Raw genomic sequence first — 57,671 nt, 5'->3', positions numbered from 1 at the left:
TCGCGATCGGACTCCTTCGAGCCGCTTGAGAACGGCTTCGCGCCCGCATCGAAAGCGGCAAGGTTAAACGCGGCGCCCTTCTTGCCTTCGTCGAAGAACGGTACGCGGAAATCGTCGAGTTCCGGCTTCTTTGACATCGTGCCTGTCCCCCTTTGATATGGATTGCGAGCGCGCGACACGCCGCATCTGAACGACGCTGCTAAACGGACGCCGCGGCCTGCACCAACGAAAAGGGCCGTTGCCCAGGGTTCGTTCCGGCAACAGCCCATCATGGCCGACGCGCGCCGCATTGGCGCCGCTCGCGCGCGTAACGCGCTTCAGGATAGCTTTTTCTTCAGCAGCTCGTTGACCTGCTGCGGATTCGCCTTACCCTTGGTCGCTTTCATGGCCTGACCAATCAGCGCGTTAAACGCTTTCTCCTTGCCGGCGCGGTACTCGTCGACCGATTTCGGGTTGGCCGCGAGCACTTCGTCGATGATCGCTTCCAATGCGCCGGTGTCCGAGATCTGCTTCAGGCCCTTCGCTTCGATAAGGCGATCCGCAGCCGCTTCGTCGGTGGCCTTTTCATCCCAGATCACCTGGAAGATTTCCTTGGCGATCTTGTTCGAGATCGTGCCGTCGGCGATGCGTTGCAGGATCAGCGCAAGCTGTGCGGCGCTCACCGGACATGCATCGATCTCGAGGTCTTCGCGGTTCAATTGCGACGACACTTCACCCATCAGCCAGTTCGCGGCGACCTTTGCCTGCGCGGCGCCCGCTTTCGCGACCACCGCTTCATAGTACGCGGCCATCGCCTTGCTCGAGGCCACGACGCCCGCATCGTAGCGCGTCAGCCCGTACTGATCGGCGAAGCGCTGCTGCATCGTCTCGGGCAGTTCCGGCAGTTCGCCTTTCACGCGCTCGACCCAGGCAGAATCGATCACAAGCGGCATCAGATCCGGGTCCGGGAAATAGCGATAGTCATGCGCGTCTTCCTTGCTGCGCATCGACCGCGTTTCCCGCTTGTCCGGATCGTACAGACGTGTTTCCTGCACGACCGTGCCGCCGTCCTCGATCAGTTCGATCTGGCGGCGCACTTCGTACTGGATCGCTTCTTCGAGAAAGCGGAACGAATTCAGGTTCTTGATTTCGGCGCGCGTGCCGAATTCCTTCTGCCCGACGGGCCGCACCGACACGTTCGCGTCGCAACGAAACGACCCTTCCTGCATGTTGCCGTCGCAGATTCCGAGCCACATGACAAGCGCGTGCAGCGTCTTCGCATACGCGACCGCTTCGGCGGCGCTGCGCATTTCCGGCTCGGTGACGATTTCGAGCAGCGGCGTGCCGGCGCGGTTCAGATCGATGCCGGTCATGCCCGCGAAATCTTCGTGCAGCGATTTGCCCGCATCTTCCTCGAGGTGCGCGCGTGTCAGGTTGATCGTCTTTTCGTAGGCTTGACTGCCGGCCTTTTCATTGGCGGGCACCTGAATCGTGACCTTGCCGCCCTGCACGACCGGAATCTCGTACTGGCTGATCTGATAGCCCTTCGGCAGATCCGGATAAAAGTAGTTTTTGCGCGCGAAGATGCTGCGCGGCGCGATCGTCGCACCGATCGCAAGGCCAAAGCGGATCGCCCGCTCGACGGCGCCGCGATTCGCCACCGGCAGCACGCCCGGCAACGCGAGATCGACGGGGCAGGCCTGCGTGTTCGGTTCGGCGCCGAACTGCGTGGCGGCGCCGGAGAATATCTTGGAGACCGTCGACAGTTGCGCGTGCGTCTCCAGACCAATTACCACTTCCCACTCTTTGCTCATTTTCATGCCTCCCGCCGAGCCGCCTCAAGGGAGGCATGCGCCCCCCCGGGGGACAGCGAACGAAGTGAGCGTGGGGGCTCTTCAGCCCCCCCCGCTGGCGACTTGCGATGCCAGTCGGTCACGCGCTGAAACGCGTCCGCAACCTGCAGCATGCGTGCTTCGTTGAAATAGTTGCCGACGATCTGCAAACCGACCGGCCGCTTCGCGTTCGCACCCGCGCCGAACCCGCACGGCACGCTCATGCCGGGCAGGCCCGCGAGGCTCACCGACAACGTATAGATATCGGCCAGATACATCTGCACCGGATCGTCGCCCTTCGCGCCGATGTCCCACGCGACCGACGGCGAAACCGGCCCCATGATCACATCGCACTGTTTGAACGCTTGCTGGAAGTCTTGCGCGATGATGCGGCGGATTTTCTGCGCCTGCAGGTAGTACGCGTCGTAATAGCCATGCGACAGCACATACGTGCCGACCAGAATGCGGCGCTTCACTTCGGGTCCGAAGCCTTCGGCGCGCGATTTCTTGTACATGTCGAGCAGATCGCGGTAGTCAGACGCGCGATGGCCGTAACGCACGCCGTCGAAACGCGACAGGTTCGACGACGCTTCGGCCGGCGCGATCACGTAATAGACCGGAATCGACAGTTCCGTTTTCGGCAGCGATACATCGACGAGCGTCGCGCCGAGCGCTTCGATCTGTTTGAGCGCGGCGTCGATCGCCGCGCGCACGTCATCGGCAAGACCCGCGCCGAAGTATTCCTTCGGCAAACCGATGCGCAGACCGGCGAGCGGCTTGTCCGCGGCGCCCGCGCCACCTTGCCACGTTTGTCCGAGATAGCGCGTGAAGTCTTCGTCGTCGCGCGTGAGACTCGTCGAATCGCGTTCGTCGAAACCGGCCATCGCGTTGAGCAGCAGCGCGCAATCCGCGGCGCTTTGCGCAAATGGACCACCCTGGTCGAGCGAAGAAGCAAACGCGATCATCCCGTAGCGCGACACGCGGCCGTACGTCGGCTTGATGCCGGTGATGCCGGAAAACGACGCCGGCTGCCGGATCGAGCCGCCGGTATCGGTGCCGGTCGCAGCCGGCGCAAGACGTGCGGCGACCGCCGCCGCCGAACCGCCCGACGACCCGCCGGGCACCGCCGCGATATCCCACGGGTTGTGCACCGGGCCGAAATGGGAGTTCTCGTTGGACGAACCCATCGCGAACTCGTCCATGTTGGTCTTGCCGACGCACACCATGCCCGCGCGCGACAAACGTTCGACCACCGTCGCATCGAACGGGCTCGTATAGTTCTCGAGCATCTTCGAGCCGGCGGTCGAGCGCCAGCCGCGCGTGACGAACACGTCCTTGTGCGCAATCGGCAGGCCCGTCAGCGGGCCGGCGTTGCCGCTTGCGAGGCGCGCATCGGCAGCCTTCGCTTCAGTCAGTGTGCGCGCTTCGTCGACATGCACGAACGCGTTCAGCGCTTCGTGCTGCGCAATCCGCTTCAGGTACAGGCCCACGAGTTCGACCGCGGAGCATTGCTTCGCGGCGAGTGCGGCACGCAGTTCAGTCAGGCTTTTCTCATGCATTGCGGGGTTCCTGTACGGACAATTACTCGATAACTTTCGGCACCAGATACAGGCCGTCCTGCACCGCCGGCGCGGGACGCTGGAAGTCTTCGCGGCGCACCGTTTCCGTCACCGCGTCTGCGCGCAAACGCAACGCGACGTCTTCGATCTGCTCGATCGGGTGCGCGAGCGGTGCGATGCCCGTGGTGTCGACTGCCTGCATCTGCTCGACGAGACCAAAAAATTCATTGAGTTGCGCGAGCGTATGTTCGGCATCGGCGTCGGGTAATTCGAGCCGTGCAAGATGGGCGATGCGTTTCACATCGGTCAGGGTCAAAGCCATGCGTTTCACCGGAAATGGACGCGCACTGCCGCAACGAGGAAAAACGATGCTGCGACAGCAGGTTAAGTCATGGGAGCGGCCCCTCGAAAAAGGGGCGCGCAGCAGCAAAAAGTGCCGCTCGTTTCCTTCAAATACAGCAAAATTATAAGGTATCATTACGCGTTCGACCCAAACCCGGACCGACTTACCAAGGCCTTTCTGGGCACGCTCGCGGCGAAGCGTCGTAGCGCACGTCGCGCACAATAGAGCGGCCTTGCAATCCGTTTCCGGTAGATACCCCAGCAGCTTCAGGTTTTCCGCGCGTTTTCAGGTGGTTTCCGTACGTCCGTGTCTATCGGGCGTCAACGTGAGGCCCGATTGTGTCGCCCAGACTCTGAAGCTGTTAATTTTTCCGCTGCCGCACTGCGCGTACGACGCGAGGCCGGCCCCAAGCGAGACAGGATTTTGAATGTTTGGTTTTTTGCGCAGCTATTTCTCCAACGACCTTGCCATTGACCTCGGCACTGCCAACACGCTCATCTATATGCGTGGCAAGGGCATCGTTCTCGACGAACCCTCCGTTGTCTCGATCCGCCAGGAAGGCGGTCCGAACGGCAAGAAAACCATCCAGGCCGTCGGCCGCGAAGCAAAGCAGATGCTCGGCAAGGTGCCAGGCAACATCGAAGCGATCCGCCCGATGAAGGACGGCGTGATCGCCGACTTCACCGTTACCGAGCAGATGATCAAGCAGTTCATCAAGACTGCACACGAATCGCGGATGTTCTCGCCGTCGCCGCGCATCATCATCTGCGTGCCGTGCGGCTCGACCCAGGTCGAGCGCCGCGCGATCAAGGAAGCGGCGCACGGCGCCGGCGCGTCGCAGGTGTACCTGATCGAAGAACCAATGGCCGCCGCAATCGGCGCCGGTTTGCCGGTGTCGGAAGCAACCGGCTCGATGGTCGTCGATATCGGCGGCGGTACGACCGAAGTCGGCGTGATCTCGCTGGGCGGCATCGTGTACAAGGGCTCGGTACGCGTTGGCGGCGACAAGTTCGATGAAGCGATCGTCAACTATATCCGCCGCAACTACGGCATGCTGATCGGCGAGCAAACCGCCGAAGCCATCAAGAAAGAAATCGGCTCCGCGTTTCCGGGCTCCGAAGTCAAGGAAATGGAAGTGAAGGGCCGGAACCTGTCGGAGGGGATTCCGCGTAGCTTCACGATCTCCAGCAATGAAATCCTCGAAGCGCTCACCGATCCGCTGAACCAGATCGTGTCGTCGGTGAAGATCGCGCTGGAGCAGACGCCGCCGGAACTCGGCGCGGACATCGCTGAACGCGGGATGATGCTGACCGGCGGCGGCGCGCTGCTGCGCGACCTCGATCGCCTGCTCGCGGAAGAAACCGGCCTGCCGGTGCTCGTCGCCGAAGACCCGCTCACGTGCGTCGTGCGCGGGTCGGGCATGGCGCTCGAGCGCATGGACAAGCTCGGCAGCATCTTCTCCTACGAGTAAGCGGGTCAATTTCATGTCAGCGGCGCGGATCGTACGGCTGGCCTCACCAGCCGCTGCGTGCTGGGCGCGCCAGTTGACGTGCGCGGGCCTCGCTCGTTGTGCTTCGGCTTGTTGCGCAATGACTTGCCCGCGGATTGATCGCCGCGCCCATCGCACGGTGGCTGGATGCCCGATCGCTGGCGGCACGACCGCTAGCGGCCGGCTCGCGAACCACGCTGTCGCGAGCCGCAGCATCGCGAGCCGGCAAAGCGTCCGTCGCCCGTTTTCCCGTAGCAACGCGCGCCACTTCGCGCGTCAGCGTCTCATCTAACCGCTCACGCCCACGGCGCCGACCATGGAATACAGTCCGCCGCCCCTGTTCAAGCAAGGCCCGTCGGCACTTGCACGGCTGATCTTCTTCGTCGTGCTCGCGCTGGCCCTGCTGATTTCCGATGCGCGCTTCAGGACGCTTGAAATCGTTCGCGGCGTCCTCGGCGCCGGGCTCTATCCGCTGCAACGCGCAGCCCTTGTGCCGCGCGACATGTTTATGGGCGCTGCCGATCTCGCTGTCACCAGCGCGACGCTGCGCAACGAGAACGCCCAACTGCACGCGCGCAACTTGCGGCTTTCGCAGCAGGCGAACGAAGCCGCGCAACTCGGCGCGGAGAATGCGCACCTGCGCGCACTGCTGCAGCTATCGCAACGCTCGCCCATTCAATCGACGCCCGCCGAAATCCAGTACGACACGCGCGATCCGTTCACGCAAAAGGTCGTGATCGGGCGTGGCTCGCAGCAAGGTATCCAGGACGGGTCGCCGGTCGTCAACGAAGACGGCGTGATCGGCCAGGTCACGCGCGTCTTCCCGATGCAGGCCGAGGTCACGCTGCTCACCGACAAGGATCAGGCGGTGCCGGTCCAGATCGTCCGAACCGGTCTGCGCAGCGTGATCTACGGTACGCCGAAGGGCGATTCGCTCGACTTGCGCTTCGTGCCGATCAGCGCCGATGTGATGGCCGGCGACGAGCTCGTGACGAGCGGGCTCGACGGCGTCTATCCGCCGGGGCTACCGGTCGCGAAGGTGGCGCGCGTCGACAAGCAGGCCGATACCGCGTTCGCGCGCGTGGTCTGCCTGCCGATCGCTCAGGTACGGGGCGAGCGCCAGCTTCTGGTGCTGCACTATCTGAACGAGGTGCCGCCGCGGCCCGCCGACGAGCCCGATCCGGCCAGCGCGGCGAAAGACGCGAGGAAGAAGAGCGCAAAGACGACCGAGAAAGCCACCAAAGCGGACGACAGGCCCGCCGCCGCATCCGGTGCCGCCGCACCGGCGACACCCTCCAGCGCAGCGGTCGCGAAGCAGGCGTCGCCCGAAAAGAAACCGGCCGAAAAGAAGCCGGCGGCTGAAGCCACGACCAGGCCGGCGACAAAACCAGCGATCAAGCCGACCGCAAAGCCGCAACCGGCGGCTCAGGGGACTCAACAGTGAACCGTCCGCAATACATTCTGCAGCCGGTCAATCCGTACTTCATTGCGTTTAGCCTTGCCGCCGCGTTCCTGTTGAACATGATGCCGTGGGGGCGTCTGGCCGGCGTGCCGGACTTCGTCGCGCTGGTGTTGCTGTTCTGGAATGTGCACCAGCCGCGCAAGGTCGGCATGGGTATCGCGTTCATGCTTGGCCTGTTGATGGACGTGCACAATGCGAGTCTGCTCGGCGAGCATGCGCTGGCCTATACGCTGCTGTCATACGGCGCGATCACGATCCACCGCCGCGTGCTGTGGATGACGCTGCCCGTGCAGATCTTCGCGGTGATGCCGCTGCTGGTCATCGCGCAGGTCGTGCCGTTCGTGATCCGGCTGCTGACCGGCGCGGCCTTCCCTGGCTGGAGCTATCTGATCGACGGTTTCGTCGAAGCCGCGCTGTGGCCGCTTGCGAGCGTGCTGCTGTTGATGCCGCAGCGCCGTCCGGCCGATCCGGACGACACCCGGCCCATCTGATGTTGCGGCCCCCTCGTGGACTCACGGACCTGGTAACCCAACCCGGACCCAACAGAACCCGATCGCGGGGCCGACGCGAAACCGCATGACCGAATTCAAAGACACCCAGCAGCAACTCAACAAGTTCCGTTTGCGCGTCGCCGCCGCGGGGCTGTTCGTGTTCGTGTGCTTCGGGCTGATCGCGTTCCGCTTCCTGTTCCTGCAGGTGTGGCACTACAGCAAGTATTCGCTGCAGGCGGACGAGAACCGCATCTCGGTCGCACCGATCGTCCCGAACCGCGGCATCATCACCGATCGCAACGGCGTGGTGCTCGCGAAAAACTACTCGGCGTACACGCTCGAAATCACGCCGTCGAAGCTGAACGACACGCTGGAAAACGTGATCGACAAGCTCTCGACGGTCATCACCATCGACGCGCGCGACCGGCGCCGCTTCAAGAAGCTGCAGGAAGACTCGAAGAACTTCGAGAGTCTGCCGATCCGCACGCGGCTCACTGACGATGAAGTCGCGCGCTTCACCGCGCAGCGCTTCCGCTTTCCGGGCGTCGAAGTGCGTGCGCGGCTGTTTCGCCAGTATCCGCTCGGGCCGACCGCCGCGCACGTGATCGGCTATATCGGCCGGATTTCGCAGCGCGACCAGGAACAAATCGACGATATCAGCGACCAGAACGACAGCGACCCCGATCACTACGATCCGCGTCTGGATGCGAATAACTACAAGGGCACCGACTACATCGGCAAGATCGGCGTCGAACAGAGCTACGAAACCGAACTGCATGGCCTGACCGGTTTCGAGGAAGTCGAAGTGACGGCCGGCGGGCGGCCGGTGCGCACGTTGTCGCGCACCCAGGCGACGCCCGGCAACAACCTCGTGTTGTCGATCGATATCGGCTTGCAGCAGGTTGCGGAGCAGGCCTTCGCGGGCAAGCGCGGTGCGCTGGTTGCAATCGAACCGTCGACCGGCGACGTGCTCGCGTTCGTGTCCGCACCGAGCTTCGATCCGAATGCGTTCGTCGACGGCATCGACCAGCCGACGTGGGACGAGCTCAACAACTCGCCCGATCACCCGCTGCTGAACCGGCCGCTGCACGGCACCTATCCGCCGGGCTCGACATACAAGCCGTTTATGGCGCTTGCCGCGCTGACGCTGCACAAACGTACGCCGCAATGGGGCTTTCAGGACCCCGGCTCGTATACGTTCGGCGGTCACACGTTCCGCAACGACGTGCCGCAGGGTCAGGGCTGGATCGACATGAACCGCGCGATCATGGTGTCGAACGACACCTACTTCTACATGCTCGCGCACGATCTCGGCGTCAATGCGATCGCGAACTTCATGAAGCCGTGGGGCTTCGGCCAGATAACCGGCATCGATATCGCCGGCGAGGCCCGGGGCATCCTGCCGTCGACCGAATGGAAACGCAAGGCGTATCGCAGGCCCGAGCAGCAGAAATGGTACGAAGGCGAGACGATCAGCCTGGGCATCGGCCAGGGCTATAACTCGTTCACGATCCTGCAGCTCGCGCACGCGACCGCGACGCTCGCCAACAACGGCGTGTTGATGAAGCCGCACCTTGTGAAGGAAATCGAGAACCCGATCACACACCAGACGCGCCTCACCGTGCCAAGCGACGAAGGTCGCACCAACGTGTCGCAGGCGGACATCGACGTGGTCAAGCGCGGGATGGAAAACGTCACGACGAACCCGTCGGGCACCGCGTATCAGGTATTCCGTAACGAGCCGTTTGTGGTCGCGGGCAAGACCGGCACCGCGCAGGTGTTTTCGCTGCAGGGCCAGAAGTACCATGGACATGCACTCGCCGAGCATCTGCGCGATCATGCGCTGTTCATCGCGTTCGCGCCAGCCGACGACCCGAAGATCGCCGTCGCGCTGGTCGTCGAAAATGGCGGCTGGGGCGCACAGGCCGCGGGCCCGATCGCGCGGCGCGTGATCGACTACTATCTGATCGACCGCTTGAAGCCCGGCGTCGAACAGGCAGCGGTCAGCGCCGCGGCATCCGCCACCGAGGATGCATCAGCGCCGGTGATCAGCACTGCGCCAGCGCCGGTCGCACAGGAAGCCGCGACCGCGCAGCCGGTGAACGTCGCAGCCGGCTATACGCCGTTGCCGCCGCCGCCCGGCGCCGCACGGCGGGCTGCGCCGCTATCGGCATCAGGTGTGGATGCCGCAGTGGACGCCGCCTCGGCCGTGACACCGGCGACACCGGCGTCAGCGCCTGCGGGCGCGTCGGGCGTGCGTGGCGCTGCTGCCGCCTCGGGCGCCTGGGCTGGAGCCGCGGCTTCCGCCGTCGGCGCACGCCGCCGCGCCACGCCGGCGAGCGCGGATCAAGCCAACGCATCATCCGCGGCGGCCGAGCTGGGTGCCTCCACGCCGGTCAAAACGCAACCCCGGCCGTCCGGACCGCACCCGCGGCGTCCGGCCAGCGACGCCGCCCCCACCGCCGCGATTCCGCAGCGCGACGAGAGCGCGCAACCCGCGCCGCCTGCCGCGCCCGCCACCGGCGGCATCGACGAATAAGGAGAAAGGCATGCAATTCGACAAGCGCGCCTGGCTCGACCGCATCAAACGGATGTTCGCGGGCTTCGACAAGCCGCTCGCATTGATCGTGTTCCTGTTGCTGTGCGTGGGCATCGTCACGCTCTATAGCGCGAGCCTCGATATGCCGGGACGTGTCGAGGACCAGTTGCGCAACATCATGCTGACGTTCGTGCTGATGTGGATTCTCGCGAACGTGCCACCGAATACGCTGATGCGCTTCGCGGTGCCCGCCTATACATTCGGCGTCGCGCTGCTGATTGCGGTTGCGCTATTCGGGCTCACGCGCAAGGGCGCGAAACGCTGGATCAATGTGGGCGTCGTGATCCAGCCGTCCGAGATTCTGAAGATCGCGACACCGCTGATGCTTGCGTGGTATTACCAGCGGCGTGAAGGGGTCATGCGCTGGTACGACTACCTCGTCGGGCTCGTGATTCTCGCGATTCCCGTCGCGCTGATCGCGAAGCAGCCGGATCTCGGCACCGCGGTGCTGGTGTTCGCCGCGGGTCTCTTCGTGATCTACTTCGCCGGCTTGAGCTTCAAGCTGATCGTGCCGGTGCTGATCGCCGGCGTGATCGCGGTCGCGTCGATCGCGACGTTTCAGGACAAGATCTGTCAGCCTGAAGTGCAGTGGCCGCTGATGCACGACTATCAGAAACACCGGATCTGCACACTGCTCGACCCGACATCCGATCCGCTCGGCAAGGGCTTCCACACCATTCAGGCGGTCATTGCGATCGGCTCGGGCGGCCCGCTCGGCAAGGGCTGGCTGAAGGGAACGCAGGCGCACCTCGAGTTCATTCCGGAGAAGCACACCGACTTTATCTTCGCGGTATTCGCCGAAGAATTCGGCCTCGCCGGCGGGCTCGTGCTGCTCACGCTCTACATGGCGCTCATCGCGCGAGGGCTCTATATCGCGGCGAACGGCGCGACGCTCTTTGGACGTTTGCTGGCCGGCTCGCTGACGATGGCATTCTTCACCTACGCATTCGTCAACATCGGGATGGTGAGCGGGATTCTGCCGGTGGTCGGCGTGCCACTGCCGTTCATGAGCTATGGCGGCACTGCGCTGACGACGCTCGGCGTCGCAATCGGCCTGATCATGAGCGTGTCGCGGCAAAAGCGGTTGATGCAAAGCTAGCGAGGCGACGAGTCAGGCAGGGAACAGCGCAAAGAGAGACGCGTGTGCGTCTCTCTTTCGCTTTGTGCACTTGCTTTGAGGCGGCCCGCATGTTCGCACGGGATGAGGTGCACGGGCGGCCGTCGCCGGAAAGGAAAGGCTATTGCGGCTTCGCCTCGTGCGACTCGCGCAACTGCGCACTCAACTGCTCATACTTGAGTCGCGCAGCCGGGTCGCCCTGCGCCGCCGCGGCCGCATAGTACGCGCGCGCGACGTTAAGGTTCTGCGGGACGCCGTCGCCGCCGCGCTCATAGAAGGAGCCGGTCACATATTGCGCGGTCATGTCGCCGCCTTCGGCGGCCTTCTTGTACCACAGGAACGCCTGCTGGTTATCGCGCGTGGTGCCGCGACCGTCGAGAAACTGGTTCGCAAGCGCGAGTTCGGCCTGAACATGCCCTTGCTTCGCGGCCTTCAGGAACCACTGATGCGCCTGCGCCGGATCGCGGCTCACAAACTCGCCGTCGTCATACATCTTCCCGTACACATACTGCGCGTGCGACATGTTTGCGTCCGCAGCCTTGCGCAGCCATTTCTTCCCTTCATCGACGTTCGCCGGGCCGCCCTCGCCGTTCAGCAACATCATCGCGTAGTTGAACTCGGCGAGGCGGTTGCCGCGCTGCGCGGCCTTGCGGAATTCCGCGAGCGCCGAGGTCAGATTGCCGGCGTTGTAATCGGCGACCGCAGTCTGCGTTTCGGCGTCCGCTGGCCTTGGGTTGAATGCCTGCGCGTCGGCTGCCCACGCACTGGCTGCCATCAGCGTCGCCGATACGCTCAGCGCAACCACTGCGCCGGTACGTGCCGCCGCGTGCGCCCACTGGCGCGAAATCTTATTCATGACCTGACCTCCTGCAACGACTGCCGCGTCATACGTAACAGCCACATCACGTCGGCAGCGAGCGAGATGAAGCGAAAACCCGCGTCGCGATAGTGCCGTGCACTCACGACGTCCGTCGCAAAGATTCCCGAAGCGATATGCGCGTTCTTTGCAACTTGCACAATATGTGCCATCGCTTGCTGTACGTCCGGATGTCTGGAATCTCCAAGGTGCCCAAGGCTTGCCGCGAGGTCCGCGGGTCCGACAAACAGGCAATCGATGCCCGGCGTCGCCGCAATCTGCTCGACCTGCTCAAGCGCGCGCGCAGACTCGATCTGCGCAATCGTCGCGATCTGCGCATTGGCGTTCTGCAAATAATCGCGGCGCATTCCGTACGCGGCGGCACGCACCGCGCCGGCGACGCCGCGCAGTCCATCCGACGTTTCCGCGCCCGGGTATTGCGTGAGGCGCACCGCGTAAGCGGCTTCATCGGCGGATTCGATATTCGGGAACATCAAGGTGCGTGCGCCCGCATCCAGTACGCGCTTGACGACCCAGGGCTCGGCCACCGGCACGCGCACGACCGGCTCGCTCGGCAGGTGTGCGGCGGCAATCGCGCGCAGCTGCTCGGTCACGTCGACGCTATCGTTCGGCGCATGCTCCATGTCGATCAGCAGCCAGTCGAAACCGGCATGCGCAAGCGCCTCCGCGACATTGGCGCTGCCCAATGACAACCACAGCCCGTACAGCGGATCGGGATCCTTCAGACGCAGCTTCAGCGGATTCGTAAACGTGCTCATCGCCGCGCCTCCGCGTCACACGTTGCGCCGCAAAATGGCCCGGAAAGCGCGCCGGTACGGCACGCGCGGCGCGCGCCGCTGGGGTTCTGCTGCGCGGTGGTGAATACTGTGACGGACACAGCGTTGGGTGTCGTGTTGGCCGGCATGGTCTCGCTCCGGGTGGTTATCGGAACGATCATACCGTGACAATAACGCCTTTAACGGCGACCGACCGAACGCACCTTATTCGCGCACAAAATCCGCCCAGCAATTCGGCGTTTCGTACAAACGCACGCGCTGCAGCCGCAGATTCACACCGTAATGCGCGTCGTAGACGTTGGCGAGAATGCCGAACGCAACCGCCGCGAGATTTTCTACGGTCGGAATGCGGTCGAGCACCACCGTCTTGTGGCCGGGCATCGAATCGAGAAAACGGCGCACCTGGGTGTCGCCTTCATAGACGATGAACGCATGGTCCCACCGATCGACAAGGTGCTCCATCGCGAGCGACTTCACGTCCGCGAAATCCATCACCATGCCGCAATCGGGCGCGCCTTCCGTTTCCACCACGTCACCCTGCAGCGTGATCTCGAGCACATAGCGATGCCCATGCAGATTGCGGCACTGGCTGCGGTGGTCGGGAATGCGGTGGCCCGCGTCGAATTCGAGTTTTCGGGTAATGGTCAGCACGGCGATCAGGGGATGTTCAGGTACTTGTGGGTTTGCATCGACAAGCGCCAACGCGGGTGGCGCTTGCACCAGTCGATCGCGAGTTTCGTATTGATATCGCGCGACGGGCCGTCCATCGGCTGGACGAGGAAGTAATCGAAATCGAGCTTTTCGTAGTCGGACAGACGCTGATTATCCTGCGGGATCACGACCTTCAGCTCATTGCCCTTCGTCACGACGAGCGGCGCATCGGCCTTCGGACTCACGCAGATCCAGTCGATCGTATCGAGTACCGGCAGCGAACCGTTCGTTTCGATCGCGATCTCGAAGCCCGCGGCATGCAACGCATCGACGAACGGCGGATCGATCTGCAGCATCGGCTCGCCGCCCGTACACACGACGAAGCGCTCGCCTTCGCCGGCAGGCCACAGCGACGCGATCTTCGCGACGAGTTCAACGGCGTCGCGGTATTTGCCGCCGTTTTCGCCATCGGTGCCGACGAAGTCGGTATCGCAGAAACGGCAGACGGCATCCGCGCGATCTTCTTCACGGCCCGACCACAGGTTGCAACCGGCAAACCGGCAGAACACAGCGGGACGACCGGCGTTCGCGCCTTCGCCTTGCAGCGTGTAGAAGATTTCCTTGACCGCGTACGTCATGCTGGTTCTGCCAAATGCACTGTGATGAACGATGTCCGTGTGGATTACCTGATCGATCGTGGTAACCGTTGGGTTGGCCTGCTGGCCGCTTACGCGGCTTGTGCCGCTTGTTCCATTTGAGCCGCTGCTTGCGCCATTTCCGCCATTGCACCGCGTGGTGGCGTCAGTCGACGGTCCGTCAGCGTGTCACACCGGCGCGCTGACCTGTTCGCCGGCCAGATACGCTTCGTAGCCGCGTTTGCGCAACCGGCACGCGGGGCACTCGCCGCAGCCGAAGCCCCAATCGTGCAGCTCGGCACGCTCGCCGACGTAGCAGGTGTGCGTCTCGAGGCGAATCAAGCCGACCAGCGCGTCGCCGCCTAGCTGATGCGCCAGCCGCCACGTATCGGCCTTGTCGAGCCACATCAGCGGCGTTTCGACGACGAAGCGGCTGTCCATGCCGAGATTCAACGCAACCTGCAGCGCCTTCAATGTGTCGTCGCGGCAATCGGGGTAACCGGAGAAGTCCGTCTCGCACATACCGCCGACCAGTACCTGCAAACCGCGCCGATAAGCGATCGCCGCGGCGATCGTCACGAACATCAGATTGCGGCCCGGCACGAACGTATTAGGCAGGCCGCTCGCGGCGGTCTCGATCTCGATTTCGCGCGTCATGGCGGTGTCGCTGATCGAGCCAAGCACCGACAGATCGATCAAATGATCTTCGCCGAGCCGCGCGGCCCATTCGGGAAACGCGTCGGCAATCGCCGCCCGAAAGCTGCCACGACATTCGAGTTCGACACGATGCCGCTGCCCGTAGTCGAAACCGAGCGTTTCGACCGTTTCATAGCGGTCGAGCGCCCAGGCGAGGCACGTGGCCGAATCCTGGCCGCCGGAAAACAGCACCAGCGCACTGCGCTTCGCATCGTTGCGAGTCACCGTGATACTCCGTGAAGGCTCAAAGGGTCATGGTCGCGCCGGCATCGATGCCGGCTCAAGCAGTATAGACATGGGCCTCGCTGCGTGAAGCGGACTGACTGATGCCGATGACCGGTGGCCCCGAAACACAAAAGGGCTTGCGACCGGACAGTGCAAGCCCTTGAATTTTTAAGATTTTATCACGCCGCACCGGGCCCTGCCGACGGCGCCTGCGCGGCGCGCGGCACAGATCGCGCTTCACGTGGGCCGCCAGATATCGAAAACCCAACGCACGCCATATACGAAAAGCCCCAGGAATCTTGCGATGTCCTGGGGCCGAATTCTGGTGGCCTGGGGCGGAATCGAACCACCGACACGCGGATTTTCAATCCGCTGCTCTACCAACTGAGCTACCGGGCCAACGAAGAAGCGAGAGTATAACAAAGCGCGCCGCCTGCCTCAAGCCCCTTCCGGCAATTTGTCCGCCGGTGGGTGGCGCGCAAAGCAGACGGGGGAGCGCAGCAGGAAGACCGGCAGGGAAATCGCGTCACGGCAACGCTCATTCGCTCTTGTTCTTGCCGAGATCCACACCGAGCTGCTTGAGCTTGCGATACAGGTGCGTGCGCTCGAGCCCGGTCTTTTCCGCGACGCGCGTCATGCTGCCGTTCTCGCGCGCGAGGTGATACTCGAAGTACGCGCGTTCGAACGCATCGCGCGCATCGCGCAGTGGGATGTCGAACGATATCGACGTGGTCTGCGCAGGCAGCGCGCCCACGCCCGCGCTATCCGCCGCGAGCATCGGCAATGCGGCGGCCGATGCCACCGCCGACGCATTCGCCGACAACGCCGGCTTCGCCGCTGCGCCGCCCGCCGCGGCACTCGAACTGCCACGCGCGAGTCCCTGCTCGACGGCCTTCAGTAACTTCTGCAGCGCAATCGGCTTTTCGAGGAAGTTCAGCGCGCCGATCTTCGTCGCTTCGACGGCTGTGTCGATAGTCGCGTGGCCCGACATCATGATCACCGGCATCGTCAGCAGCCCTTGCGCCGCCCATTCTTTCAGCAATGTGACGCCATCGGTGTCAGGCATCCAGATGTCGAGCAGCACCAGGTCGGGTGCCTGGCGCAGCCGGTACTCACGCGCGTCCTGCGCGTTCTCCGCGACTTCGACGACGTGCCCTTCGTCGCTGAGGATCTCCGAGAGCAATTCCCGGATGCCCATTTCATCATCTACCACCAGGATGGTTGCCATTTACGCTGCCCTTGTCTGCACTGTTGCTTTTGTCGTTCCCTGCGACGCGCCGCTGCGCACCGTCTGCGACCCGGTCGATGGTCCTCCTGCTTGAGGTCCATTGCCCGGCGCCGCATTGTCCGCGAGTTGAAGGAAGAGAATCGAGATCTGCGCGCCTTCGATCACATCGCCTGACCTGAGACGATTGCGGATGTCGATGCGCGCGCCGTGTTCGTCGACGATCTTCTTGACCATCGCCAGCCCTAGTCCAGTTCCTTTGGCTTTGGTCGTCACATAAGGTTCGAACGCACGGGTCAGGATGCGCGCGGGGAAGCCCGAGCCATTGTCCGATATCGTAAGGCGCACAGCGATGCGGGTTTTGCCGTCCGCATCGGGATCGCCATATTCTACTGTCCGCGTCTCGAGCGTTACACGTGGATGCTCGACTTCCGACACCGCGTCCTGCGCATTCTGCAGCAGGTTGTGGATCACCTGGCGAAGTTGCGTTGCATCGCCACGGATCACCGGCAAGTCGGCCATCTCCACGGCGATCGGGCTCTTGCCTTCCTCGATGCCGTACAGCGTCAGCACTTCGCTTACGAGTTCATTAAGCTGCAAATTGGCGAGCACCGCAGGCGGCGTGCGTGCGTAGTCGCGGAAATCGTCGACCATCTGCTTCATCGCGGCGACCTGGTTCACGATGGTTGTCGCACCGCGCTTCAACACATCCGCATCGTGCGGCGCGAGCTTGTCGGCAAGCTTCATCTGCAGGCGCTCGGCGGAAAGCTGAATGGGCGTGAGCGGATTCTTGATCTCATGCGCGAGACGCCGTGCGACTTCGCCCCATGCGATCGAACGCTGCGCGGAGATCACGTCGGAGATATCGTCGAACACCACCACGTAGCCCGAGGTTTGCAGGTCGTCGGCCTCATCGGCCGACGTCGCGGACAGTAGCCGCGCGCCTCGCACGAGCAAGGTGAGCGGGTCCGACTCGCCCGGCACCGGTATCGAGATCTGCTGCTGCCAGTGGCCGTCATCGTGCTGGCCATTGCCGCCCGCCGCCTCGCGATCCGCGAATGCCTTGCGCATCATCGTGCCGAACTCGCTCAGCACGGTGATCCGATCGAGCGGCGAGCCGAGCGCCTTCTGGAACGGCTGGCGGAAAATACGCTCGGCGCCGCGGTTAGCGGTCGTGAGTCTGAATTGCCGGTCGAACACGAAAACGCCGGCGGTCAGGTTCGCCAGAATACTCTCGAGGTACGCCTTCGAATGTTCGAGCGCGATCCGGTTGTTTTCGACCGCCGCGCGCGCTTCGGACAGCTGCCGCGTCATCGCGTTGAACGACTGCGTCAGGAAGCCGAGTTCGTCGCGCGACTTGATCTCGCGCTTGGGCGTGTAGTCGCCTTCGGTCACTTCCTTCGTACCCTGGGCAAGCAGGAACAGCGGCCGCGCGAGCTGGTTGCCGAGCGCGAGCGCGAGCATCATCGCGATAAAGGTCGCGAGGAACAGCGCGAGCGTCAGCGTGCCGATGTACATCTTGCGCAAGCCGGTACGGCCCAGCGCCTTCTCCTGATACTCGCGGTAGGCGCGCTGCACCGCATCCGCATTGCGCGCGAGCGACGCCGACACCGGCTGCGTCAGCTGCAGGAAGCGGTCGGTCGGTTGCAACTGCGCGGCGTTCGTATCCGGAATGCGCTGCACGATGCGCAAACGCAGAACGCCCTTGCTGCCCAGCGCGTTAGGATCGCCATCCACTTCGCCTTCGATCGCCGCGAAGCCGCGGCCCCGCGCCTGTTCGATCATCAGCGGCGTCGGCAGATCGTTCGGCACCAGCGACGCGTAGTTGCCGGTTGCCTGCGCAACGACATGCATGTCCGGCGATGCGCCCGACATGCTGCGCACCGGTTCGACGATCGTCGCATCCTGCACGCCGAACTGATCGCGCAGGCGCAAAAGCGTAAGCGTGGTGCCCGCCGAATCGGAATTCGCGAGCTGCTCGGCCATCAGGCGGCCCTTCGTCTGCAGATCGGACAACGACGCGTCGAGCATGCCGCGACCGAGGCTCAGGCCCGACGTCAGCGCGGTCTCGACATTCACGTCGAACCACGATTCGATACTGCGCGACACAAACTGATACGACACGATGTAGATAATGCCGCCCGGCACGACGCCGACGAGCGCGAAGAAGAAGGCGAGCTTCGCGAGCAGCCGTGTGCCGAACTTGCCCTTGCGCAAGCGCGAGATGATCACGACGACCAGCACCGCCACGACCACCATGAAGATCAGCGCAACCGCGATATTGGCCGTATAGAGCCACTGATAGTAGCGGTCGAAGAATTCAGTATTTGCGCTCGCCGCTGCAAGCAGCACGAGCAGCAGGACGGCCGTGACCGCCACCGTCGACACCAGCAAACGCACGACGATGCTGCTGACACTGGTGGCGCGGCGCACTCTATTTAGCACGATCGCTCACCGTGAAGGTAAAACGCTTCCAGTCGGAAGCAAGGTTCCAGTCGCGATTGTTGACCGCGTCGATCTGGAACGGCTTGGGCATCAGTGCGATATCGAGCTGCATCCGCACCGATGCCGTGTAGGTCTCCCCCGCGCGAACCTGGTTGCGGTCGATCACATGCCATGACGTCACGTGCTTGATCACCGATAGCGCCTCGTTCAGCGTACTGAAACCGAGTTGCAGGCCACCTGTCGATACGCGGTATTCGCGCGTAAGCGGCTGGAACGACAGGCGAATGCTCTGCGACACACTGACCGGCTGCTCGTCGAACCAGTACCAGCGCGGGCGGCTCAACTCGAAGTCGGTCGTGAAGTAAAGCGGAATGCCTTTATTGACTGCGTCCTCGAGGTTGCTGTTCAGATCGAACTCGAACCGCGCATCGAGGCTCCATCCATTGCTGTCCGATTGCAGCGACGCCCGCTGAACCGCGATCGAATCGGCGCGCGCCGGCCCGGCTGCGGTCAGGCAAAGGGCCAGCGCCATCCAGAGCGCGACCGCGAGCCGTAGCGGAAAAAGGCGTTGGGTGATCACCGTTTCTGAAAGCGCGCGTAGAAGAATCCGTCGTGGTCTGGGTTCGAGCCGGTGGTCCATCCGGCGCGAGAACCGGCCGATGTGTCGGCGGGCGCGCGAGCAACTGCGGGCAGCAGTTGCCCCGGCGCGTCCAATCGTACCGCATCCTGATGGTTGTTTCCAAACCACAGTGCCTGCATCTCGCCCTCATCGGGCAGGATCGAGCACGTGACATACAGCAACTCACCGCCTGGTTTCACAAGCGGCCACAGCGCGGCGAGGATGCGCCGCTGCTCGGCCACGAGCGCTGGAATATCCGCCGCACGGCGCAGCCAGCGAATGTCCGGATGACGGCGCACGATACCCGATGCGGAACACGGCACATCGGCCAGGATGCGATCGAAGCTCGGCCCGGCCGGATCATGCCACGCGGATGGATCGCCCGCGTCGCCGATACGAACGTCTGCCGCGAGACCCAGGCGTCGTAGATTTTCGCCGATACGTTGGGCACGCGACTGATCGCTCTCCAGCGCGACCAGATCGAGATCGGCGAGTTCGAGCAGATGACCGGTCTTACCGCCGGGCGCCGCGCACGCGTCGAGCACGCGCATGCCGTTGCGCACCGCGAGCGATTGCGCGGCGAGCTGCGCGCCGGCGTCCTGCACGGAGACGACGCCTTCGCGAAAGCCGGGAATGCGGTCGACGGGCATCGGTACAGCGAGGCGAACGGCCTGCGAGCCGACCTGCGTCGCCGCGATCTGACGGTCACGCAACGTTTGCAGATAATCATCGACGCTCGAACGGCGGATATTCACGCGTAACGTCAATGGACCTTGCGTGTTGCCCGCTTCGAGAATGTCCTGCCATGCGTCGGGCCACGCGTTGCGCACGGCGTCGATCCACCAGCGCGGATAGTTCCAGCGCGCGACTTCGTCACGCTGCGATTCGGCAATCAATGCGTTGCGCTCGCGCAGGAAGTTGCGCAGGACCGCGTTGGCCAACCCCTTCGCGAACGCGAATTCGCGGCGCGCGCCGACCGCTTCGACTGCCTGGTCGACCACGGTGAACGGCGTATAGGCGGCGGACGCTTCGTCATCGATCAGCAGCGCGAAGGCACACGCAAGCAGATGCGCGACGTGCGGCACAGGCGCCTTGTGGACCAGTTTCGCGACTAACCACTCGGCGAGTCCGAGGCGCCGCATCGTCCGATACGCGATGTCCTGCACGGCCCCATGCGACGCAGTCGCGCTGGCTTCAGGCAACGATGCGAAGACCGTACCGAGCGCGGCAGGCAACGCGGCGCCGAGGCGCACCGCGCCGACCGCCTGTGCCGCGCAATCGAGCGCGAAGCCGAGGGACTCCGGGGCAAGTTGCGGCGTGGAAAGGCGGGGTTCGCGAGCGCGCGTTGACGGCGCGACGGCGCGTGGGGACGGCTTTCGGGTCATGAAAAGGGACAGGGCGGGCACCGTGAGTGCGAGCGGTCTAAACGGCACATTGTAGCGTGGTGCGGATGTCGGACAGACCGGTGACCGTGCACGTGTGCATGATCAGCAACAGTGCCGGCTCGCGGCGTTTGCAGGTTGGGACGACGTTTTGTAGCGCGCACGTGCTTGCCACGTTGGCCACGGTTGCCAACAGTCGCGCGACAGCGGAGATAGTGCGCATCACACACAAAACGGGCGAGCCTTGCGGACTCGCCCGTTTTCAAACCGGCATGGTGGTGCAGTTGCGTTCCTGAGGATGTGCGCTTAGTCGAATCGGCCGGTCCGCGCCATCTCCATCAGGCGAGCAATACGCTCCTCGGTGGCCGGGTGGGTCGAAAACAGATTCGCGATGCCGCCACCTGACAGCGGATTCATGATCATCATCTGCGCGGTTGACGGATGCGCCTCCGCAGTCGGGAACGGGATGCCACTCGCGTAGCGATGGATCTTGTCGAGCGCCGACGCAAGCGCTTGCGGGTCGCCGGAAATCTGCGCACCACCACGGTCCGCTTCGAATTCGCGGGCGCGCGATATCGCCATCTGGATCAACGCGCCGGCAATAGGCGCCAGCAGCGCGATCGCGATTCCTGCGATCGGATTCGCCGGCCGGCCATTTTCGTCACGGCCGCCAAAGAACAACGCGAAGTTCGCCAGCGCGGAGATTGCGCCGGCCATCGTTGCGGAGATGGTCGAGATAAGAATGTCGCGGTGCTTCACGTGCGACAGTTCGTGCGCCATGACGCCGCGCATTTCACGCTCGGACAGCACGCGGAGAATGCCGGTGGTCGCGGCGACGGCCGCGTGCTCCGGATTGCGGCCGGTCGCGAACGCGTTGGGCTGGTCTTCGTCGATCAGGTAGACACGCGGCATCGGCAGGTTGGCGCGCGTGGCGAGCTCGCGCACCATCCGGTAGAACTGCGGCGCGCTGGTTTCGTCCACTTCGTGCGCGTTGTACATGCGCAGAACCATTTTGTCCGAGAACCAGTACGAAAAGAAATTCATGCCGAGCGCGAACAGCAGCGCGATGAACATGCCGCGTTGCCCGCCGATCATGCCGCCGATCACGATGAAGAGGGCCGTGATCGCGGCCATCAACATCGCGGTTTTAACCCAGTTGAACATGTCCAGTACTCCTTGCCCGGGAACCCTGTGTCGTGCCGTCACGGACGGCGAGTGATTGTAAGCAATTTGTTAGATATGGGCATACCGGAAAAATTCAATCAGCGCGATGCGGTTGCGAGCTTCAGACCGAGCCCGACAAATGCGCTGCCGACAACGCGGTCGAGCCACTTCTTCACGGCGGGTTGGCCGGAGAAGCGGCGCGTGACGCTTCCGGCGACCCACGCGACGAAGCTGTTCCACACGGTGCTCATCACCACGAAGACGACGCCGAGTGCGAGAAACGCCAAAGCCTTGTGATCCGTGCCGGCGTTGACGAACTGCGGGAAAAACGACACGAAGAACAGCACGACCTTCGGGTTCAGCACGTTGGTCCAGAACCCTTGCAAAAACAGCTGGCGCATCGATTTCGGCGCCGCCAATGCGGGCTGCTGCGCGCTAGCGGTCGCCGGCGCGCTGCCTGCGGGCTTCGCCAAGACCAGTCGCACGCCGAGGTAGATCAGATAGATCGCGCCAACGAACTTGATCACCGTGAACGCGGTGGCCGATGCGGCAAGCAAAGCGGTCAGACCGAACGCGCACGCGAGCGAATGCACGCAGCAACCGGCAGAAATTCCCAGCGCCGACATCAGCCCGGCTGAGCGACCCTGCGCGACGCTGCGGCCGACGATGTACGCGGTATCGGGACCCGGCGTGACATTCAACAGAAACACGGCGACGAGAAAAAATCCGAAATGGGTAATGCCGAACATGAAGGTCTCGAAAGTTGGCGCAATCGCGACGAAGATCGCATTGAAGATTCTAACGCGCGGTAAAGCGGCGAAGCGAGTCGGCCGAACGGACGATGGCGGCTGCGGTCACCGGCTGTTAATGTTGGCCGCGCGATTCGCCCTGCTGTTTGCCCGGTTATTCGCCGGGTTGTTCGCCGGGTTGTTCGAAGCGCTGGCCGACCGCGAGCGTCGAACCGGTGAGAAATTCGCGCGCGGCTAGTCGCTTGCCGCCTGGCTTTTGTAGTTGCGTCACGCGCAGCGCGCCGTCGCCGCACGCGACGACCACGCCATCCGCGGAGACCTCGACGATCGTGCCCGGCTGCGCGGTGCGCAATGCAGCAACGGCAGTCGCAGACCAGATCTTGAGCGACGTGCCGTCGAGCGTGGCCGCGCCGCCCGGGAATGGATCGAACGCGCGCACCTGGCGCGCCAGCTCGACGGCGGCGCGCCGCCAATCGAGCGCGGCCTCCTGCTTGCCGATCTTTTCCGCGTAGGTCGCACCGTCTTCCGGCTGCGGCGTAGACGGTAGTCGGCCATCGCGCTCGAGCGTCGCGAGTGCTTTGACAATCTGTTGGGCGCCCAGCGCGGCAAGCCGGTCATGCAGGGTCGCCGTGGTGTCGTCATCGCGAATCGCCGTGCGCGTGTCGGCGATCATCGGGCCGGTGTCGAGGCCCGCATCCATTTGCATCAGCGTGATGCCGGTTTCCGTATCACCGGCTTCGATCGCGCGGTGAATCGGCGCGGCGCCGCGCCAGCGCGGCAACAACGATGCGTGGATGTTGATGCAGCCGTGCGGCGCAATATCGAGCACTTCCTGCGGCAACAGCAGCCCGTACGCGGCGACCACCATCACGTCGTGACGCGTGGTGCGCAGCAGATCGATCGCCGCTGCCGCTTCGGCGGGAAACTTGCCATGACGGCGCAGCGACGGCGGTTGCGCGACCGCGATGCCTTGCTCCTGCGCGTAGCGCTTGACCGGGCTCGCCTGCAATTTCATGCCGCGCCCGGCAGGCCGATCCGGTTGCGTCAGCACGAGCGGCACCGCAAACCCGGCTTGATGGATCGCGGCGAGCGCAGCCGCCGCGAATTCAGGCGTGCCGGCAAAAATAACGCGCAACGAATGGCTCATAAGCAGAAACGCCTGATACGGAAGCAACGAAACAGCAGCGATGAAGCACGGGCCAAAGTGACGCTCAGCGAGAGCGTCACATCGCGTGCGCGAGCTTCTTCATCTTGCTCTTGATGCGGGTTTGCTTGAGCGGCGACAGATACTCGACGAATACGTGGCCCATCAGGTGATCCATCTCGTGCTGGATGCAGACCGCAAGCAGATCTTCGCAGTCGATCTCGTACGTTTCGCCCTTTTCGTTGAGTGCGCGTACGCGCACTTTTTCGGCGCGCTCGACGTTGTCGTAAATACCCGGCACCGACAGGCAGCCTTCCTCGGAAATCTTCTTCTCGTTGCTCGACCAGACGATTTCCGGGTTGATAAACACACGCAGTTCGTCGTGGGTATCCGACACGTCGATCACGATGACGCGCTCGTGCACGTCGACTTGCGTCGCCGCGAGGCCGACGCCGGGCGCGGCGTACATCGTTTCGGCCATATCGGCGACCAGCTTGCGAATGCGGTCGTTGACGACCTCGACAGGCTTGGCGACCTTGTGCAAGCGTTTGTCCGGGTAATTGAGGATATTCAGTAAAGCCATGGTCATCAGGTTCAGTGAAGCGCCGCCACGGATACGACAGTCGCGCAATAGGCCGTTCGGCCAGCTTGTCAGCCTGGCGGCACGCGCACAGGATAGATAGCGACAGAAGCCTTTCGATTCAACGCCCGAGGGCGCGAGAGGCGCGAACAGCGGCCCCGGATCGACAGGTTCATGCGCGAAAACGCGGCGTCACCGTATGTTTTGGGTCGAATTATTTCGGATCATGAAAATTTTAGCATGGCCCCCGCTCACGGGGGCCGCGCTGGAGGTTTGACGTTTCAATGCAATCCATAGCGAAAACCGATCGGGAAATCGCCGCCTGGCTGCGGCTTACGATGGCGCCGGGCCTGAAACCAGCCGCGTTACGCACCTTGCTCGCGAACTTCGGTCTGCCAGACGCGGTACTTGGCCAATCTTTCGAGTCGCTTGCCCGCGTGACGGACGAAGCGTCAGCCCGCGCCATACTTGGCGCCCCCGGCGCGGCTTTCGCGGCGCAATTTGACGCGGTGCTTGCATGGCGCGACGTGTCGGGCAACACACTGCTCACACTCGACGACCCGGCCTATCCGCCAATGCTGCTGACAACGTCCGATCCGCCACCGCTGCTATATGTAAAGGGACACCTCGCGCCGCTGCATGCGCGCAGCGTCGCGGTGGTCGGCAGTCGCAACGCGACACCACAGGGCGCAGAAGACGCGCATCGTTTCTCCCGTGTGTTTTCCGATGCAGGCGTGGCGGTCGTGTCCGGACTCGCGCTCGGTATCGATGCAGCCGCGCATCGCGGTGCACTGGCCGGCCGGGCCGGCACGGTCGCCATTGTCGGTACGGGCGCGGATATCGTCTATCCGCCTGCCCACCACGGGCTTGTGCGGGAAATCGCGTCAAATGGCGCGATTCTCTCCGAATGGCCGCTCGGCACGCCGGCGCGTCCCGCGCATTTTCCGCAACGCAATCGTCTGATCGCAGGGCTGGTCAGCGGCGTGTTGATCGTCGAAGCGGCGATGCGGTCGGGTTCGCTGATCACCGCGCGACTGGCAAACGAAATGGGGCGGGATGTCTTTGCGCTGCCGGGCTCGATTCACGCGCCGCTGTCGCGCGGTTGCCATCGAATGATTAAACAGGGCGCAAAGCTGATCGAAACACCAGAAGACGTTCTCGAGGAACTGGGCGTGCCGCCGCCGCAGCCCGGTGACGCGAGCGACTCCAGCGCCCAGTTGCCGCTGCTGGCGCAACACGACGCGGCTGCCCATGCGTTGCCGCCCGACGCCCGACGGCTGCTCGACGCGCTCGGCCACGCACCCGCGACGCTTGAAATTCTCGCCGCACGCACCGAAATGGACCCGACGGCGCTCCAGGGCGCGCTGCTGCGGCTCGAGCTATCGGGCCAGCTGACCGCGCTGCACGGGGGGCGCTACGTCCGCGCCGGTCACAGCCGGTAACGCGCCGTGCTACATTCGCGCCAAATCGCTTACGAAAATACGAGTCTCAAGGAATTCCCATGCCCGCGCTGAATCTCGACACTGACCAGGACCGAATCGCAGAGCGCGTCAACGACCGCGACACGCTATTCGTTGCGTGTCTGTGTGCGCAGTGGTGTGGAACCTGCCGGGAGTACCGGGAAGCATTCGACGCCATCGCGGACAGGCATCCGGACATCTGTTTCGCATGGATCGACATCGAAACGCATGCCGATCGCTTCGACGACCTTGACGTGGAAAATTTCCCAACCATCCTGATTGAAGACGCAGTGACCACCCGCTTCTTCGGCACCGTGTTGCCGCAACCGGGGATCGTCGAACGTATGCTGGTCGATCTGACTGCGCTGCCGGGGGTCACCGGCGCGCCGAAACTGAGGCCCGCGCTCGCCGCGGTGTGACGTACATCGAAGGCGCCGGCGGGCTCGCGGAGGTCGGCACGGCGGCATGCGAATTGCGAAATACGCGAGAGCCGGTTGTGCCACGCTTGCTGAATGCACTGGCACGCAATTAAGATGGGCCGCTTTTTCCGTACTGGTTGCCGCCACGGCGGCGTGTGCTATAAAGCGGTCGTTAATAGGTACGCGACCGGAAAAGCGAACGAGCGTCAGATAAGGGCGCGATCCGCGCCGGTGGCACCCGAATTCACCCACTCACAATAGTCATGTCCAAAGCACTGATCATCGCCGAAAAGCCTTCCGTCGCGAACGACATCGCGCGCGCTTTGGGCGGCTTTACCAAGCATGACGAGTACTTCGAGAGTGACGACTACGTCATCTCGTCGGCGGTCGGCCATCTGGTCGAAATCGCCGCGCCCGAAGAATACGAAGTGAAGCGAGGCAAATGGAGCTTCGCTCATCTGCCGGTCATCCCGCCACATTTCGACCTCAACCCGATTGTAAAGAGCGAGTCGCGGCTCAAGGTCCTGACGAAGCTGCTCAAGCGCAAAGACATCGAGCGGCTGATCAATGCATGCGACGCGGGACGCGAAGGCGAACTGATTTTCCGCCTGATCACGCAGTACGCGAAAGCGAAGCAGCCGGTGCAGCGCCTGTGGCTGCAATCGATGACGCCCGCCGCGATCCGCGATGGCTTTGCGCATCTGCGCAGCGACCACGACATGCAGCCGCTTGCCGACGCCGCGCGTTGCCGCTCGGAAGCCGACTGGCTGGTGGGCATCAACGGCACGCGCGCGATGACCGCGTTCAACAGCAAGGGCGGCGGTTTCTTCCTGACCACGGTCGGCCGCGTGCAAACGCCCACGTTGTCGATCGTTGTCGAGCGCGAGGAGAAAATCCGTCGCTTCGTGCCGCGCGATTACTGGGAGGTGAAGGCGGAGTTCGTCTGCGCGGCGGGCTTCTACGAGGGCCGCTGGTTCGACCCGAAGTTCAAGCGCGACGAATTCGACCCGGAGAAGCGCGACTCGCGGCTGTGGAGTCTGCCGGCCGCGGAAACGATCGTTGCCGCGTGTCGCGGACAGATCGGCACGGTCAGCGAGGAATCGAAACCGTCGACCCAGCTTTCGCCCGCGCTGTTCGATTTGACGAGCCTGCAGCGTGAGGCCAACGGCCGCTTCGGCTTCTCGGCGAAGAACACGCTAGGGCTCGCGCAAGCACTGTACGAGCGGCACAAGGTGCTGACCTATCCGCGTACCGACGCACGCGCGCTGCCCGAAGACTATCTGGAGACCGTCAAGAGCACGCTCGATATGCTCAAGGAGAGCAACAACTATCTGCCGTTCGCGAAACAGGTGCTTGACAAGGGCTGGGTGAAGCCGAACAAGCGCATCTTCGACAACTCGAAGATCAGCGACCACTTCGCCATCATCCCGACGTTGCAGGCGCCGAAGTCGCTGTCGGAGCCGGAGCAGAAGCTGTACGACCTCGTCGTCAAGCGCTTCCTCGCGGTGTTCTTCCCGGCCGCCGAGTACAAGATTACGACGCGTCTCACCGAAGTCGTCGGCCATCACTTCAAGACGGAAGGCAAGGTGCTCGTCGAACCGGGCTGGCTGCAGGTCTACGGCCGCGAAACGACTGGCGAAGATGCGAGTCTCGTCCCGGTGCAGAAGAACGAGAAGGTGAAGACCGACAAGATCGCCGCGCAACAACTCGTGACGAAGCCGCCGGCGCGCTACAACGAAGCGACGCTGCTGTCGGCGATGGAAGGCGCGGGCAAGCTCGTCGAAGACGACGAGCTGCGCGAGGCAATGGCCGCGAAGGGCCTCGGTACGCCAGCCACGCGAGCCGCGATCATCGAAGGTCTGCTAGGCGAAAAGTACCTGGTCCGCGAAGGCCGCGAACTGATTCCGACGGCGAAGGCATTCCAGTTGATGACGCTGCTGCGCGGGCTTGACGTAAAGGAACTGACCGCGCCCGAGCTGACCGGCGAATGGGAATACAAGCTGTCGCAAATGGAGCGCGGCAATCTTCAGCGTGACGCGTTCATGCAGGAAATCGCCCGCATGACGCAAACCATCGTCAAGCGCGCGAAGGAATACGACTCGGACACGATCCCGGGCGACTACGCGACGCTCGAAACGCGTTGCCCGAATTGCGGCGGCCAGGTGAAGGAGAACTATCGCCGCTTCGCGTGTACGAAGTGCGAGTTTTCGATCTCAAAGATTCCAGGCGGCCGGCAATTCGAAATTCCGGAAGTCGAGGAACTGCTGCAGAAGAAGGAGATCGGGCCGCTGTCGGGGTTCCGCAGCAAGATGGGCCGCCCGTTCTCGGCCATTCTGAAGCTTTCGTTCGATGACGAGATCAAGAACTACAAGCTCGAGTTCGACTTCGGCCAGGACCAGGGCGGCGAAGACGGCGAAGCGCCGGACTTCTCCGGCCAGGAGCCGGTTGGCGCTTGCCCGAAATGCCACGCGCGCGTGTTCGAGCACGGCATGAGCTATGTCTGCGAGAACTCGGTCGCGAATCCGAAGACCTGCGACTTCCGCTCGGGCAAGGTGATCCTGCAGCAGGAAATCGCGCGCGAACAGATGGCGAAGCTGCTCGAAGCAGGCCGCACGGATCTGCTGACGAACTTCAAGTCGTCGCGCACCGGCCGGAATTTCAAGGCGTTCCTCGTCAAGCAGAGCGACGGCAAGATCGGCTTCGAGTTCGAGAAGAAAGAGCCTTCGGCGAAATCCGCGGCGAAGTCGGCCGCCGGTAAGGCCGCCGCCGCGAGAAGCAGCGCGGCCGAAGCGGCGAACGACGAGGCGGCCGATACCGACGTACTGACTGCGGAGAAAGCACCGGTAAAGACCGCGTCGAAGGGAGCGGCGGTCAAGGCAGCCGCGGCGAAGAAGGCGCCGGCAAAGAAAACCGCAACCAAACCGGCAGCGAAATCAACTGCCCGGAAGACAGGATCGTAACGAAGCACGGTCGCACGGCACTTCGCGAAGGCAACGTCAGCGGCAAACCCCGACGCAATCGGCCCGCAAGCAAACGCCCGAGCCTGCACGCAAACGCGACCGTCATGATCTTCCCGCAACAAAAAAGCGCAGCCGCTGATGTCGGCTGCGCTTCCTGTTTCTTACAAACTTCCTACTAAAGTGTGCCTGCTATGTGTCTGCCAGGTGCGTCAATGTGCCGCACCCAACGCAACGGCACCCCGGCACCCCGGCACCCTGACGCCCGCATCGGCGCACTTACCGCACGAGCCGCGACGGCAACGGCCCACGACGGTGATGCACACCCGGCGGCTGTTTCTGCGGCGCGAGCTCACCGTCGAGCAGAGCCGACAACGGCTCAGCGCCGTCGAATGCTTCCGGAGGCACAACCGTTGCGCCGGCGTCATGCATCGATGACAGCGGCACCGGCTCAAGGCCGTCCTTGATCCACTGCTCGCCAAGCAGGCTGTTCGGCGTCTGGCTGAAATGCTCGACGAGGTGATCGATGAACGTACGCACCTTCGCCGGCAGATGGCGTCGGCTCGGATAAGCGATGTTGATCTCGACCTGCGGCAACCGATAGTCGCTCAGCAGGCGCACCAGCTTGCCGCGCGTCGTATCGCGGCCGATCAGATAGCTCGGGAGAATGGCGATACCCATGCCGAGCAGCGCGAACTGGCGCAGCATTTCGGTGTTGTTCGCGACGATCACGTTGGTCGGCCGCACGCGCACCTCGCCGTCCGGACCGGTAAATACGCGCTCGTCACCCCAGTACTCGGACGGCAGCGACAGACACGGATGCTCGAGCAACTGCTCCGGACGTGTCGGCATACCGTGCTTTTCCAGATACGCAGGCGTCGCGCAAACGGTCATACAGCCGGTGGTCAGCCGCCGCGTCACGATGCTCGCGCTGCGCATATGACGCGCAATGACGACGCCGACATCGAACCCTTCCTCGACCAGATCGACCTGGCGATCGACTAGCGTCACGTCCGGAATGACTTTCGGATACCGTTCCGCATAGGTTTGCAGCACCGGCGCGAGATTGTGTAGCCCAAATACAACCGGCGCGACGATGCGCAGTGTGCCGACCGGCTCGTGGTTACGCGCGACAACCATCTGCTCGACGTCTTCCAGCTCGTCCAGAATCTGGCGTGCGCGCTCCAGATAGACTTGGCCGGACTCGGTCAGTGACAGACTGCGTGTCGTGCGGTTGAGCAGCCGGGTGCCTAGACGGCCTTCGAGATCCGCGACGTGACGGGTGGCGACTGCGTTCGAAATATCCATCGCGCTAGCCGCGCGGGCGAAACTGCCGAGATCCGCCACTCTGACGAATACTCTCATCGACTGCAAATGATCCATTGACGACTCTCCTGCTGTGTTGCCGCTTCCATCCGAAGGTGAGGCCGGAAGCACATCTGGAATTCTCCTACGACTAGGGAAAACGTGCAGAAGTTGCCCAACTTCGACCAATTTTCATGAAAATTTGCACTATCTTATTCGTAAGCGGAATGCAGGCTCACACATTGTTCCACAAACCGAAACAATGTGCTGCGATGCAGCCAAACCTGCTGTATACAGGTGAACAGCGAAAGCGGTCACTTTGTTCCAAGAAAGCGCAAAGAAAACAGACGTGACTCGCACAGGCAAAAAAGAAGCCGCCCGCGCGGACGGCTTTTGGACAGGCGCCGGCATGCGCCGGCACGGGTTTGAGTCTTCCGCAGGCTACGCGGCGAGTTTGCGTTCGAGCGCCGATCGGGTGTCCTTCAATGCCGCCGGCAAGCCATGTTGCAGTGTGTCAAACAGATCGGCGTGCAGCGCGAGCTCGGCTCGCCACGCTTGATCGTCGACGGAGATCACCTGTTCGAACTGTTCGCGGGTGAAATTGAGCCCACTCCAATCGAGATCCTCGTAGCGCGGCGAGAAACCGAATGCATGCTCAGTTCCGGCCGCGCTGCCGTCGATGCGGCCGACCATCCATTGCAACACGCGCATGTTTTCACCGAAACCCGGCCAGACGAACTTGCCATCCGGCCCCTTGCGGAACCAGTTCACGCAGAAAATCTTCGGCATCGGCGTGTTCATCCTCGCGAGGCGCGCGCCCGTCTTCAGCCAGTGGCCGAAGTAGTCGCTCATGTTGTAACCGCAGAACGGCAGCATCGCGAACGGATCGCGCCGTACGACGCCTTGCTGGCCAGCCGCGGCGGCGGTCGTCTCGGAGCCCATGGTCGCGGCCATATAGACGCCTTCAACCCAGTCGCGCGCTTCGGTCACGAGCGGCACGGTCGTCGAACGCCGGCCGCCGAACACAAACGCGTCGATCGGCACACCTGCCGGATTCTCCCAATCCGCGTCGACTGACGGACACTGCGCGGCCGGCGCGGTGAATCGTGCATTCGGATGCGCGGCCTTGCGGCCGGTTTCCTTGCCGATGGCCGGCGTCCAGTCCTTGCCCTGCCAATCGATCAAATGCGCGGGCGGCGCGTCGGTCATCCCTTCCCACCAGACGTCGCCATCATCGGTCAACGCGACGTTCGTGAAAATCACGTTCTCCTTGAGCGTCGCCATCGCGTTGAAGTTGGTTTTCTCACTGGTGCCCGGCGCGACGCCAAAGTAGCCCGCTTCCGGATTGATCGCATACAGGCGTCCGTCGCGGCCCGGTTTGATCCAGGCGATGTCGTCGCCGATCGTCGAGATCGTCCAGCCGTTCAGCCCTTCCGGCGGAATCAGCATCGCGAAGTTGGTCTTGCCGCACGCCGACGGAAACGCGGCCGCGACGTAATGCTTGCGCCCTTGCGGTGACGTCACGCCGAGAATCAGCATATGTTCGGCGAGCCAGCCTTCGTCACGGCCCATCGTCGAGGCGATGCGCAATGCAAAACATTTTTTGCCGAGCAACGCGTTGCCGCCGTAACCGGAACCGTAGCTCCAGATCTCGCGCGCTTCAGGGAAATGGACAATGTACTTCGTGTCGTTGCACGGCCAGCGCACGTCCTGCTCGCCGTCCGCAAGCGGCTTGCCGACCGAGTGCACGCACGGCACGAACTCACCGTCCTCGCCGAGCACGTCGTACACCTTGCGGCCCATGCGCGTCATGATGCGCATGTTGGTCACCACATACGGGCTATCGCTCAGCTCGACACCGATGTGTGCGATCGGCGAACCGAGCGGTCCCATCGAAAACGGCACGACGTACATCGTGCGGCCGCGCATGGCGCCATCGAACAGGTCATCGAGCGTCGCGCGCATCTCGCCGGGCTCGATCCAGTTGTTCGTCGGGCCCGCATCTTCGCGTCGCTTCGAACAGATGAAAGTGCGATCTTCGACACGCGCGACATCCGACGGATCGGACCAGGCCAGATACGAATTCGGGCGCTTTGACGCGTTGAGCTTGCGCAGCATGCCCGCATCGACCATTTGCGCGCACAGCCGGTCGTACTCCTCCTGCGAGCCATCACACCACACGACGCGCGCGGGCTTCGTCAACGCAGCGATGTGCTGCACCCAATCGATCAGTTTTCGGTTTTTGACCCAGCCAGGCGCTTGCACGTCGATATCGACGAGCGTGCCTGCTTTGAACGCGGGATGATTCATCGAGCTGTCTCCGTTTTAGAAAAGTAATTGAAAACAGTACAAGCCCAGCGACACGGCATGCCACCCTGTCCGATCACGTGCGCAACCCAGGCTCATCGCACGCGATGAGCGCGGCGCGCGCGGCATGCGATCTCGCAGGTCGCGAAGGCCATCAGCCTGTTACGCCGCGCGTGATCATCGATGATCACCGCTCGCTGCGCCGCTGTGAAACGGTGTGTAAAGCGGCTTGCGCGGACATGCAACAAACTGTTAAAAACGAGGTCAGTTGTGTTTTCCGTCGTGTGCCGCGGCGATGCGGACGAACCCTGGTTTCCTGCAAGGGCGGCACTTGTACGGTAAAGCATCTATCAAGCCCGGCGTGTTCCCTACATCACATGTGGGACACGCAAGCCAAGGTTTATGTTCCGCACCCCGATGGTGCGCCGCAAAACACTCTCGCCCATGAAGATTGCCATCCTCGACGATTACCAGGACGCCGTCCGCAAACTCGATTGTTTTCAATTGCTAGCGGACCACGATGTGAAGGTCTTCAACAACACCGTGCGTGGTCTCGGCCAACTTGCGAGCCGTCTCGCGGAAGTCGACGCGCTCGTGCTGATTCGCGAACGCACGCGCATCAACTCGCAACTGCTCGACAAGCTGCCGAATCTGCGCATGATCAGCCAGACGGGAAAGGTGTCGAATCATATCGATGTCGACGCCTGTACCGAACGCGGCATCGCGGTGCTCGAGGGCGTCGGTTCGCCAATCGCACCGGCCGAACTGACGTGGGCGCTGATCATGGCTGCGCAACGACGCATTCCGCAATACGTCGCGAACCTGAAGCAGGGCGCGTGGCAGCAATCGGGCCTGAAAACATCGGCGCTGCCGCCGAACTTCGGGCTAGGCCAGGTGCTACGCGGCCAGACGCTCGGCATCTGGGGCTATGGAAAAATCGGGCGGCTTGTCGCCGGTTACGGCAAGGCGTTCGGCATGAACGTGCTGGTCTGGGGCCGTGACCATACGCGCGAGGCGGCGCAGGCGGATGGCTACAACGTCGCGGAAAGCCGCGAAGCGCTATTCGAGCAGAGCGATGTGCTGTCGCTGCATCTGCGTCTGCATGACGACACACGCGGCATCGTCAAGCAGGAAGATCTGATGCGGATGAAGCCGACCTCGCTGCTCGTCAATACGAGCCGCTCGGAACTGCTCGAAGAGAATGCGCTCGTCGGCGCGCTCGCGCGCAACCGGCCGGGGATGGTCGCTATCGACGTTTACGAAAGCGAGCCGATTCTGCAGGGCTATAGCTTGTTGCGGATGGAGAACGTGATCTGCTCGCCGCACATCGGATATGTCGAACGCGAAAGCTATGAGCTGTATTTCAGCGCGGCCTTCAAGAACATTCTCGCGTTCGATCAGGGCGACACGTCGAGCGTCGCGAATCCGGAAGCGCTGCAACTGGGGCGACGCAAGTAAGTGCAACGAAGAATGGCAAACGCCTTAGTTCGACAACGCGTGCGCAGCGTGATGTCAGTCGTGCGCCGCGGCGGCAAGCAAGTCTGGCATCCGTTGCAGAAATTGCTCGCCATCCGCGCGTCCGAGGTTGTACGCGTGCTGCATCTGTGAAGGGCTTGTGTAATCCCAGCTCGAAATCGGCACCTTGCGCGACGGCTGCACGTAGAGCAGTCGCTGATTGCCGTGCGGCACGACGAACATCTGCGGTCGCGGATACAGACGCGTGACCATCACGAGTACGTCGCCCGGCGTCGAATCGAGCGCACCGACCGGCACGTTGTCGACCATCCCGCCATCGAGTACCGGGCGGCCATTGCGCTGCAAAACCGGCGTAAACGGGGGCGTGCACGACGATTGCAAAATCAGATCGGCGAGGTCTTCCACGGTCGCACAATCCTGCGCACGGACGAATTCCGGATGAAACCCGAGCGTCTGACCGAGCGTCGGGTGCAACGTTTTGCGCAGATATTTTTCGATGTTGTACGCGATAAGCCCCGCTACCACGGCACTGTGCGCGCCGAGCCAACGCGGCAGGTGCGAGACGCCGACGCGAATCTCCGGCGCATGCGCAAGCTTGCCGAATTTTTCGCCGTAGATGTCGAGCAACGCTTGCCGATAGATGCGGTAGTGCGCGGGAACACCGATTCGCCGCGCAGCAGATTGCCCCAGTACGCGTTTTTCGTGTTGTTGCGCAGCGCGTTTTCGTAATAGCGCATGACCCAGTCCGCGTCGCGCGTGTACAGCATGCAGGCTGTGGCTGCGCCCGCCGAAATGCCCGCGATCACGCGCGGATGAATATTCAGTTCGGGCTGGACAATGTCCCAGAATCCGGCTTGCCACCAGCAGCGGTTGCCGCCGCCTGCGAATACGACTTGATCGAACATCGGTGTGGTTTTGTGCCTGCTGTGTGCTTTCTGTGTGCCGCGTAGGTGGGTCCTGCCGCGAAAACCGGGTCGATTAATCGAGCAACGTGTAGGTCGTCGTCGCGTGGACGGCCATTTTGCCTTCTTCGTCGATGAGTTCGACTTCGCCAAAGACGAGATTGCGGCCGAGCCTGAGGACGCGCGCGGTCACGAGGACGTCACCCTTGCGCACGGCGCGCATGAAATTGATGTTGAGGGACACCGTTGTCATCGGCTTGAAGCCGCCGAGCGCCGCCGAAATCGCGACAATCATCGCGGTATCGGCGGCGGCCATGAATACCTGTCCGCAAATGACACCGCCGCTGTGACGTAATTCGCCGGAAAACGGCAATCGCAGTGTCGCGCTTTCGTCGTCGGCTTTCACCGGGGAGAGTCCGAGCGAGCGCACCCAGGGCGCGAGCACGCGGTTGAGCAAATCCTGAACAGCGCTTTCGTCCATCTTCTCTCCTCGTTCGGGCCGCGTGGTGCGTGCGTCGCCGCACCGTGGCAGACATGATACCTGGACGATTCGGGGCGCGCGGTTTTGAGCGTCGGGCTGGCTTTTGGCGGGGGTTGAGGTGGAAAGCGGTAGTTTGGGCAGATTTTCTCGCGCCGCGTACGAAAAGGGGCTAGGCAAAAGCGGAAAAATCGTGCATACTTTCGCTCTTCGTTGGGGCGTTAGCTCAGTTGGTAGAGCAGCGGACTCTTAATCCGTAGGTCGAGTGTTCGAGTCACTCACGCCCCACCACCGAATTTGGCTGTAGAAAATCAAGCACTTGCGAGCGATCGCGGTGCTTTTTTTTCGTCTGTAGCCGCGGGGGGCGGGCGTCAAAAACTGGCCTTTGCCGGAAAATTGCCGGAACGGAAGAATCCAGACCAAGCGATCTCAATCTTTCGTATGGAGTCTGGAAATGGCCTACATCAGCCAGCGCGGCGCTTACTGGCGCGCCGAAGTCCGCCGACGCGGTTACAAGCCCGTCTATCGATCGTTCGACACCAAACAGCAGGCGCAGCAATGGGCTCGAAGGGTGGAGTCGGAGATAGATAGCGGGGCATTCGTCGATCGCACGGAAGCCGAGCGGACCACACTCCGCGAGGCACTGGAGCGGTACCGTCGCGAAATCGTCCCAGAGAAGCGCCACCCCTATCAGGAAAACCGACGCATCCAACGCTGGATCGACAATCACCTGTCGCATCGAACGCTAGCCAACTTGCGCGGTGTAGATTTCGCAAAGTATCGGGACGAACGCAGAGCAGCCGGACGCGCAGAAAACACCATTCGGCTCGAGCTCCAGGTCATCAGCCATCTCTTCGAAATCGCCCGCAAGGAATGGGGCATGGAAGCGTTGATGAACCCTTTGAAGAACATCCGCAAACCGTCCGGCAGCGCGGCAAGAGATCGACGCCTACGCCCCGGTGAATTCGAAAAACTGCACTCGCTCCTCTCGGCCAGTAGTAACCCCTGGGCGGCGCTCGCCTTCGAGCTGGCGATCGAAACCAGTCTGCGACAAGGCGCGCTATTCAGTGTGCAATGGGAATGGCTCGATCTTGAAAGTCGTCTCCTTCGCTTCCCGCCCGACGCTCGCGGCGCCGAAAACAAGGGGGTGCCAGCAGTTCTGCCGCTATCCCTTCGAGCCGTCGCGGTATTTCGCCGCCTTGCCGCCATTGCGGAAGGCCCTGAAGAACGCGCCGACCGTTCGCGATGCGGCCCTGCCGACGCAGTCCCTGAGAAGCTGACGGGACGGATCTTCGGGACGAGTGTCAACGCAGTGATCTGCATTTGGAAGCGAACGCTCAAGGTGGCGGCTTTCGACGATCCAGAGGTGAACACCCTGCGATGGCATGACCTACGCCACGAAGCAGCAAGTCGCTTCTTCGAAAAAGGGCTGCATCCGATGGAGGTCGCTAGCCTTACCGGCCACAAGTCCATGCAGATGCTAAAAAGGTACACGCACCTTCGCCCGGAGAGTCTTCTACAAAAACTGGGATAACGCTGGTCACCTAAGCCCTACTTGCTCATTCAGAAAATGATAGGCGCTCAGCTGGCCGGCGACGTGCCGGTCAGCACAGTGCACCCACGAACTCACCAGCGCCAGTAAAGAGTTCAGCGCTCACTACGATTAGGTCGTGTCCTCACACCAGGCGTCTGTGGCTACGGCTCGTTTGTCTCGATGGGATACAATTTTCAGCCTAGACTGGGGCGATGAGTCGAGTAAGCGTAAAGACTTGCCGAGGAGCACGATTTCGCTCGCGGATCTCCCGTGTACGAATCTCGACGCGCCACGGTCTACGAGGTATTTCCCTCGGGTCAATAGCCACCTGCCCTAGCTCAGCTTGGCCTTCGAGTTGTCGCACAACGTTAGGGCCGAACGTCCCCTTCAGAACAGCTTGGCCGCCATCCGTTGGATTGAACTCAAATCGATGCGAGTTGGGAAGCAAGAAGAGAGTGCCGATGAATTCCCCCCCACGCTCTTCAATTTCCATCGCTTGAGTACGTTGCCGCGCAAGCGAAACCGCATTGCGATCTAGCAAGAAGTCGCGCGAACCGTCCACTACCCGCATCGTCGCACCACTTTCGTCCAACCTCTGAAAAAATTGTTTCAGGGTAACCAAAGTGCGCGCGTCCAACTCAGCAGCGGCCTCGTCGAACACCGCCTCGTCAGCGACCCCGACCCGCGACAAGATGTCTGTAATCTCATCAACAGTCTCTTTAAGAGGCGTATTGACGATCTCCCCATCAACGCCCGACTCTTCGAGCACAAACCCAAACGAACCCCGAGCCACGCCCGTAATGAGGAGTTGAGAGGTATCGGCGCGCGGAACAGGGCCGCGCGCACCCAAGCGGCCCACTTCCCGCGAGGAATATTTCTTCGAAACCAGCGCTTGAAGGTCATCCAACGCTTTCCCCGCAAAGTCTGCGTTGATACCGCGAGAGCCTTGCACTGGGCCACCACCAAAGAAAATTCCAAGTTCGGCGTGAGTCTCAGGGCGCTCCCCTGCGCGAGCAATGGAATCCTCAAGCTGCGCCTTACGAGCGCTGAATTGGTAGTACCCGCTTGGGTCTTCCTCTTCAGTACGCGATGCGAGCATTGCTTCGACTGAGGCTAAGTCAGCCATCAATGCATCTATTTCAAGTTTCTTCAACATAGGCTGGCCTCACGAGTTCGCTATCACTTGGGCCACATAAGCCAGTGCTGCGGCATCATCCGACTGAAGTGGAACTTGAACCATCCCCTTCCAAAGTGCGGTATCCCGCTGATGCGCAAACAATCCGAACCAATATCTCGCGTCATCGACCAAGAAGTCTGGGCGCTTTCGCAAATCAACGTAGAAAGCGTCACAGTCATATGCCGGTTTCGTCTGGTTGCGGTCAAACAAAGCGATGTTTGCCGCAAACCACTGCTTGTACGCATTGATGTCTGCAAGCGATGGCGAGTAGCCGAAGGTTACGACATCGATATCCTGCGGCGGCCTACCCCGTATTTGCTCCACATCCTCAACGAAGCTACCGTCCAGCCACTGAAACCCAGTTCCGACCCCTATATTACGTAGGGCATCTCGATAATTGAGTAAACCCTGCAAAATTTCTGCGCGAGGCGGGGATGTCGCGAAACGCACTGCAAACTCGTGCATTGTTGCTACATAGGGCGACATCGACGCCCTTACCCCGGGGGTATCCCCGGTGTACGGCGGCAACACCATTGACGCGTTGAACGTTGGTATCACTTCAGCCTAAGCCCCCCGTTTTCTTGTTGAATTTTGGTCTCATTATTCCGGACAAACCGCTCAGATACATCAGCGTAACCACTGACGCCACACTAAGCAAATTATAAATTATCCTTTGAAAACACGGCGTTGCATCATCACACTTAATTTGGAATCTGACATATGACTGAGGCATCTAACGAGAGGCAACTCGTGGAAACGCAGAGCGGCCACTGCGATAAGAAAGCGACTGGCGCCAGACCCTATCGATGCTCTCGGACCTTTTCACAACCAGAGATGGCAAAATTCGAGCGCGTCTAGTCTTGCTTCGAAGCTTTCTTTGCCTGCCAAAGCTTCAGCGTTCCGTCACCACCCCTTAGCACAACAAGAACGGATTTGACGCCGCTTGAGGGGTCGTAGTCACGCGACGATCGGTACTTCCGTAGCGTCACCGTGAAAACAAGTCGCCGGTCGAGGGCGGACAATGTTGCGTCCAGCCAATCGGGCGAAGCCCATAGAATCTCGCCATCATCCTGATGGCGATGTCGGCTGTGATCGGGATCGGGCCTCCAACTACCCCAAACCTGGCTTCTCAGAGCGAGACGTCCATCTGTCTCACGCCAATCACCGTAGTTTGGCTCATTAACCAACTCCAAGCTCTTCGTGAGGGCGATTCCAAGACGCGGTCGCCCACCCGGTCCCTTCGCCGCGATCTCGTCACCCACGTCTATACCGAGACTGTGGGTCTCCGGAGCCCATACCAATGGAGCGAAAGGGCTTTCTTGGCGATGGCGGTGGTCGTAATACCCCGCGTCCCAAAACTCCGGTAACCAAAGATCATGACTGGGCCGCTTGGCGAATGCCGTACAGCGACCTATGGCGCCCTTTCGCTCCGTCACCGCCGACGTGATCCTTACACTCACGCCGTCAGGTGATGACCAGCATCCATATAGCGGAAGCAGTGCGTCAGCGGCGGTCACCACAAAGCCCAATTTGCGCAGCACTGTATCTTGATCCTGCAGCGTTTCCTGCTGGCCGATTCTTTCACCTAACAGGTTTTCTTTCGCCTGCTGAGGAAGGGCATCCTTCCGGTCAGACAACCACGAACCATCATCGAACGTGATGTCGTAGCGATCACGCCATTCCAGCCAAGGTGAGTCGCCTCGGGTTTCATAGCTTCGAACGACCACGGGCAGTGCCTTTGAAAGGCTAGTGGCAGCGCTAATCAATGCGTGTCTTTGAATATGCTCCCGGTAGGATTCGTATCGATCGCTCTGGTCCCGCTGGTAGCGCTCGCGGCCGGGAAAATAATCTAGCGAGGTGGCATCCGGCCATCGACGCGTAATCTCTGCCGCGATCGCGTCTTCGACCGTTGCCTGTGCGACATTGAACAGATGAGCCACGGTGCTGATCTCGATTTTTGCAAACTCATAATCGAAGCGAAAATCCGATGTCGGTTTCGCCGCACTCGGGTAGACGTCGCTGATGACAATGCCGCACTGAGGCTGGTTGATCTCATCAAGCAACGCCTCTAACTCTGCGTCGCGCCGTTCCCCGCTGCTAATGTGACCCAGACACCTAGCGATATGGACTTTTTCTATGACGTGCAGGTCGCCTCGTCGAGCGAGAGCAAGCAGCTTGGGCCGAAGCGCACCCATGGTCTGCCCATGGTGCAACGCGGCTCGCGCCAACCCCATCAGCAACCACTGCCGGGAATTTTGGAACGAAAGCGTCTTATCCGCCGATGCTAGGGCTGCGACTTCTGTTTGATCAAAACGGTCAAGCAATAGGGCTAAGTCGTCGTTGAGCCCTAGCTCGACAAGCGTCTTCAGTCCCCTCGCGACCGTCCAGCGGACATAGGCATCGTCCTCGCCGAGGAGGTGCCACGTGACGTCGGAAATGAACTCCGCGTCGTTCCCCGCGATTTCCTGTTCAGGGCGGAATGCTCCCTCTCCGATCTCGTCGGCAATGCGAGCCGCCGGGCCGGAAAGTAGCAACTCCAACGCGTCGAGACCGGCTCGTCCCGAGGTTATGTCGCATAATACGGTGGCCAGTTGAAGCCACTCATCACCGTCGAGTTCGACTTCATCCGCGGCGACCTTGCAGAGGACGAGCTGTAGCACGAAGTCCTTGTCATTGCAGAGGTCCGACAGTCGGCGGATGTCGCGCGCGATATCGGAGAATTGACCTTCGAACAGTTCGGCACTCTTGCACTCAAACAGTCGCTCAACCAGCATTTTTGCCTTGGAGTTTAGGTGCGTGGATGAGTTGTTCCAAGCAGCGAAACACTCGGCTAGAATTTCCAATGACTGAGTGAGGCTCAGCTCGGACGCATCGCAGATCGCGGACAAAAAGGTCAAACGCTTAGGGTACGGGCACGCAGCACGCAATCCGGTGATAAATTGCTGTCGAGCAGAGTAGCGAAGATTGTCGTCTGCAGCGATGGTCTTCAGACTTTCGTCGATTGAACTTGCCGAGGCCAGATCGCATGCCGAGACTAACGCGGCGATGGCACTGTCAATATCCTCTTTGCTTGGCTTTGGGGTTTGAGTAGTCAGGAAGTTCGGCGACGAGTTGTTGCGACTATTAGACTCATCCTGCTTGCGCTTAGCCTCCGCCCTGAGCCGTTCGATCTCCTCCCGCTCTTCGGTGGTGATTGCGTTTGGGTACTGCTTGCCCGTCTCCAGGAAGCCGTCCCAAAGAGACGGCCACGCACCGAACGGGTGCTCAGCGCGCAGTTTTGCGATGATCGCCAAGAAGATCCGCCTCTGGTCCGCGGGCCCGGACAGTTTCAGCAAGTCGGCGACCCCATCGCCGGTACGCCAGTCCCACCAGCCGTGCTCCTCACAAATTGTGAGAACAAAGGCAGCGCGGCGTGGATCGAGATTTCCATTCTTGGCCAGAAAGCATGCAAGCTGCGGCAATCCGTAGGACAGGTCTGCGACGTCCTGATCGTACCAACGCACGAGCTTGGCTATTGCCGGAAAACCAATAGAGTTGGCTGCGGCATGTGCGAACAACGTCCATCCGAACTTCCTTGGTTCGTTTCGCACGATGGTTTGGCAAAGGTTCATTAGCCGTTGCGCCAGGGCGGGCCTTAAAAAGCCACCTTGCTGGGCGCTTGCAAAACGAAGCAGTGAGTAGATCTGCTCGTAGCTTTCTCCACCTATCTGGTCCAGCTCGGCCAGACCTTGCCGATAATACTCACGGGCCTCATCGATACTCATGGGCACAAGAGAAGCAGCGAGTTTTACGTAGGAGTCGCCGCGTCCTCCGATGTTGTCATCCTGACGGATTTGTCCCGCGACGTGGCGTGCGAATTCGCCCGCAAGCTCATGGAGGGCCGGTCGCTCAGCAAGCAACGCCAACACCTCAATCTTCTGCGGGACGAAGAATCGTCCGGAGGAAATCAGCCCTATCAATGTCTTGGCCTGGTCGGCCGATATATTAGGCGCGTAGTTCAGCAGAATGCAGACACAACCGAACCCAACGGAACGGACCAGAGAGTCCGCTGCGCTTTCAGCTCTCCAGTGCACGCCCTCGCGCAAATGTCCGCTCCAGACGATTAGGAAGTCAGTGACAGTCGCACCCGAGAGAGAGTTACCAGAGAGGACAGCATCTTCGATTGGCTTGATAAGCTCGCGCGCAAGCTCGATGCCTTCGCTGATGTCCTTACGTTCTCGGTCATTGAATTTCGCCCTGAGCTGCTTTTTGCCTCCCCCCTTGGCATTGCCGCCGGACGCGGGTTCGCGCAGTTCCTTCAGAAACGTCACAAGCGCTGCCTGGGTCGTGACAGCCTTTGCCTGCTTGGTAAGCTTTACTCCGTTCGGGAGTAGGTCATGATAGGCGACCGGCCTTCCAGCGGACCAGGCGCGAATACAGGCTCGGAGGATTGGAGACCAAGCTCTCGAGGGACCGTAACGCTCGCCGTAATCATAAGCCGACGGACGGGCAAGCGGCACACGGCGGATGATCGCAGCGGCAGCAGCTCGCGAGCTGTAGAAGAGCGTTGTCAATGCTGCCAACTCAACGGCATCGTTGCTCCCACGCTCGGCGTCGGAGGAGAGGCTTTCATCCTCATCATCTTCGTCGGGTGCGGGCTTCGCAATCGCCTTCGCGAGTATCTTCACCTGCTTTTTACTGAGATAGCGAGAGTGCGAGAGAAGCCGCAGCTTGAGCGCTTGAGATGCGCAGTGGTCGCTTACCACGAACGACACCAAATCCGAGAGCGCCGCTGTGCCGTTTGCTTGGTCAAACAGCTCTAGCAATTTCAAAAGTTCACAACTGGCGGACAGCGAGAAGCGATCACTCCAGCGAGCGAGATTGCGATCGACGATGCCGAACTCGCCTTCGGCAGCATGCTGGAATAGCACCGCTGCGTAGTCGTCAACCCCGGGACCGGCGCGGTCGCGATGTATCTCGTCGCGCGGCTGCGCGGTATGCCAGTTGATCCACCGAACTGTGCTCTCGCACTGAATTTGTGCTTCTTCGGCGTCCCCTGCAAATCGATGCGCGACCGTCAGTCGCGCACTTCTTGCACCACGCCACCCTGAACGATCCGAGACAAGGCGGCGATAGGAGTCAGCGTCACCGAGTACGATCGCCAGAGCAGGCCAGCTTCGAATAAACTCGTCTCCTCGCATGTTGGCTGTCGCGGCCTGAGATAGCCGCATGCTGAGGGCAAGTACCCGATCGAAGTCATCTTCTGCTACCGCCAATCGAAAGGCCGCACGAAGTCGTGCAAGCGTTAGCCTGCGGCGACCGAACTCCGACTGCACCGTTGTTGGAAAGCTGGCTGAATCGGCGAGCGCGAATGCTCGATCGCTATCTTTGATAACGACTAGAAAGTGCGGCAGTGCTTCGGCGGCATAGGTCGATGTCGTCTGCGAAGACAAAAGGCGGTCGGCAATGGCTCTTTGAGCCGCTGGTCGATCAGAGTATGTCTCCCGAACATATGTTTCCGTGGGCTCGTCTCTAAAAATCGCGCCGTGTGACGTGATCTCGAGCATTGGAGCCAAATCCGATGCGGCGGTATTCACCTGAGCCGCAGGCCACCCGAGTGCGTTTGCCAGTTCCTCTAGCGGAATCGGCGGAGGAAGGAGTGACAGCGCAACGAAGAACTCGGTTACCTCTGAATCCGGCCATCCTGCAACATGAAGATCCGAGACAATCTTGGTGCAACGCTGAGCGATGATTTCGCGGACAGTGATAGGGGTAGCCGAAGTTTTGCCGAGGATATTTGTGTCCCAAGTCTGAACAAGGTAGTCGAGTACACGCGCGTTCCGACCAGAGCGCGCCAAGGCGGTAGCGATCTCCACGCCGGAAGCACTTAGCTTGCGATCTTTCAGAAATTCACGTGCCTCCGAATCGGTGAATGGTCCTAGCTCGATCTCATTCACCGTGGCGTGGCAAATAACCTTGTCTTTGCGGTGCGTGCGTGCCGTAAGCAGCAACTTCACGCCGTCGATCGGATCTTCGTCGATAGCCGATAGAAGAAGCTTCGGAAATGCTGCTTCGTGGCGGTAGTCGGCTTCGAGCTGGGCGTTATCCGCAGCATCGACAATGATCAGCAAATCAAGCTTTTTCGATTGAGTTCGGATCGCTGCCGCAGCTTGTGCAAGTCGTCTACGCGCCGCTTTGATAATTTTGCGAATGTCATCGCCGCCCGGCAACATCGGGTCACATAGTGTTCGCGATGCGAGCTCGTTGACGATCTGCACCAGCCCAATTCTCGGGAGGTGCCGAGAATGATTATCCGAGCGGTATGAACCACCACCGAAGCAGTCAAAAACGACGACCTCAAATTCGTCCACCATCCTCTCAGCGAGGCTTTGGATAAACACGGTTTTGCCCACCCCACCCTCGGCATGGACGAGGACGGGTAGCTCCGACGCTTTGACCAAATCCCTGACTGTCGAAAGTTCAGCTCGCTCAACGACGGCACCCACGTCGATGAAGCGGGTGTCGGCCGGGAAAAGATCCTCCGGCTCGCAATCGAGCGCATCCAAGACATCTTCGCGGCGAATCAGGTTCTTGCCCTGACCGCTTGGGCCTGCCTTCTTCAGGACGAGATCCTGGAGCCCGTGAAGCCGGAGCCTGGCCTCTGAATCCGAGCCGGCAGACCAGTCGGTGAGTGTTCGCCTGAGCGCGTTGTCTTGACCCGCAAGGCTCTTCTCTCCAGCTCGAAAAACTATCCTCGAGAAGAGGCGGCTTGCGTCAGATAGGCCGCGATCGGCACACCACTTCTTGAGGTTTCGAGCCTGAGTGGCTGAGCTCGGAGCTGAAGGCGTCGTTCCCTCAATAAGGGACTTTATCGCGTCCCAAAGACTCTCCGTGAATTCTGAATTCGTGACAAAAATGAACGACACCTTGTTGTCGACGTCGGCTGCTGAAAAATCCTTCTCGTAGCCAAGGATCGTGTCGGAGAACTTCTCGACCGTCTTTTTTAGATAAGCTGCTGTGACAGCCTCTTCGCGAAGCTTGTATTTGAATTGAACGGTCTCGAGCCGCTCGCAGGTCTGAAAACTGTCTCCGCGGCCATAATAGAGGACGAGGTCAGCTACCTCTTCGGCCCGCGCCCCGGGGCTCGCAGTCTCGGTCGATGAAATCCCCTCTACGGCGATCGCAAATAGATCGTCATTCGGGAAGACCAGCTGCAACGCTCGCCTTGCGGCCCATCGCTCGTGGAAAGTGTGACCTGCGCGAGATGCGCGGACGGTATCGATGTCTGCGTCAATGTTCGTCATTATTGTTTATCTTTTCCCCAACAGTGCTCGCTCTTTGGATTTCACCAATTATATGTAAGCCATACGTGTACCTACTTGCCCAAGTAGACATAAATCGAATCGAGCGCGACCGCGAGGATCGCCGCCGCAAGCGGCAAACGGAACTGCGGCGCGAGCTGCGCGACTGAGTGCATGAAGCCGGTATTCAAGCGCGCCGGCGACACGAGAAAGGCCACGTACCAGACGGTCAGATTTAGGCAAAACGCAAACGCGAACATCAGTCCCGCAGCGATGATGAACACGAAGGTATGCTGCGAGGCGGAAAGGCAGATCCATTCGCCGAGCAGAAGCCCGAACATCAACGCACCGAGCGAGTAGGTATTCTGCAGCATCTGATGTGCGGCGACTGCGAGCCATCTTTGCCGAGGAGCCGCGATCAGCAAGCCGACAAGCATCACCCCGAGCATCGCGAAGACATTCCAGATATGCGGCCCAATGCCCTCCTGGATTGCCGTTTGAAGATAATTGACTGACCGGTGGCTGCCGAGCCAATCGGTCACGATGACCCCTACTATCGCAGGCAGCGCCCAAGCCACAGGGACAATGGCGGCTTGCCACAGCATGCGACCGGGCCAAAAGTCCGAGCGCCTGAAGGCACGCGTGTGATGCTGCAGCCAGCTCCGGGTTCGATTCAGTAGCGCCCGCAAAACGGGCATGGGCATCGTGTTTTGCATCGGGTAAGTGGGTCGGAGGAACGATGGCGTGCGCAACGGATTCTCCAAAGAATAACCTCAATTCAATTGCCGCGAACACGACCTCGCTCTACCGGCTCGACGACAGAAACCGATCGACAGTCATCTGAAGCATGTGACGAAAACCGGCGAAAGCCTATCCTGCCTTAGAACCAAACCGTCGTATTTCTTGCGCTGTCGCAATTTTTTGCGGATGTCTTTGATTTCGGCACTGCATTGCCCGACCCTGCCGGGCACCCTAAAATCAGCTTGGCAAAAGGAGGAAGGCTTCCGCCTTCCATGCGCGCCCTGCGCGACTGCCGGACGCGATCAGGGCACGGGGGCCGGCGGCTAAGTTTGTATTGCACAATACAAATAGAAGCCTATGAACGTCATTTTCGACATCGCAACTTTTAAGCTCCGAGCGTGGACAACGCTCTGCGCTGAAGAACTACCGGAGCATCTCCAGACATGCCCCAACTTCGAGTTCTATGCTTCCGGCATGGTGAGAGTGCCGCTAACGCTGGCCGTGCGACCAGCGACCCGGCGTCGATTCCACTGACTGAATTGGGCGAACAGCAGGCCCACGCGATCAGCAAGCGTCTTGCCGAGTCCCCGGCCATCGTGATCTGCTCGCCCTTTCTCCGCGCGCGACAGACGGCTGCTCCGACGTTGACCAGATTCCCCGCCGTGCCAAGTGAGATATGGCCTGTTCAGGAATTCACGTACCTTGCACCGGCAAGATGCGTAGGCACATCGGCGCAGCAGCGTCGGCAGTGGGTCGATGCGTACTGGAACGCGTTCGATCCGACGCTTTTGGATGGACCGGGGGCCGAGTCGTTCTCCGACTTCATCGAGCGCGTGCGCGCCGCTCTGAACCGCTTGAGGATGCTCCACAACGCGTCAGACGCTACAGCGGCGATGTTCGGGCATGGTCAGTTCCTCCAGGCGATGCGGTGGCTGATCCAGAATGGCGACGGAGTAATCGACGCTGACGCCATGCGCTCATTCAGGATTGTCGATCAGCACTCCCCCGTTCACAATGCGGGCGGGTTTGTGGCGACGTTTGACGGATGGTCGTGGTCCGTCGGGCAGGAACATACCGGGCTGGAAACGCCGCCGCGCTGAAGAACTACCGGCTGGTGAGATACGAGCGAGCCAGACCACTGAATTGCGACAGCGCAAATTTCTTGCGCTGTCGCAATTTTTCGTCGCATGCACTCCTATCTGGAGGGTTCGTCAGATCCCCCGTTTGGCTCCCGATTCTGAACCGTTCGTTTCGGCGCATCGAGGCGAGGTGAGCCCGATCTATCCGGTCGATCTGGTTCGCGTGGCATACGTGCGTGTTGGATGGATGGCATCTGCTTTACCAGTTTGACGATTTCGACAGCCATCTTCCGGTCTTCCACATCCTCCGACTCCGCCATAGCCTTCGCCATCGCGCCGTATGCACGCAGGACCTTCTGCCCGGTGCTTGAACGGCCTCCTGCCTGGGTGTGCCTTGCATCCAGATCTGGAGTGGCCTGCTGACGCTCGGGCGCCGTACCGCGTTTCTTCTGCATGTTCACGACCGGTTGCGGTACCGGGACTTTCGTCACCCCACGCGCTAGGCGTCGCGTGGCATTGGCATCGATACCGTGTTCGCGCAGGTGGGCCGCGAACGACTCGCGCCAGTCCTGTAGGTCCGCCTTGCGCGGATTGAGCCTGGTACCGTCGTTCGACCGAGCGATGACGCAAAGGTGAACATGGGGATGTGCCTCATCCGTGTGGCACGCGAACACATAGCGAAAACTCTCCCCGAACTCTTTGGCTGCGAAGCTTCGGACCGAATCGTGAACCGCGGTCCTGTCGGTTCCCGGCGGCATCGAGAGGACAATGTTGAACGCTTCGCGAACCGTACTCTCCTCCGGGATGCCGAAGCCGCCAAACTGAAGTTCGGTCTTGAGGTCTCGAATATCATTACGCCCGACAAGGGCATCACCGTCTTGATTCTCTAATGCCACCTTACCGTTACGCGAAATGTAATCGAGATGGGCTCGAATAGCCTTCATCCCCCTGCCGCCGCCGCTTATCTTGACGACCACCTCCGGCGCTTTCTTGGTGGTTGCCGCGAGCGTTTGCCGAATCCTTACGACGCCAGAGGGCCGTGCGCGCCTGCTAGGTGAAGGCGTTCGAGGAGCAAGCATTACCCCCGTGCTAGCTGTACGCGGCCTGACGACACGTGCAGTGCTGCCAAACAGCTCGTCCCCCCACGTCTGCAGGATTCCGTTGACGTAAATCTTGGGTAGCGTCATGCGTTACCTCTCTGCGCGCACGTATCTCATCCCTGGCAACGAATCGATAGGACTTCCATAGTCGCTCAACGCTTGCCTCCCAACAGACGATCGATCGTGGCCCGTTGGTACGCCGGAGTCGGCGCGCTACCGCCGCCGGAGGGCCGTTCTGAATTTCCAGGTCTGTCTCGCGTGACGGAGCCACCCTCTGCTCCGTTCTTCGGAAACGGTTCATTCTGCTTGCCGCCGCCGTTTCCCCGGAGCATGCGACTCATGAGGGAAACGAACGTGATGGCAGTTCCGCCGGAAATTGCTGCACCACCCGCTATACCTGCCGCCATGCCGGGCAGTTGCACTATCACGAGAACGAGAGTGCCACACAGAATCAGGAAACTCATTGCATCGCCCAGTGCGTTGTCGTTCGCGGACGCAGCGGTCATCCTGTCGACAAACGTTGAATAGATCGATAGGCACATGGCCGCCGCCGTCGCGAGAAAGAAAATGAGCAGCACGTAGTTTGCTACCTTCGCAAACCATCCCTCTCCGAATCGCTTGGTCGGCCCGAACGCCATGCACGCGAGAAACAATGGGCCCACTGCCAGCATGAGAGAAATTGCGACTTTCGCTAGAGACAGCAGACCACCCATTACAATCTCAATGGCGCCCGCCGAAAACAATACTATCGCCGCAGAAAAGAGATCCGCATACCCGCCAATCGGGAAAAGGTTGGTGCCCCGCTCCCAAAGCATATGCATGTAGTTGTACGCTTTGGTATCGACCAGATCGATCGCGGAGAATATGTTTGCATTCGAGCCGGGCATCGTGGTCTGCACCAACCCCGAAGTCAATCCGTTTACAAACACAACAACGTTGGCCTGGTAGATAGCCGCGTTCAATGCCAGCGTCAGCAGTGCAGACACCTTAAACGCGCGAATGGCGAACTGACTAACGGGCTCCTGAACCTCTCCCCGGAGCGTCGCCCACCCGAACATGATGATCCAGATGGTGACGGCGGCGAAGACCAGCGGTTCAATCGCGCTTGCAATGGATGACGAGAGGCCCGTGACGAACACCGATAGCGCACTGTCAATCGAGCCCGAAATAAACTGGAATATCCCGGTTTTTGGCATGGTGCGCCCTATCTATTTGTTCCCGCGAAACTGGCTTGCCGACATCGGTGCTAGGTTGTCCTGCGCACGGGCTTTTTTGGAAACATCGTCGTCCTTGTTGCACGCGACGAGAGCCATAATCACGGCACATATGAAGAGCGTCTTCATTGATATTCCTCCCCTGCCGCACGCAGCCCTGCATTCGCGCGACGATGGCCGACGATAAATACAACTGTGAGAGCTGCCATTACGTATAACCCCTCGGCATGAGCAATGCCGAGGGCCTGTCGTGCACACAAGGCCAGCAGCACGAAGTAGGCGACCATCGACGCCAGATCACCGACAAAGTGAGTGGGGGTATGGACGAAGTAGCCGAGGAGTTGGCGATTTCGGATCAGGAACGCCCAGTCGAGACAATGAATAAAAAACAAAAAACTTGTCGTTGCCAATATCAAGAACCAAAGCGAAAACATGGCACCTCCCTCCTTTCATTGAGCGCCCAGGGGGCGCAACGGCCGCCGGCCCGATCTTGCAAAGCGACTGCATTGAGGCCTCGCAGGGCGAGGCTCATCGGTTCGCGGCGGCATTAAGTGGCAGTCCCACATACCGAGGTCCAGCAGAACATTTTCGAAATCGAGATCAACATCCAGGTCCAGCAAGACGTCGGCACATTCTTCGATGGATTTGAACCACGCGGCTGTACCCTCACGCAAAACAGGAACCGGTCCAGAAACGGTCATGACATATAGGCCGAACCCCCGATACCTATTCGCTCGGAGCAAGAGCGTCGGGATTAGTCCAACATGGTCGCGTGTCACGCCTGTTCTTGAAAAAGGATGATCTTTCCAGGGCACAAGCGTTTTGAGTTCAGACCATCCGAAGTGAAGCTTTGATCGCATATGAACCTCCTGAGCTAACGGGACCAGCGTTGAATATTCGATTGAACAAGTGCACCGACTTCGGCTGTATGCGACTTGATGGCGCCGATCAGCGTTTCAATGATCTCGGGGCGATAGCACGTCATGTCGCACGCGCTGGCATTTAGCGCGCGGGCCATTTGGTTGAGGTTGCGGCCTATCGCGAGAAGCCGGGAATTCGACGCCGCAAGCTGCTCAAGCTCGTACTGACCTAGCTGAGGTAGATGGGTTAATTGGGCTCGGAGAACCGCAACGATCCAGGTGTTGACGGAAAAACCTGCACGCGTTGCCGCCTCTGCAACTGCCCGATGTTCCTCGCATGTCAAACGGATTTCGACACGAGTTTTAATGGAGGGAGTGTTCAGCGAAACCGCGCTAACGGCGATCTCAGCAGGGAGTTCTTGACCGACCAGCTTCCGAATGACCTGCCTCGTGGCATCGCTGAGCGACACTCCGTGAGACCGGCAGTAGCTCTCCCATCGAGGCTTAAGCGCCCCCAAATGAACGCTGAGCACGGTGTTATTTCTGTTCTTCACGTCGGTGCCTCTCTCTGAAGTAAACATCTCTCTTATTAGTGGCTCACGGGTGACCTCTTTTGCTCGCGAAATAGGTCACCCGTGAGCTGTGTCGAGCAGCAACATAGGTCACCCGTGATCCGGGTCGTCGCTGACCTGTGTATAACTTCCAATGTCTATAGCGCCTGCACGCTCAAGTAATGAAATCAATTTTTGCCGCATATTCGGGTGCATCTGGTTGAGAGCATCTTGAACATTGATGACAACGCCCCCCGCCCCAACGTGATTGATATTGAGTTGCAAGCGCTCAATGTGGACGTTTGGCGGTACGCGACCCGCCCTCAGGTCGTCCGCTGTTGACTTAACGAGGGCGGGGATATACGGCCACGACGCCATAGCAGTATGTTTCCCAGACTCGTCATGTATCCGCCATTTCTCTTGGAACCGGTAGACGTACGAGCGACCGCAGGGAGACCGTGAGACGTAGCCCAACGATTCAAGCTGAGGGATCGCTCGTTTGACGGAGGAGACAGAGATACCCGCCCTAGCTGCAATGGTCTCGTACTCGATGGGACCAGCGAGACCGGTGTCAATATTGGTTTGCGTCTTGATGACGAGATAGACTTTCACCGTCTTTCCGTCCATTGACGCGAACGCGTCGCTGTTGACCAAAGATCGGAATACGTGAAACCAGCCTGTCTCAGCCTTGAACAGTTCGCCCTGCATCGGATGTCTGGGCATCGTCAATCAACTACCGCGTGACGTGGGCGGCCGATGCGAGGTTTCACCCCCTCCTGCCTGGTGGTCGCCTGCGCGTTAGCGCGTTTCATAGCGGCTTCATCGAGCCACGCACGTATATCCCCCACGAACCAGCATGACTTGCGTTTGTTAGGGAACGCAACCTCGGGAAGTTCACCTCTGTATGCCATCTGCTGAACCGCTCTTGCTGAAACGGCAAGAAGAGCCGCCAATTCGTCCTTCGTTACGATTGCTTGGCGGTCCATTCTGCTGAACCGCACTCTAAAATCGACGTTACTTATTGCCATTGGCGTGTTCTCCAGTGCTTTACTGTGACGTTTAGGAAAGCATAGAATGACTAACACCAATGAACCAACAGCCAATTTTTACGCTGCATAAACAAGCGTTAAACGACACATAAACAATTCGGAGCCGAAATGACAAACCGGATCGAGATGCGAACGCCGCGCTTGTGGCACGCACTGCACGAATTTGCGGGAGGCCTCATCGAGGAAGCGCGGGTCGTCGGCAACCTAGACTGCAATCGAGTTGGGAGGGTTCCTGGGTTATCGTCGACAACCGCCTACCGCTATACCTTGTCGTCTTGGGAAGAGAAGGCGCGTGCGCCCTTAGCGGCGTCAGTGCAATCGATCGAAAATCGAGTCGCCAATTTTCTTGGACGCCGCGCGCATACAGTGATTGTGAAAGATAAGGTCACTGGCGAGATCGTTGGTACACCAACAAACAATAAGCTACCGCGAAAATTCGACGGATCAAGACTTATGCTTGTATACGCCGATGGATGGCCGACGTTTCGCGAACTAACGGACGAGGATAGGTCGAGAGATGCGACTCATTACCTATATTGGTGGCAATGGGGCATTCTTTGGGACAAAGGCTTTCCGGCGCTTTCCAGAACTGCTTATGGACTAGGCGCTGCCGATCCTATCGGTGACACGGTGGATTGGATAATCGAAGCCGCACGAAGGGACCCTCAATCGCTGTACGCGTTGGTGGGCCAAGAGTACCACTGGACGCGAAGCGAGATATTCGGCTCCAACCTCGCCGGTCCCTCACCGCTGGGACTCGAGGTCCTCCCACTTCACAAGTGGGCGCGCACACTCAGATTCCGACTGAACGGTTGATGTCGAAGTGCTGCCGGAAATTTGCCGGAAATGCACTGTGACATCGAGTGATCTCAGGGGCGCCGAAGTGACGTATCGGCTTGCTACTTCCAGTGACGCCCGGTACACTGCAAGGCGCTTGGTTTGACTCTTAATCCGTAGGTCGAGTGTTCGAGCCACTCACGCCCCACCAGTGAATTCAAGTAAATAGCCCGGTCATTGGCCGGGCTATTTACATTGGGACTCCGGTAGGCGAATCCGGTCAACGCCTCTCTCTTCCGCGCATACGCCCTCCCCAATAAGCCAAAGCCTAGTCGTCATCGTCTCGCCCGGCTTCGGTCGCGTCCAGGCCCAAAAGGACTTGGGCTTTGCTGCGCAAGGTCACCGCATCCGTTGGATCGCCCTCAGCGCGATATGCCTTGAAGACATGTTCCCGGCCAGCATTTGGATTCCGAACGTGCGCGGTCGCGAGTTCGTTGGTTCGCAAATCGAAACTGTACGCAACGACGAATTGATCTGCTTCCCTACGTACCAGCCTTCCAACTTCCACCAGATCCGCATCGACCTGGTGCCCATCGGGAACAATAAGCGTGCGGTGATGAGCCGTTCCTTCGGCGAGCGCAAATGGTGTCGGGGCGACGTACATCTTGCGATCGCGCACGAGTATGTCCCCGTAGCTTCCGAAACCTCGAAAGCTTCTATTTTTATGAACATACGTGTCGTCGGCGTTCAGAAAGCTCCCATGGCACAACACCAAGTCGAGCACGGGGTAACGACTTCCGTCCGGATTGGCAGGGTAGCGGCCAAAGACGTAATAGACTTGCCGCCCATTGTGCTCACCGCATGGGACTTGGCTATTACAGTCGTAGTCAGCTTCCCGGCCGGGGTAGGCTAGGCCCTTGACCTCGAAGCCCTCGGCAAATCGAACAAGGCGAAAATCCGGGTATGTGTTTCTGCCGGGACTGTCAAAATTAACTTGTAGTGTTTCCAGACGACTTCGGAACCAGTTTTGAAAATGGAATTCCTTATCGTTGCGGCCTTCTCGTTCGATAAGCTGACTTCCCTTGATCGCCCCTACGCAGGCTTTGAAAACCGCTGACGTGTTCGACACCCTTACTATTCTCCTTGTTGTTTATGGAAATGGGGTTGCGACTTATGAATCTCTTCGATGAGGTCATCCACGTCGCCAGTCGCGGCATCTAGCGCTAGCAGAGCATCTTGAGTCGATACAGCATGCGACAGTTGCCGCAACAATTGCGCCATTACTATAACGCGTACGTCGTTGCGGCTCAGTTTCCGTGCCATCTCCTGTAGCCGGCGAGCCTGGCTATTAGCAACCGGAACAACGGCAGCCCAAAGATCACCGTTCCAGTGATGCGTAACAAGCCGAGAACGCTTACGACAGACCAGAATAATATCGATGTCGATAGGTTCCTTGGCCTGTTGCTTGGGCTTCGCCACCGACATTTCGGCCTTGATAGGGTGCGCCGCAGTGATTCCAAAGCCAGCATCCATCAGCGCTTGCAAGACACTTCGCCACCCTTCGGAACGAGAGTGATGGTAAGTGAATGCCAAAAGCCCATCATCCTTCAAAACGCGGTGCGCCTCTTTCCACACTGCCGCGAGGCGCGCCGTGAAATCGCCCTGATCCGCGTTTTGCACCTCGAAGTCCGATCGGGTCGTATCCTTTATTCGCGTTTCGGCTTCACCAAGGATATGGCGTTGCCACACATGAAAGAAGTCCGCCAACTGCGAGTAGTGAACGTTATCGAAAAACGGCGGGTCCGTCAGAACCGCGTCAACGCATTTGTCCGCTAAATCCGTCGCGCCTGAATCGCCACATGAAAGGTATATCTGCTTACCGTTTTCAAATGCGGTGTAGTTTTCTGCGACGTTCGATCCGATGGACTCCGAAAGATCGAATACCTTCTCGCTGCCTTTGCCGTCCTTCGTACGGCGTAGCTCGAAGGGACGATCCGCATAATCAAGCGCACGCCGAATGCGACCCTCGAACATCGTAGAGAACGAGCCCGAACTTTTCGAGGTTCCCCAAAGGTTCGCTTCAAGCGGCACCCGCTCAGGCTTCAATATATGATGGGAAAACATGTGACGAACAGCACCGGTACCTTCTCCCTTATACGACGCAAACATATTGTTGAATTCGAGCGCACCAGAAAACAGGCAAGTGAACAGTTCACGTAGTAAGGGGTCGGTAATTACTCGAATCCGGTCAGCGAGAATAGATAGACACAAAAGCTGGCGGGCATTGAACATTTCATGCCAGTAATTGTAACTATAGCCAAGCACTTGATTGGTGTTATAGCCGGGTTTAATTGCGACAATGGGATAGGGATTGACGCGAGTTGCAAGCACCCGTTGTGCGCTCTCATAGAGCGCGAAGTCCTCTTCCGTCGCCTTTAGATAGATCTTCTCGCCGCCGGCTGTGAGCACCAATTTCGCGTACATCCGGTGTTCCGGCGGCGTGCCCTTCGCACGGACAGTCTTCGCAATAGCGAACGTATGGCCGCATTTTGGACACGTAGCATTCGCCCCCTTCGCCGGTCCGCTTGATGGGTCAAATGTATTGCAGCAGGAATGACAGCACGCTTCCTTGGATTCGATATGTACTTCGTTAATGCCGCCGCAATGTGGGCAAACTGCTTGTGCTTGCGGAAACTTCTTTGAGTATGCGTGACGCGCAAATATTGCCGACGAGAACAGATCGACGGTTGATTCGCACGACGGACAATCCGCAACCTTGACCCAGAAATAGTACAAAACGTCAGCGCTGCTTCCGTCCGCCAACGTAGTTCGGTAGTACGCTTTGAGCTGCTCGGCTACGTCCCGCTCGATAGCTTTGAACGTTGAAAAGATCGCCTTTCGGTCGTGAATGGAAAGCGCGCACTTGACGAGCAAGTGAGCTACAGGGTTGATGTCCCGTCCAATCGCTCGGGCCCCTACCTTTGTCACCTCTGCGAGCGTTGTGCCGCTACCCATAAACGGGTCAAATACAGTCCCGTACGAAATACGAACCGGCTTATAGAAAAGATCAAAAATATCCGTGCCAGTTGGAGCGAACGCGCCTAACGTCATAGCGCGAAAGACCGTACCAAGCCTTTGCGCCCACCACTTATGAATGTGGGTGGTAGGACGGTTGATCTCTTTACGCCAACTTTCCATCTCTGCGATCACGCTCAGCGCTTCGAATGGGAAGTTTTCGTCCTCAATAGCGCGCGCCCCCCCTGATTCCGGTTCAAGGCAAATGACCGACTCGGAATCGGGTTCACTAAATGGGAGTTCTAAATTCGCCGCCGCTCCCATTGAATCCGCCCAGCGAGATGCCCCAACATTGCCTCCCCGCGCAATTACTGCACTTTCCTTCTTCACAGGAACCACCTCGCGTCGTTCTCCGACAGGTGCTCCGGTTGGTTTAAAAAGGGGCACATTAGAGAATTGACTACACGCACGGGTGACAGTAGGTCAAAGTCCCTTGCATCCAGGCAAGTTACGAGACGCGTGACCGATTTCGACCAAGGCATACGGTTTGAGTCCATCGTGTAGCCAAATTTTGGAAATCTACAGGAAAAGCCGGTCCGACGCAGTACGTAGCGGAGGCGCTCCCACAATCTTGAACCCGCATACCGACGAGTATGGCGCCAATAGTTTTAGATCATCGATGAATCATTTCAATAGCTAAAAGTCAGCTTCACGGCGGTAAGAATCTGGCCCCGCCCTTGCTGAACCGTCGTGTTGCATCGGGACGGTAATCATCGTGAGACCGCTTTCTTCTCTGCGCTCCACATCATCTACACTCCTAAATAATTAACAAAAAATAAAACCAAATTAGAGCTTCGATCTAAAAACAGCGTTCCGAGACCATATTATTTTGATGAACTGGAAAGTGCGCGAAGGTATTACTACGCGGGCGACCCAAACTGCCTTCGCCAGTCCTAAAAAGTGAGAATCGACCAATTCGGCCATTCACAAAGGACACTGCGCCGCAGCGCGAAACTCACTTGCACCACCAAAGCTTCAAATACAACTGAGACATCGCCAATCAAACGCAAAACCGGGTAACGTTCGTGTCGTCGAAAGTAACAAATGCCTGTCGAACTCCCCCGAAGCACCCCAAAAGAGGACAAGCCAATGCGCGCTCTATTCCCCTGTGCCGTGACGTTATTGCTCGCCTGCAACGCCACCCTCGCCGCGCAACCCGATTGTGCGAACGCCACCGACCAAACCACGCTAACGCAATGCGCGAACAACGGCCTGAAAGCCTCCGACACCAAGCTCAATCAAACTTTCCGCGCATTGCAAGCGAAGGTGAGCAAGCCGGGCAAAGAGAAACTGCAAAAAGCCCAACGTGCATGGATCACATGGCGTGACGCGCAGTGTGACTTCAACACGTCGGGCTCAAATGGCGGCAGCATTCACGCGATGGCTCAGGCGTCGTGTCTTGATGAACTCACGCAAGCACAGACCAAGCTGCTCAATAGCCAGTTGCACTGTGCAGAAGGCGATACGACGTGCGGCAATCAATAACGCTCGCAATCGGCGGCGGCCCGAACCGAACGCAGCGCTAAACTCGGCAGGACGACCCGCCCGCGATTTAGATCGCGCATCATCAGCAAGCACGCCGCCCGCCGACCACCCACCGCTCGCGTCTCAAACCAGCCTTATCAATCAATCGGCAGCGGCGCATTCTCCGCCACCAGCTTCTGCTGCTGCATTTCCCGCCAGAAATCCGCCGGGATAACTTGGGACACCGCAGCCTGGTCTTCCGCGATCCGCTCCGGCTTGCTCGCACCCGGAATCACGGCGGCCACCACCGGATTAGCCAACGCAAACTGCAGCGCAGCCGCCTTCACGCTCACACCATGGCGTTGCGCAATCGCCTTGATCTTGTCGACCTTCGCGATAATCTCCGGCGACGCCTTCTGATATTCGA

44 protein-coding genes, 2 tRNA genes and 1 pseudogene (2 of these 47 cut by a window edge) are annotated in these 57,671 nt (G+C 60.4%); 13 read left to right on the top strand and 34 right to left on the bottom strand.

The features are described 5' to 3' along the window. The 4 genes from HV796_RS09225 to gatC all read right to left on the bottom strand — a co-directional run. Positions 1–137, bottom strand: partial view of a PPK2 family polyphosphate kinase gene (locus tag HV796_RS09225; protein ID WP_175226166.1) — the 5' end (the start) only. It extends 703 nt beyond the left edge of the window; only the first 137 of its 840 coding nucleotides appear in the window; the start codon lies at positions 135–137; its stop codon lies beyond the left edge, outside the window. A 180-nt stretch (positions 138–317) separates the two neighbouring features. Further along, positions 318–1,793 carry an Asp-tRNA(Asn)/Glu-tRNA(Gln) amidotransferase subunit GatB gene (gatB, locus tag HV796_RS09220; protein WP_175226250.1) on the bottom strand — a complete coding sequence of 492 codons (1,476 nt, stop codon included), beginning with the start codon at positions 1,791–1,793 and terminating at the stop codon, positions 318–320. Positions 1,794–1,795: 2 nt separating this feature from the next. Further along, positions 1,796–3,370: an Asp-tRNA(Asn)/Glu-tRNA(Gln) amidotransferase subunit GatA gene (gatA, locus tag HV796_RS09215; RefSeq protein WP_175226165.1), complete on the bottom strand. Its 1,575-nt coding sequence runs from the start codon at positions 3,368–3,370 to the stop codon at positions 1,796–1,798. 22 nt (positions 3,371–3,392) lie between these two features. Next, positions 3,393–3,692: an Asp-tRNA(Asn)/Glu-tRNA(Gln) amidotransferase subunit GatC gene (gene gatC / locus HV796_RS09210; RefSeq protein WP_175226164.1), complete on the bottom strand. Its 300-nt coding sequence runs from the start codon at positions 3,690–3,692 to the stop codon at positions 3,393–3,395. Between the two features lie 448 nt (positions 3,693–4,140). Here gatC and HV796_RS09205 point away from each other — a divergent pair, with 448 nt between their 5' ends. The 5 genes from HV796_RS09205 to rodA all read left to right on the top strand — a co-directional run bounded on the left by HV796_RS09205 (position 4,141) and on the right by rodA (position 10,853). After that, positions 4,141–5,184 (top strand): rod shape-determining protein, encoded by a 1,044-nt coding sequence (locus HV796_RS09205; protein WP_017772379.1) that lies wholly within the window; start codon positions 4,141–4,143, stop codon positions 5,182–5,184. 334 nt (positions 5,185–5,518) lie between these two features. Beyond that, complete coding sequence (gene mreC / locus HV796_RS09200; RefSeq protein ID WP_175226163.1) at positions 5,519–6,646, top strand: rod shape-determining protein MreC; 1,128 nt, start codon at positions 5,519–5,521, stop codon at positions 6,644–6,646. Further along, positions 6,643–7,155 carry a rod shape-determining protein MreD gene (gene mreD, locus HV796_RS09195; RefSeq protein WP_175226162.1) on the top strand — a complete coding sequence of 171 codons (513 nt, stop codon included), beginning with the start codon at positions 6,643–6,645 and terminating at the stop codon, positions 7,153–7,155. Before mreC ends, mreD begins: the two co-directional genes overlap by 4 nt. Before the next feature lie 85 nt (positions 7,156–7,240). Then, positions 7,241–9,694, top strand: a complete 2,454-nt coding sequence (gene mrdA / locus HV796_RS09190; protein WP_175226161.1) for a penicillin-binding protein 2 — start codon at positions 7,241–7,243, stop codon at positions 9,692–9,694. A 10-nt stretch (positions 9,695–9,704) separates the two neighbouring features. Beyond that, a complete protein-coding gene (rodA, locus tag HV796_RS09185; RefSeq protein ID WP_175226160.1) occupies positions 9,705–10,853 on the top strand; it encodes a rod shape-determining protein RodA in 1,149 nt (382 codons plus the stop codon). A gap of 139 nt (positions 10,854–10,992) precedes the next feature. Here the strand turns inward: rodA and HV796_RS09180 are convergent, their stop codons facing one another. The 14 genes from HV796_RS09180 to def form a co-directional block, all read right to left on the bottom strand. Then, on the bottom strand, positions 10,993–11,646 hold the full coding sequence (locus HV796_RS09180; protein WP_246355782.1) for a tetratricopeptide repeat protein: 654 nt from the start codon (positions 11,644–11,646) through the stop codon (positions 10,993–10,995). 77 nt (positions 11,647–11,723) lie between these two features. Then, positions 11,724–12,506, bottom strand: coding sequence for an HpcH/HpaI aldolase family protein (locus HV796_RS09175; RefSeq protein ID WP_175226158.1), 783 nt, complete (start codon positions 12,504–12,506; stop codon positions 11,724–11,726). A gap of 222 nt (positions 12,507–12,728) precedes the next feature. Next, positions 12,729–13,175, bottom strand: coding sequence for a 6-carboxytetrahydropterin synthase QueD (gene queD / locus HV796_RS09170; RefSeq protein ID WP_175226157.1), 447 nt, complete (start codon positions 13,173–13,175; stop codon positions 12,729–12,731). A gap of 5 nt (positions 13,176–13,180) precedes the next feature. Next, positions 13,181–13,813, bottom strand: coding sequence for a 7-carboxy-7-deazaguanine synthase (gene queE, locus HV796_RS09165; RefSeq protein WP_175226156.1), 633 nt, complete (start codon positions 13,811–13,813; stop codon positions 13,181–13,183). A gap of 186 nt (positions 13,814–13,999) precedes the next feature. After that, the gene (queC, locus tag HV796_RS09160) at positions 14,000–14,731 is read right to left on the bottom strand and encodes a 7-cyano-7-deazaguanine synthase QueC (RefSeq protein ID WP_175226155.1); all 732 of its coding nucleotides are present in this window, start codon (positions 14,729–14,731) and stop codon (positions 14,000–14,002) included. 323 nt (positions 14,732–15,054) lie between these two features. After that, positions 15,055–15,130, bottom strand: a tRNA-Phe gene (locus HV796_RS09155). A 139-nt stretch (positions 15,131–15,269) separates the two neighbouring features. Then, positions 15,270–15,959 carry a response regulator transcription factor EsaR gene (gene esaR, locus HV796_RS09150; RefSeq protein ID WP_175226154.1) on the bottom strand — a complete coding sequence of 230 codons (690 nt, stop codon included), beginning with the start codon at positions 15,957–15,959 and terminating at the stop codon, positions 15,270–15,272. Continuing rightward, on the bottom strand, positions 15,960–18,401 hold the full coding sequence (locus HV796_RS09145; protein ID WP_175226153.1) for a sensor histidine kinase: 2,442 nt from the start codon (positions 18,399–18,401) through the stop codon (positions 15,960–15,962). Then, positions 18,391–18,933, bottom strand: coding sequence for a DUF4390 domain-containing protein (locus HV796_RS09140; protein ID WP_377693786.1), 543 nt, complete (start codon positions 18,931–18,933; stop codon positions 18,391–18,393). Before HV796_RS09140 ends, HV796_RS09145 begins: the two co-directional genes overlap by 11 nt. A gap of 44 nt (positions 18,934–18,977) precedes the next feature. Next, positions 18,978–20,405 (bottom strand): 16S rRNA (cytosine(967)-C(5))-methyltransferase RsmB, encoded by a 1,428-nt coding sequence (rsmB, locus tag HV796_RS09135; RefSeq protein WP_175226151.1) that lies wholly within the window; start codon positions 20,403–20,405, stop codon positions 18,978–18,980. A 303-nt stretch (positions 20,406–20,708) separates the two neighbouring features. Further along, positions 20,709–21,566: a zinc metalloprotease HtpX gene (gene htpX / locus HV796_RS09130; RefSeq protein WP_175226150.1), complete on the bottom strand. Its 858-nt coding sequence runs from the start codon at positions 21,564–21,566 to the stop codon at positions 20,709–20,711. A 98-nt stretch (positions 21,567–21,664) separates the two neighbouring features. Beyond that, positions 21,665–22,315 carry a LysE family translocator gene (locus HV796_RS09125; RefSeq protein ID WP_175226149.1) on the bottom strand — a complete coding sequence of 217 codons (651 nt, stop codon included), beginning with the start codon at positions 22,313–22,315 and terminating at the stop codon, positions 21,665–21,667. Between the two features lie 154 nt (positions 22,316–22,469). After that, the gene (fmt, locus tag HV796_RS09120; RefSeq protein ID WP_175226148.1) at positions 22,470–23,462 is read right to left on the bottom strand and encodes a methionyl-tRNA formyltransferase; all 993 of its coding nucleotides are present in this window, start codon (positions 23,460–23,462) and stop codon (positions 22,470–22,472) included. Positions 23,463–23,538: 76 nt separating this feature from the next. Next, positions 23,539–24,042, bottom strand: a complete 504-nt coding sequence (gene def / locus HV796_RS09115; protein ID WP_175226147.1) for a peptide deformylase — start codon at positions 24,040–24,042, stop codon at positions 23,539–23,541. A 281-nt stretch (positions 24,043–24,323) separates the two neighbouring features. Here def and dprA point away from each other — a divergent pair, with 281 nt between their 5' ends. The 3 genes from dprA (at position 24,324) to HV796_RS09100 (ending at position 28,878) form a co-directional block, all read left to right on the top strand. Continuing rightward, positions 24,324–25,481 (top strand): DNA-processing protein DprA, encoded by a 1,158-nt coding sequence (dprA, locus tag HV796_RS09110; RefSeq protein ID WP_175226146.1) that lies wholly within the window; start codon positions 24,324–24,326, stop codon positions 25,479–25,481. A gap of 59 nt (positions 25,482–25,540) precedes the next feature. Beyond that, on the top strand, positions 25,541–25,918 hold the full coding sequence (locus HV796_RS09105; RefSeq protein ID WP_175226145.1) for a thioredoxin family protein: 378 nt from the start codon (positions 25,541–25,543) through the stop codon (positions 25,916–25,918). Between the two features lie 263 nt (positions 25,919–26,181). After that, positions 26,182–28,878 (top strand): DNA topoisomerase III, encoded by a 2,697-nt coding sequence (locus HV796_RS09100; RefSeq protein WP_175226144.1) that lies wholly within the window; start codon positions 26,182–26,184, stop codon positions 28,876–28,878. Between the two features lie 276 nt (positions 28,879–29,154). On the opposite strand, the gene HV796_RS09095 is transcribed toward HV796_RS09100, so the two are convergent. Next, positions 29,155–30,258: a LysR family transcriptional regulator gene (locus HV796_RS09095; RefSeq protein WP_175226143.1), complete on the bottom strand. Its 1,104-nt coding sequence runs from the start codon at positions 30,256–30,258 to the stop codon at positions 29,155–29,157. A 363-nt stretch (positions 30,259–30,621) separates the two neighbouring features. After that, positions 30,622–32,490: a phosphoenolpyruvate carboxykinase (GTP) gene (locus HV796_RS09090; protein ID WP_175226142.1), complete on the bottom strand. Its 1,869-nt coding sequence runs from the start codon at positions 32,488–32,490 to the stop codon at positions 30,622–30,624. 441 nt (positions 32,491–32,931) lie between these two features. Here HV796_RS09090 and HV796_RS09085 point away from each other — a divergent pair, with 441 nt between their 5' ends. Beyond that, the gene (locus HV796_RS09085) at positions 32,932–33,945 is read left to right on the top strand and encodes a D-2-hydroxyacid dehydrogenase family protein (protein ID WP_175226141.1); all 1,014 of its coding nucleotides are present in this window, start codon (positions 32,932–32,934) and stop codon (positions 33,943–33,945) included. A 54-nt stretch (positions 33,946–33,999) separates the two neighbouring features. On the opposite strand, the pseudogene HV796_RS09080 reads toward HV796_RS09085, so the two are convergent. After that, positions 34,000–34,868, bottom strand: a pseudogene (locus HV796_RS09080) (patatin-like phospholipase family protein). Between the two features lie 73 nt (positions 34,869–34,941). Beyond that, positions 34,942–35,346: a PaaI family thioesterase gene (locus HV796_RS09075; protein ID WP_175226140.1), complete on the bottom strand. Its 405-nt coding sequence runs from the start codon at positions 35,344–35,346 to the stop codon at positions 34,942–34,944. 212 nt (positions 35,347–35,558) lie between these two features. Between HV796_RS09075 and HV796_RS09070 the strand changes: the two genes are divergently transcribed. Beyond that, positions 35,559–35,634 (top strand) — tRNA-Lys (locus tag HV796_RS09070). A 163-nt stretch (positions 35,635–35,797) separates the two neighbouring features. Next, positions 35,798–36,877 (top strand): tyrosine-type recombinase/integrase, encoded by a 1,080-nt coding sequence (locus HV796_RS09065; RefSeq protein ID WP_175226139.1) that lies wholly within the window; start codon positions 35,798–35,800, stop codon positions 36,875–36,877. 199 nt (positions 36,878–37,076) lie between these two features. Here the strand turns inward: HV796_RS09065 and HV796_RS09060 are convergent, their stop codons facing one another. From HV796_RS09060 to HV796_RS09045, 4 genes are all read right to left on the bottom strand, one after another. Continuing rightward, positions 37,077–38,033, bottom strand: a complete 957-nt coding sequence (locus HV796_RS09060; protein WP_175226138.1) for a hypothetical protein — start codon at positions 38,031–38,033, stop codon at positions 37,077–37,079. Positions 38,034–38,042: 9 nt separating this feature from the next. Next, positions 38,043–38,612, bottom strand: a complete 570-nt coding sequence (locus HV796_RS09055) for a DUF6932 family protein (RefSeq protein WP_377693745.1) — start codon at positions 38,610–38,612, stop codon at positions 38,043–38,045. A gap of 296 nt (positions 38,613–38,908) precedes the next feature. Then, entirely contained in the window at positions 38,909–45,337 is a 6,429-nt protein-coding gene (locus tag HV796_RS09050) for a hypothetical protein (RefSeq protein WP_175226136.1), read from the bottom strand. A 71-nt stretch (positions 45,338–45,408) separates the two neighbouring features. Continuing rightward, a complete protein-coding gene (locus HV796_RS09045) occupies positions 45,409–45,876 on the bottom strand; it encodes a hypothetical protein (RefSeq protein WP_246355777.1) in 468 nt (155 codons plus the stop codon). Between the two features lie 642 nt (positions 45,877–46,518). On the opposite strand from HV796_RS09045, the gene HV796_RS09040 reads away from it, so the two are divergent. After that, complete coding sequence (locus HV796_RS09040; protein ID WP_175226134.1) at positions 46,519–47,175, top strand: histidine phosphatase family protein; 657 nt, start codon at positions 46,519–46,521, stop codon at positions 47,173–47,175. A 95-nt stretch (positions 47,176–47,270) separates the two neighbouring features. Here the strand turns inward: HV796_RS09040 and HV796_RS09035 are convergent, their stop codons facing one another. The 7 genes from HV796_RS09035 to HV796_RS09005 form a co-directional block, all read right to left on the bottom strand. Beyond that, on the bottom strand, positions 47,271–48,131 hold the full coding sequence (locus HV796_RS09035; RefSeq protein WP_175226133.1) for a relaxase/mobilization nuclease domain-containing protein: 861 nt from the start codon (positions 48,129–48,131) through the stop codon (positions 47,271–47,273). A gap of 275 nt (positions 48,132–48,406) precedes the next feature. Further along, complete coding sequence (locus tag HV796_RS09030) at positions 48,407–49,450, bottom strand: TrbL/VirB6 family protein (RefSeq protein ID WP_175226132.1); 1,044 nt, start codon at positions 49,448–49,450, stop codon at positions 48,407–48,409. Positions 49,451–49,593: 143 nt separating this feature from the next. Further along, positions 49,594–49,902 carry a hypothetical protein gene (locus tag HV796_RS09025; protein WP_175226131.1) on the bottom strand — a complete coding sequence of 103 codons (309 nt, stop codon included), beginning with the start codon at positions 49,900–49,902 and terminating at the stop codon, positions 49,594–49,596. A 440-nt stretch (positions 49,903–50,342) separates the two neighbouring features. Next, the gene (locus HV796_RS09020) at positions 50,343–50,882 is read right to left on the bottom strand and encodes a hypothetical protein (protein ID WP_175226130.1); all 540 of its coding nucleotides are present in this window, start codon (positions 50,880–50,882) and stop codon (positions 50,343–50,345) included. Positions 50,883–50,990: 108 nt separating this feature from the next. Next, on the bottom strand, positions 50,991–51,587 hold the full coding sequence (locus HV796_RS09015) for a helix-turn-helix domain-containing protein (protein ID WP_175226129.1): 597 nt from the start codon (positions 51,585–51,587) through the stop codon (positions 50,991–50,993). Positions 51,588–53,033: 1,446 nt separating this feature from the next. Beyond that, positions 53,034–53,834, bottom strand: a complete 801-nt coding sequence (locus HV796_RS09010; RefSeq protein WP_217477871.1) for a hypothetical protein — start codon at positions 53,832–53,834, stop codon at positions 53,034–53,036. A gap of 5 nt (positions 53,835–53,839) precedes the next feature. After that, the gene (locus tag HV796_RS09005) at positions 53,840–56,110 is read right to left on the bottom strand and encodes a DNA methyltransferase (RefSeq protein WP_217477869.1); all 2,271 of its coding nucleotides are present in this window, start codon (positions 56,108–56,110) and stop codon (positions 53,840–53,842) included. A gap of 714 nt (positions 56,111–56,824) precedes the next feature. On the opposite strand from HV796_RS09005, the gene HV796_RS09000 reads away from it, so the two are divergent. Next, complete coding sequence (locus HV796_RS09000) at positions 56,825–57,265, top strand: lysozyme inhibitor LprI family protein (RefSeq protein WP_246355776.1); 441 nt, start codon at positions 56,825–56,827, stop codon at positions 57,263–57,265. A gap of 137 nt (positions 57,266–57,402) precedes the next feature. Here the strand turns inward: HV796_RS09000 and HV796_RS08995 are convergent, their stop codons facing one another. Beyond that, positions 57,403–57,671, bottom strand: the final stretch of a protein-coding gene (locus tag HV796_RS08995) for an aldo/keto reductase (RefSeq protein WP_175226128.1). The gene runs 742 nt beyond the window's last position; the window shows 269 of its 1,011 coding nt (coding positions 743–1,011); the start codon falls outside the window, past its right edge; its stop codon occupies positions 57,403–57,405.

Origin of the sequence: Paraburkholderia humisilvae, assembly GCF_902859855.1 — a bacterium.
Classification (GTDB): Bacteria; Pseudomonadota; Gammaproteobacteria; order Burkholderiales; family Burkholderiaceae; genus Paraburkholderia; species Paraburkholderia humisilvae.
This window is presented reverse-complemented; position numbering and strand designations above follow the sequence as displayed.

What these genes read in the sequence shown, in the direction of transcription:
- gatB (WP_175226250.1), bottom strand. Translation starts at nt 1,793, where the DNA reads ATGAGCAAAGAGTGGGAAGTGGTAATTGGTCTGGAGACGCACGCGCAA.
- gatA (WP_175226165.1), bottom strand. Translation starts at nt 3,370, where the DNA reads ATGCATGAGAAAAGCCTGACTGAACTGCGTGCCGCACTCGCCGCGAAG.
- gatC (WP_175226164.1), bottom strand. Translation starts at nt 3,692, where the DNA reads ATGGCTTTGACCCTGACCGATGTGAAACGCATCGCCCATCTTGCACGG.
- HV796_RS09205 (WP_017772379.1), top strand. Translation starts at nt 4,141, where the DNA reads ATGTTTGGTTTTTTGCGCAGCTATTTCTCCAACGACCTTGCCATTGAC.
- mreC (WP_175226163.1), top strand. Translation starts at nt 5,519, where the DNA reads ATGGAATACAGTCCGCCGCCCCTGTTCAAGCAAGGCCCGTCGGCACTT.
- mrdA (WP_175226161.1), top strand. Translation starts at nt 7,241, where the DNA reads ATGACCGAATTCAAAGACACCCAGCAGCAACTCAACAAGTTCCGTTTG.
- rodA (WP_175226160.1), top strand. Translation starts at nt 9,705, where the DNA reads ATGCAATTCGACAAGCGCGCCTGGCTCGACCGCATCAAACGGATGTTC.
- HV796_RS09180 (WP_246355782.1), bottom strand. Translation starts at nt 11,646, where the DNA reads ATGGCAGCCAGTGCGTGGGCAGCCGACGCGCAGGCATTCAACCCAAGG.
- HV796_RS09175 (WP_175226158.1), bottom strand. Translation starts at nt 12,506, where the DNA reads ATGAGCACGTTTACGAATCCGCTGAAGCTGCGTCTGAAGGATCCCGAT.
- queE (WP_175226156.1), bottom strand. Translation starts at nt 13,813, where the DNA reads ATGACGTACGCGGTCAAGGAAATCTTCTACACGCTGCAAGGCGAAGGC.
- esaR (WP_175226154.1), bottom strand. Translation starts at nt 15,959, where the DNA reads ATGGCAACCATCCTGGTGGTAGATGATGAAATGGGCATCCGGGAATTG.
- HV796_RS09140 (WP_377693786.1), bottom strand. Translation starts at nt 18,933, where the DNA reads ATGGCGCTGGCCCTTTGCCTGACCGCAGCCGGGCCGGCGCGCGCCGAT.
- rsmB (WP_175226151.1), bottom strand. Translation starts at nt 20,405, where the DNA reads ATGACCCGAAAGCCGTCCCCACGCGCCGTCGCGCCGTCAACGCGCGCT.
- htpX (WP_175226150.1), bottom strand. Translation starts at nt 21,566, where the DNA reads ATGTTCAACTGGGTTAAAACCGCGATGTTGATGGCCGCGATCACGGCC.
- HV796_RS09125 (WP_175226149.1), bottom strand. Translation starts at nt 22,315, where the DNA reads ATGTTCGGCATTACCCATTTCGGATTTTTTCTCGTCGCCGTGTTTCTG.
- fmt (WP_175226148.1), bottom strand. Translation starts at nt 23,462, where the DNA reads ATGAGCCATTCGTTGCGCGTTATTTTTGCCGGCACGCCTGAATTCGCG.
- def (WP_175226147.1), bottom strand. Translation starts at nt 24,042, where the DNA reads ATGGCTTTACTGAATATCCTCAATTACCCGGACAAACGCTTGCACAAG.
- dprA (WP_175226146.1), top strand. Translation starts at nt 24,324, where the DNA reads ATGCAATCCATAGCGAAAACCGATCGGGAAATCGCCGCCTGGCTGCGG.
- HV796_RS09105 (WP_175226145.1), top strand. Translation starts at nt 25,541, where the DNA reads ATGCCCGCGCTGAATCTCGACACTGACCAGGACCGAATCGCAGAGCGC.
- HV796_RS09100 (WP_175226144.1), top strand. Translation starts at nt 26,182, where the DNA reads ATGTCCAAAGCACTGATCATCGCCGAAAAGCCTTCCGTCGCGAACGAC.
- HV796_RS09095 (WP_175226143.1), bottom strand. Translation starts at nt 30,258, where the DNA reads ATGGATCATTTGCAGTCGATGAGAGTATTCGTCAGAGTGGCGGATCTC.
- HV796_RS09090 (WP_175226142.1), bottom strand. Translation starts at nt 32,490, where the DNA reads ATGAATCATCCCGCGTTCAAAGCAGGCACGCTCGTCGATATCGACGTG.
- HV796_RS09085 (WP_175226141.1), top strand. Translation starts at nt 32,932, where the DNA reads ATGAAGATTGCCATCCTCGACGATTACCAGGACGCCGTCCGCAAACTC.
- HV796_RS09075 (WP_175226140.1), bottom strand. Translation starts at nt 35,346, where the DNA reads ATGGACGAAAGCGCTGTTCAGGATTTGCTCAACCGCGTGCTCGCGCCC.
- HV796_RS09065 (WP_175226139.1), top strand. Translation starts at nt 35,798, where the DNA reads ATGGCCTACATCAGCCAGCGCGGCGCTTACTGGCGCGCCGAAGTCCGC.
- HV796_RS09060 (WP_175226138.1), bottom strand. Translation starts at nt 38,033, where the DNA reads ATGTTGAAGAAACTTGAAATAGATGCATTGATGGCTGACTTAGCCTCA.
- HV796_RS09050 (WP_175226136.1), bottom strand. Translation starts at nt 45,337, where the DNA reads ATGACGAACATTGACGCAGACATCGATACCGTCCGCGCATCTCGCGCA.
- HV796_RS09040 (WP_175226134.1), top strand. Translation starts at nt 46,519, where the DNA reads ATGCCCCAACTTCGAGTTCTATGCTTCCGGCATGGTGAGAGTGCCGCT.
- HV796_RS09030 (WP_175226132.1), bottom strand. Translation starts at nt 49,450, where the DNA reads ATGCCAAAAACCGGGATATTCCAGTTTATTTCGGGCTCGATTGACAGT.
- HV796_RS09025 (WP_175226131.1), bottom strand. Translation starts at nt 49,902, where the DNA reads ATGTTTTCGCTTTGGTTCTTGATATTGGCAACGACAAGTTTTTTGTTT.
- HV796_RS09015 (WP_175226129.1), bottom strand. Translation starts at nt 51,587, where the DNA reads ATGCAGGGCGAACTGTTCAAGGCTGAGACAGGCTGGTTTCACGTATTC.
- HV796_RS09000 (WP_246355776.1), top strand. Translation starts at nt 56,825, where the DNA reads ATGCCTGTCGAACTCCCCCGAAGCACCCCAAAAGAGGACAAGCCAATG.